At 34.8% G+C, this 57,671-nt stretch carries 50 protein-coding genes and 1 pseudogene (2 of these 51 running past the window's edge); 30 read left to right on the forward strand and 21 right to left on the reverse strand.

The features are described from left to right. The 8 genes from ASF10_RS13120 to ASF10_RS13155 form a co-directional block, all read left to right on the forward strand. Positions 1–226, forward strand: the 3' end of a protein-coding gene (locus ASF10_RS13120) for a hypothetical protein (protein WP_056249953.1). Its footprint begins 677 nt before the window's first position; 226 of the gene's 903 nt are visible here — the last part of the coding sequence; its start codon lies beyond the left edge, outside the window; it ends in the stop codon at positions 224–226. Between the two features lie 168 nt (positions 227–394). Beyond that, complete coding sequence (locus ASF10_RS13125) at positions 395–790, forward strand: OB-fold protein (RefSeq protein WP_056250389.1); 396 nt, start codon at positions 395–397, stop codon at positions 788–790. A gap of 20 nt (positions 791–810) precedes the next feature. Further along, positions 811–1,653, forward strand: a complete 843-nt coding sequence (locus ASF10_RS13130) for a DUF5777 family beta-barrel protein (protein ID WP_056249956.1) — start codon at positions 811–813, stop codon at positions 1,651–1,653. Between the two features lie 20 nt (positions 1,654–1,673). Further along, complete coding sequence (locus tag ASF10_RS13135) at positions 1,674–2,069, forward strand: c-type cytochrome (RefSeq protein ID WP_056249959.1); 396 nt, start codon at positions 1,674–1,676, stop codon at positions 2,067–2,069. Between the two features lie 5 nt (positions 2,070–2,074). Then, on the forward strand, positions 2,075–2,629 hold the full coding sequence (locus tag ASF10_RS13140) for a YceI family protein (protein ID WP_056249961.1): 555 nt from the start codon (positions 2,075–2,077) through the stop codon (positions 2,627–2,629). Between the two features lie 162 nt (positions 2,630–2,791). Then, positions 2,792–3,211 carry a hypothetical protein gene (locus ASF10_RS13145; RefSeq protein WP_056249964.1) on the forward strand — a complete coding sequence of 140 codons (420 nt, stop codon included), beginning with the start codon at positions 2,792–2,794 and terminating at the stop codon, positions 3,209–3,211. Between the two features lie 416 nt (positions 3,212–3,627). Next, complete coding sequence (locus ASF10_RS13150; RefSeq protein ID WP_056249967.1) at positions 3,628–4,059, forward strand: hypothetical protein; 432 nt, start codon at positions 3,628–3,630, stop codon at positions 4,057–4,059. A 434-nt stretch (positions 4,060–4,493) separates the two neighbouring features. Then, positions 4,494–5,333, forward strand: a complete 840-nt coding sequence (locus tag ASF10_RS13155; RefSeq protein ID WP_056249969.1) for an AraC family transcriptional regulator — start codon at positions 4,494–4,496, stop codon at positions 5,331–5,333. A gap of 49 nt (positions 5,334–5,382) precedes the next feature. Here the strand turns inward: ASF10_RS13155 and ASF10_RS13160 are convergent, their stop codons facing one another. Next, the gene (locus tag ASF10_RS13160) at positions 5,383–6,093 is read right to left on the reverse strand and encodes a DJ-1/PfpI family protein (RefSeq protein WP_056249971.1); all 711 of its coding nucleotides are present in this window, start codon (positions 6,091–6,093) and stop codon (positions 5,383–5,385) included. Positions 6,094–7,263: 1,170 nt separating this feature from the next. On the opposite strand from ASF10_RS13160, the gene ASF10_RS13165 reads away from it, so the two are divergent. From ASF10_RS13165 to ASF10_RS13235, 16 genes are all read left to right on the forward strand, one after another. After that, positions 7,264–8,091 carry a phosphatase PAP2 family protein gene (locus tag ASF10_RS13165; RefSeq protein WP_198529589.1) on the forward strand — a complete coding sequence of 276 codons (828 nt, stop codon included), beginning with the start codon at positions 7,264–7,266 and terminating at the stop codon, positions 8,089–8,091. Continuing rightward, entirely contained in the window at positions 8,078–9,598 is a 1,521-nt protein-coding gene (gene eptA / locus ASF10_RS13170; protein ID WP_056249977.1) for a phosphoethanolamine--lipid A transferase EptA, read from the forward strand. Before ASF10_RS13165 ends, eptA begins: the two co-directional genes overlap by 14 nt. A gap of 32 nt (positions 9,599–9,630) precedes the next feature. Beyond that, the gene (locus tag ASF10_RS13175) at positions 9,631–10,281 is read left to right on the forward strand and encodes a DUF1345 domain-containing protein (protein ID WP_056249979.1); all 651 of its coding nucleotides are present in this window, start codon (positions 9,631–9,633) and stop codon (positions 10,279–10,281) included. Positions 10,282–10,529: 248 nt separating this feature from the next. Continuing rightward, on the forward strand, positions 10,530–11,204 hold the full coding sequence (locus ASF10_RS13180; RefSeq protein ID WP_056249981.1) for a response regulator transcription factor: 675 nt from the start codon (positions 10,530–10,532) through the stop codon (positions 11,202–11,204). Next, a complete protein-coding gene (locus ASF10_RS13185; protein WP_230039709.1) occupies positions 11,201–12,466 on the forward strand; it encodes a sensor histidine kinase in 1,266 nt (421 codons plus the stop codon). The genes ASF10_RS13180 and ASF10_RS13185 overlap by 4 nt, the downstream gene beginning before the upstream one ends. Before the next feature lie 171 nt (positions 12,467–12,637). Continuing rightward, positions 12,638–14,596, forward strand: coding sequence for an LTA synthase family protein (locus ASF10_RS13190; protein WP_056249986.1), 1,959 nt, complete (start codon positions 12,638–12,640; stop codon positions 14,594–14,596). Between the two features lie 2 nt (positions 14,597–14,598). Next, the gene (locus ASF10_RS13195) at positions 14,599–15,477 is read left to right on the forward strand and encodes a diacylglycerol/lipid kinase family protein (RefSeq protein WP_056249988.1); all 879 of its coding nucleotides are present in this window, start codon (positions 14,599–14,601) and stop codon (positions 15,475–15,477) included. A gap of 1,172 nt (positions 15,478–16,649) precedes the next feature. Further along, positions 16,650–17,384 carry a ZIP family metal transporter gene (locus tag ASF10_RS13200; protein WP_198529590.1) on the forward strand — a complete coding sequence of 245 codons (735 nt, stop codon included), beginning with the start codon at positions 16,650–16,652 and terminating at the stop codon, positions 17,382–17,384. A 714-nt stretch (positions 17,385–18,098) separates the two neighbouring features. Beyond that, positions 18,099–18,854 (forward strand): methyltransferase family protein, encoded by a 756-nt coding sequence (locus ASF10_RS13205; protein ID WP_056249991.1) that lies wholly within the window; start codon positions 18,099–18,101, stop codon positions 18,852–18,854. Positions 18,855–19,344: 490 nt separating this feature from the next. Beyond that, on the forward strand, positions 19,345–19,752 hold the full coding sequence (locus ASF10_RS13210) for a hypothetical protein (protein WP_056249993.1): 408 nt from the start codon (positions 19,345–19,347) through the stop codon (positions 19,750–19,752). Between the two features lie 548 nt (positions 19,753–20,300). Next, a complete protein-coding gene (locus tag ASF10_RS23955) occupies positions 20,301–20,666 on the forward strand; it encodes a DUF6660 family protein (protein WP_317039046.1) in 366 nt (121 codons plus the stop codon). 385 nt (positions 20,667–21,051) lie between these two features. Then, positions 21,052–25,401 carry a CusA/CzcA family heavy metal efflux RND transporter gene (locus ASF10_RS13215; RefSeq protein WP_056249995.1) on the forward strand — a complete coding sequence of 1,450 codons (4,350 nt, stop codon included), beginning with the start codon at positions 21,052–21,054 and terminating at the stop codon, positions 25,399–25,401. Positions 25,402–25,412: 11 nt separating this feature from the next. Further along, positions 25,413–26,675, forward strand: a complete 1,263-nt coding sequence (locus tag ASF10_RS13220; RefSeq protein WP_056249997.1) for an efflux RND transporter periplasmic adaptor subunit — start codon at positions 25,413–25,415, stop codon at positions 26,673–26,675. 424 nt (positions 26,676–27,099) lie between these two features. Beyond that, the gene (locus ASF10_RS13225) at positions 27,100–27,564 is read left to right on the forward strand and encodes an MgtC/SapB family protein (RefSeq protein WP_056249999.1); all 465 of its coding nucleotides are present in this window, start codon (positions 27,100–27,102) and stop codon (positions 27,562–27,564) included. A 68-nt stretch (positions 27,565–27,632) separates the two neighbouring features. Continuing rightward, positions 27,633–28,514 carry a bestrophin family protein gene (locus tag ASF10_RS13230; protein WP_056250001.1) on the forward strand — a complete coding sequence of 294 codons (882 nt, stop codon included), beginning with the start codon at positions 27,633–27,635 and terminating at the stop codon, positions 28,512–28,514. 146 nt (positions 28,515–28,660) lie between these two features. After that, positions 28,661–30,565, forward strand: a complete 1,905-nt coding sequence (locus ASF10_RS13235; protein ID WP_230040942.1) for a heavy metal translocating P-type ATPase — start codon at positions 28,661–28,663, stop codon at positions 30,563–30,565. A gap of 245 nt (positions 30,566–30,810) precedes the next feature. Here the strand turns inward: ASF10_RS13235 and ASF10_RS13240 are convergent, their stop codons facing one another. The 9 genes and pseudogenes from ASF10_RS13240 to ASF10_RS13285 all read right to left on the reverse strand — a co-directional run bounded on the left by ASF10_RS13240 (position 30,811) and on the right by ASF10_RS13285 (position 40,288). Continuing rightward, positions 30,811–31,491 (reverse strand): DUF1345 domain-containing protein, encoded by a 681-nt coding sequence (locus ASF10_RS13240; RefSeq protein WP_082472444.1) that lies wholly within the window; start codon positions 31,489–31,491, stop codon positions 30,811–30,813. A gap of 603 nt (positions 31,492–32,094) precedes the next feature. Continuing rightward, a pseudogene (locus ASF10_RS13245) lies at positions 32,095–33,110 on the reverse strand (cytochrome-c peroxidase). A 65-nt stretch (positions 33,111–33,175) separates the two neighbouring features. After that, positions 33,176–34,042 (reverse strand): MbnP family protein, encoded by an 867-nt coding sequence (locus ASF10_RS13250; RefSeq protein ID WP_056250005.1) that lies wholly within the window; start codon positions 34,040–34,042, stop codon positions 33,176–33,178. A 58-nt stretch (positions 34,043–34,100) separates the two neighbouring features. Continuing rightward, complete coding sequence (locus tag ASF10_RS13255; protein WP_056250006.1) at positions 34,101–34,463, reverse strand: hypothetical protein; 363 nt, start codon at positions 34,461–34,463, stop codon at positions 34,101–34,103. A gap of 5 nt (positions 34,464–34,468) precedes the next feature. After that, positions 34,469–36,448 (reverse strand): TonB-dependent receptor plug domain-containing protein, encoded by a 1,980-nt coding sequence (locus ASF10_RS13260; protein WP_056250007.1) that lies wholly within the window; start codon positions 36,446–36,448, stop codon positions 34,469–34,471. 4 nt (positions 36,449–36,452) lie between these two features. After that, entirely contained in the window at positions 36,453–37,376 is a 924-nt protein-coding gene (locus tag ASF10_RS13265) for a hypothetical protein (RefSeq protein ID WP_056250008.1), read from the reverse strand. 313 nt (positions 37,377–37,689) lie between these two features. Then, entirely contained in the window at positions 37,690–38,067 is a 378-nt protein-coding gene (locus tag ASF10_RS13270) for a hypothetical protein (protein ID WP_230039713.1), read from the reverse strand. A 565-nt stretch (positions 38,068–38,632) separates the two neighbouring features. Next, positions 38,633–39,304, reverse strand: coding sequence for a response regulator transcription factor (locus tag ASF10_RS13275; protein ID WP_056250011.1), 672 nt, complete (start codon positions 39,302–39,304; stop codon positions 38,633–38,635). A gap of 798 nt (positions 39,305–40,102) precedes the next feature. Continuing rightward, positions 40,103–40,288, reverse strand: a complete 186-nt coding sequence (locus tag ASF10_RS13285; RefSeq protein ID WP_056250015.1) for a hypothetical protein — start codon at positions 40,286–40,288, stop codon at positions 40,103–40,105. Positions 40,289–40,617: 329 nt separating this feature from the next. Between ASF10_RS13285 and ASF10_RS13290 the strand changes: the two genes are divergently transcribed. Beyond that, positions 40,618–41,376: a phosphatase PAP2 family protein gene (locus ASF10_RS13290; protein WP_056250016.1), complete on the forward strand. Its 759-nt coding sequence runs from the start codon at positions 40,618–40,620 to the stop codon at positions 41,374–41,376. A 951-nt stretch (positions 41,377–42,327) separates the two neighbouring features. Here ASF10_RS13290 and ASF10_RS13300 read toward each other — a convergent pair. From ASF10_RS13300 to ASF10_RS13335, 8 genes are read right to left on the reverse strand one after another with little or no spacing between them, the layout of a single operon-like run. Then, positions 42,328–43,128: a PRTRC system ThiF family protein gene (locus ASF10_RS13300; protein WP_056250020.1), complete on the reverse strand. Its 801-nt coding sequence runs from the start codon at positions 43,126–43,128 to the stop codon at positions 42,328–42,330. Beyond that, positions 43,125–43,865 carry a prokaryotic E2 ligase family D protein gene (locus tag ASF10_RS13305; RefSeq protein ID WP_241774953.1) on the reverse strand — a complete coding sequence of 247 codons (741 nt, stop codon included), beginning with the start codon at positions 43,863–43,865 and terminating at the stop codon, positions 43,125–43,127. Before ASF10_RS13305 ends, ASF10_RS13300 begins: the two co-directional genes overlap by 4 nt. Continuing rightward, positions 43,838–44,929 carry a hypothetical protein gene (locus ASF10_RS13310; RefSeq protein WP_056250021.1) on the reverse strand — a complete coding sequence of 364 codons (1,092 nt, stop codon included), beginning with the start codon at positions 44,927–44,929 and terminating at the stop codon, positions 43,838–43,840. The genes ASF10_RS13305 and ASF10_RS13310 overlap by 28 nt, the downstream gene beginning before the upstream one ends. Positions 44,930–44,985: 56 nt before the next feature. Further along, complete coding sequence (locus ASF10_RS13315; RefSeq protein WP_056250023.1) at positions 44,986–45,204, reverse strand: PRTRC system protein C; 219 nt, start codon at positions 45,202–45,204, stop codon at positions 44,986–44,988. Next, a complete protein-coding gene (locus ASF10_RS13320; protein ID WP_056250026.1) occupies positions 45,198–45,737 on the reverse strand; it encodes a hypothetical protein in 540 nt (179 codons plus the stop codon). The genes ASF10_RS13315 and ASF10_RS13320 overlap by 7 nt, the downstream gene beginning before the upstream one ends. 16 nt (positions 45,738–45,753) lie before the next feature. Beyond that, positions 45,754–45,948 (reverse strand): hypothetical protein, encoded by a 195-nt coding sequence (locus ASF10_RS13325; RefSeq protein WP_056250393.1) that lies wholly within the window; start codon positions 45,946–45,948, stop codon positions 45,754–45,756. A gap of 48 nt (positions 45,949–45,996) precedes the next feature. Next, positions 45,997–47,058 (reverse strand): DUF932 domain-containing protein, encoded by a 1,062-nt coding sequence (locus ASF10_RS13330; protein ID WP_056250027.1) that lies wholly within the window; start codon positions 47,056–47,058, stop codon positions 45,997–45,999. A gap of 30 nt (positions 47,059–47,088) precedes the next feature. Further along, positions 47,089–47,475: a single-stranded DNA-binding protein gene (locus ASF10_RS13335; RefSeq protein WP_056250029.1), complete on the reverse strand. Its 387-nt coding sequence runs from the start codon at positions 47,473–47,475 to the stop codon at positions 47,089–47,091. A gap of 568 nt (positions 47,476–48,043) precedes the next feature. Between ASF10_RS13335 and ASF10_RS13340 the strand changes: the two genes are divergently transcribed. From ASF10_RS13340 to ASF10_RS13360, 5 genes are all read left to right on the forward strand, one after another. Next, positions 48,044–48,931, forward strand: coding sequence for a DUF4007 family protein (locus ASF10_RS13340; protein WP_056250030.1), 888 nt, complete (start codon positions 48,044–48,046; stop codon positions 48,929–48,931). Then, positions 48,921–52,151: a hypothetical protein gene (locus tag ASF10_RS13345; protein ID WP_056250032.1), complete on the forward strand. Its 3,231-nt coding sequence runs from the start codon at positions 48,921–48,923 to the stop codon at positions 52,149–52,151. Before ASF10_RS13340 ends, ASF10_RS13345 begins: the two co-directional genes overlap by 11 nt. Then, positions 52,148–53,275, forward strand: coding sequence for a phosphoadenosine phosphosulfate reductase family protein (locus ASF10_RS13350; RefSeq protein ID WP_056250033.1), 1,128 nt, complete (start codon positions 52,148–52,150; stop codon positions 53,273–53,275). The genes ASF10_RS13345 and ASF10_RS13350 overlap by 4 nt, the downstream gene beginning before the upstream one ends. Positions 53,276–53,416: 141 nt before the next feature. Further along, on the forward strand, positions 53,417–55,165 hold the full coding sequence (locus ASF10_RS13355; protein WP_056250035.1) for an ATP-binding protein: 1,749 nt from the start codon (positions 53,417–53,419) through the stop codon (positions 55,163–55,165). Continuing rightward, positions 55,158–55,601, forward strand: coding sequence for a GIY-YIG nuclease family protein (locus ASF10_RS13360; protein ID WP_056250037.1), 444 nt, complete (start codon positions 55,158–55,160; stop codon positions 55,599–55,601). The genes ASF10_RS13355 and ASF10_RS13360 overlap by 8 nt, the downstream gene beginning before the upstream one ends. A 285-nt stretch (positions 55,602–55,886) precedes the next feature. Here the strand turns inward: ASF10_RS13360 and ASF10_RS13365 are convergent, their stop codons facing one another. The 3 genes in view from ASF10_RS13365 to ASF10_RS13375 are tightly spaced (at most 15 nt apart) and all read right to left on the reverse strand, a layout consistent with a single transcriptional unit that may run on beyond the window. Beyond that, positions 55,887–56,282 carry a hypothetical protein gene (locus tag ASF10_RS13365; RefSeq protein ID WP_056250039.1) on the reverse strand — a complete coding sequence of 132 codons (396 nt, stop codon included), beginning with the start codon at positions 56,280–56,282 and terminating at the stop codon, positions 55,887–55,889. 15 nt (positions 56,283–56,297) lie between these two features. Beyond that, entirely contained in the window at positions 56,298–56,756 is a 459-nt protein-coding gene (locus ASF10_RS13370; RefSeq protein WP_056250040.1) for a hypothetical protein, read from the reverse strand. Continuing rightward, positions 56,756–57,671: the 3' portion of a hypothetical protein gene (locus ASF10_RS13375; RefSeq protein ID WP_056250041.1), read on the reverse strand. Its footprint extends 1,211 nt past the window's final position; 916 of the gene's 2,127 nt are visible here — the last part of the coding sequence; its start codon lies off the right edge, out of view; its stop codon occupies positions 56,756–56,758. Before ASF10_RS13375 ends, ASF10_RS13370 begins: the two co-directional genes overlap by 1 nt.

A 57,671-nucleotide genomic window follows, 5' to 3' on the forward strand; every position in this document is an offset into this window, starting at 1 on the left:
GGTTTGGCCAATTTATGAAACAGACAAAATTGTGGTTCCTTCTGTTCTTGATAAATCTAAGTTTTCTGTAATTACAGTATTTGGCAAATCTCAACTGGTTTACAACGGTTGGCCTTTATATTATTTTGGACAAGACGCTTCTGTAAGAGGGGCAAATAAAGGAATTAGTTTTCCTGCTCCGGCTGTTTGGCCTGTACCTGTAAAAGATTCGCCGCTTGCAATCTAAAAAGTCTACTATTCAATTTGATTGATGTCTATCGATAATATGCTCTTTTTCAAATTAGTCCAATAAGGTGTTGGACTAATTTGAATTTTTTTTAGAAAATAACATTTTTTTGGTAGGGTAATTTTCATCGAAGCTGTTTTACTATTAAATCTTACCAAAACAATGCATATGAAAAGAAAAAAAACAGCAATTATAATTGCAGCTCTGTTAATAGTGGCTTCGGCCGGTATTTATTTTTATTACGGTTTTCTCTTTAAAGAAGCACGTAATATAGAATCAGAAGTACCTGATTTCAATATACCCGCAACAAAATTACTTGACGATTATAATGCTGATCCAAAAAAAGCAGATCTGTTATACCTCAATAAAACTATTGAAATAACAGGTACCGTTACAAAACAAACTGATTCAGTAGTAATACTTGAAAACACCGTCTTTTGTCTGTTTACTCAAAAAGTTAAAGACAAAATTACAAGTAATAAAGTAACCGTTAAAGGTAAATGCATTGGTTACGACGAACTGTTTCAGGAGGTTAAAATAGACCAATGCACCATTAATAAATAAACAAACCAATTAATCCATTTATGAAAAAAATTTTAGTTTCAATATGCCTTTTTTTAGCTACTATGGCATATTCGCAAGATGATTTGTTAAAAAGCCTTGATTCAACTCAGGTTGAAGACAGCTATTCTACAGCAACTTTTAAAGCTTTACAGCTGGTAACTTTGCAGACCACAAAAATGCCTGCAAAAAAAGAGTTCTATTTTGTGGTTTCACATCGTTTTGGTACTGTTAAAGATGGCTTCGATAGTTTTTTTGGTCTTGATAATGCTACCACAAAATTGGGCGGTATTTACGGAGTTACAGATTGGTTGTCTGTTAGCCTTTCCAGACACACACTAAACAAAATGTATGAAACGGGAGTAAAATACCGAATGGCGAGACAAAACGATAATTTTCCGCTGGACATTGTTGGGTATAGTGTTGCCGACATTAATACATTTTTAGAAAAAGAGCAATATCCCGGATTAGAATTTAAGCATCGCATGACTTATGTGCAGCAATTATTGATCTCCAGAAAAATTGGCGAAAAACTATCACTGGAATTAGTGCCGTCATTTATACATAAAAATCTTTACAATCCTGATTTAGAAAGAGATGATCAGTTTTCTTTTGGAGGAGGCGGACGTTATAAAATCACCAAAAGATTGTCTGTTAATTTAGAATACATGCACAATTTTAATAAACCTGACTTTTATAATAATCCCCTTTCTGTTGGTCTTGATGTCGAAACCGGCGGACACGTATTTCAACTAATATTTACCAACTCACAATCTATGAGCGAGAGCGGATACCTGACCAATGCGTCCGGAGATTGGGGTAAAGGAGATTTCTTTTTTGGATTTAACCTATACAGAGTATTTTAATAACTACAAATAATCAAATTATGAAAAAAGCAATAGCATTTACAATTTTACTGGCAGTACTAACAAGCTGTAGTGACTCTGACACTTATCAGGATATCGAAACACCAAAAGACCCAGTTGTAACTCCAGGTCCTGGAACTACACCTGACCCGGTGGCGGCAACTACTTACACTAAAAATGCAAAATCAATTATTGATGCCAATTGTATAGGATGTCACCAAAGCGGAAGATCTGCAGGCTTTAGACCTTTGACTACTTATGCAGAGGTAAAAGCAGCAGTTGAAAGTGCAGGCTTATTAAACCGAATTCAGTTGCAAAGCGGACAGCAGGGTATTATGCCGCAAGCTGGAAGAATGTCACAGGCAAATATTGATGTAATTGTAAAATGGAATACTGACGGACTAAAAGAAAATTAATTATTATGAAAAAAACAGTTCTCAATTTCTTTGTTTTAGCATTGGTCCTTATCGCAAATACAAGTGGATTTGCACAAAAGTTGATCACAAAAACAGGGAATATAAAATTTCAGGCTTCAATGCCATCTTATGAAGAAGTAGCTGCCGAAAACAAAAGTGTATCTGCAGTCTTAGAACAATCAACCGGAGATTTTGCTGCATTGGTTCTTATAAAAGGTTTTAGGTTTAAGGTTGCTTTAATGGAGGAACATTTCAACGAGAATTATATGGAATCTGAAAAGTTCTCAAAAGCAACTTTAAAAGGCAAAATAGAAGATTTTGATATTTCTAAAATTACTAATACGCCTAAAAATTTCACTTTAAAAGGAGATCTTACTATTCACGGAAAAACAAAACCTGTTACCGTAATCGTAAAAATTTCAAAAGCTGCAAACGGAGTAAATGCTGTTGGTTCATTTGAAGCAAAGCCGGAAGATTTTGATATCGAAATCCCAAGTCTGGTCAGAAAAAAAATTGCTGATAAGATAAAAATTAATTACAATTTTTTATTGACTAAATGATCTTTTGGAAAAGATCAAATATTGAGATATTGTTGTATACCCACCAATAAGTATCTGAATAAAAATCTTTTTGATTTGGAAGATCATTAAACATGAATAATGTTATGAGGTCAGTTTGATACTTAGCTGACCTCTTTTTTTATTAATCTAAACTACATTTAAATGGTCTGCAAAAATTATGTTGTTTCCGGAGAAGATGTAAATGATGGCATGGTCATGGAGGATAATGCATACATTTCTTATACACTTCGAATTTTATATCATTTTCTATTTCATAACGGTTTCTCAAGAGAGAAACTTAATGCGCTGCATGTGGGATTACAAGAAAAAAATCACATATTGGTTTGTCACAAAAATCTAATGTTTACAGAGCATTTTTTTGTAGAGATGAAACATTGCTATATAGATGATAAAATTAATATAAAAAGCTGCTTTTACAATTCAAAAAATGAATGCTGCGCAGAAGTTACCAAAGAAATAGAATGGTTTGACTCTATTTGTAAAGAAATCATCCCAGCGCCAAAACAAATTCTAAAGCATTTTGATACTAATACCAGAGAGAATGTTTTAAGTTTCCTGTAACTTTCAACCCACTAAAACAAAAAAAACTAAGAATCAATTAATTAAAAATAAAAACGCGTTTAATATTAAAAAAAATACACTTTTGAGGTAACAAATAATAGAGTAACGCATCAAAAGGTAAACTTTAAAAAAATTAAACATCATAAATATCTGAGCTACGTTACAAAGCAAACTTATAGAAAACAAAAAAGCCACTCAAATGAGTGGCTTTTCGTGACCTTAGAAGGAGCGAATACGAACCTTTTAATTGAAGATCTAAAACTTTTAGCCGACTCTTTTGATTGAGTTTTGTGATGCAAAGATAAATAAAAAAGGGTGTAATCAAAATTGATTATACCTGATAGTTAAAGTTTCAATATTAAAAATTCACCGTATTGAAACTACAATATTCAAATAATAAACTAAAATTTAAAATTATGAAACATTTGCCTGATTTAAATGACTTCGCTAAAATTCTTATAGCCAAAGGCTTTGATGGTTCTTTTCAAACACAAGTAGCCTATCCTGGAAAGTTGAAAGAAAGCATTACCGAATATATGGAAGCCTGTAACAATGGTAAAGAAAGATCTACTAGAGACGGAAACTTTTTACTAACGACTTATCTACAATGGTCTGGAGATGATAATCCCCGTATTGTATGCGATTTTTGGGTAAGAAAAGAAAACGACGGTTTTGATATACAAAAAATGGAAATCACAAATAAAGACAGATATGGACAACTTTTGAAAAAATCGGAACTAAAAAACCTTTCAATAAATTCAATTCCGACATTAAAGGAAGCCATTGCTCAGGTTTCAGTATTTCCTCAACAAAAGCTTTCTTCTCACAAAAGAGGATTTAGAATGTGACAACTACAAAGTAATTAAACAGATGAAAAAATAGAGCACGAACTAGCTTTTCTCCAGAACAATGATAAAAGTAGACAAATAAAAACCAAATTTCTCTGAAGCTTTTGTCTTAGTAGCAGCAAGCATTCAAATATCTGCCACCAATGACTAAGTTTCATTGAGTTTGAAAAACCAACAATGAAAAACCTATTAAAAGAAAGCTTAGATAGCTTTTTTCTACAGTTGTGTGTTTATCGTAAAAAGATTTTTTAAAAATCAGGATAGCTAAGTGTAAATCTTATTTGAAATATGTGGCCTGAAGGATTATGGATTTTGGACAACAATCGATTTTACTAACCAGAAATACATAGAGGAAACACTATAATGTTATTGTAAAATTGGCAAAGAAGCATTAAATTTGAACATCTTACCAGAAGAATTGATAATTTAAAAGAATGAATACTATCTTGCCTCGATATAAAATAGATCTCAAAAATGATTTTGTATTCCTAAAAGAAGATGATCTGGAAAAATTCATGTTTTCGGATCTAAATGCACATAGCCATAATTATTACATACTGAGTTTTTTGTATGAGGGATCTGTTGCTCATCTTTCTGATTTCGAACATGAATTAGTTTCATCTCCCGCAGTTTTAATGCTGGACATTGACCACGTTCACACGCACCCTGATATAAGTGATTGTAAAATAGTTTCGATAGCATTCTCAACAAATTTCATTTCGGATCAACAGCAGACCTTTTTACAAAAAGTGAGTCAAGTATTTTCCAGACCATTCATCAATATTTCTTCAGAGGAACTTAATCAGCTGGATGAAATTATCAAAATTATTGCAAGGGAAAGTCTAAATGATAAAAAGGACTATGAATTACTCAAAGCATTGCTAAACGTTTTAATAGTAAAGTGCTTGAGACTTTCAGAGACATATCCTATTACGGATCAAAATAAAAATGGAATCTATAGTAATTTTAAAACGCTTTTAAAGGCAAATTTTCAAAAGCAACATCAAGTAAAATTTTATGCAGACAGGCTCAATGTTAGCACACGAATATTAACTCAATATATTAGAAGTTCCACTTTTAAAACTCCAAAACAGTTAATAGACGAACATTTGTTATTAGAAGCCAAAAGACTGCTGTATTGGTCGAATGCTTCAAGCAAGGAGATCGCCTGGCAGCTGGGATTTGAAACTGATAGCTATTTCAACAGATTCTTCAAGAAACATATCGGTAAAACCCCTAAGGAATTTCACAGAAAACATTATGAAGGAAAATAGAATAACTACTGATAAAATGAATCCATCAGTAGTTATTGATTTAGTGTTTTTATTTTTTTGTTAATAAAAACTCCATGTCATTGTAACGATCGTAAACCATACCTTGAGCAATTTCATCTGCAAAATCTTTGCCTTGTATAATTTCTACAGCCTCAAGCGCTGTATCTATTCCAGAAGTAATTCCGGCACCCGTCAAAAACTTGCCATCAGCTACAAATCGTGCCTCTTGCTTCACTTTTATTTTTTTATGTAATCGCATCTCGTCCAAAGACCAATGGTGTGTAGTTGCAGAATGCCCGTCAAGAAGCCCAGTATTTGCCAGTATAAGACCTCCAGTACAAACTGACATTGTAATTTGGGTCTTTTCATTTTGTTTTACAATCCAATCCATCATATTTTTGTCTTTTGAGATAGTTCTAACGATCTCCGGAGAGGTTCCTGGAATTATCAGGATATCAGATTGAGGTGCATCGTAAATGGTATACTGCGACACCAAATTTACCGTCCCTCCATCCATAATTATCTGCTTTTTATTAGTAGCTGATACTGTGTAAATTTTGTATTTGCCTGTCATATTATTGGCCTTAACAAAAACATCAATCGGACCACCTGTGTCCACTATCTCTACTCCATCATACACTAATACTCCAATATTGATCTTGCGATCTTTTGGAATATTGAATTGGCTATTTTGTGCATTAACATCTAATGAGCAAAAGAAAAACGAAAGAATTACCAAGGTAATTTGTATTATTTTCATGAGAAATTTTAATTTAAATAATAATTTGAATCGCTATATCTTATGCCGGCTAAGCTATTTTTGCGACGTGACAAAAGTAGCTTAGTGTCAATCTATAAAAATTACACTTTTGGTATCTTTAATTGTACTTTGATGTTTTGTTGTGATACATAAAAACTAAAAACATAGAAATAAAAATTCAGGATAACTACAAAATTGAGTTGTATATTCAACGTTTGATTAAACAAGCTTTTAATAAGTAGACATAAAATGGAAGATTATGTTTATGGACACCCGCCATTTAATTAGTTGCATGGCGGGTTTTTTCCTTTTTGTTATGAGGCAGCCCAAATATGTTTAGAAGAATCCTGCAGCTACCAAGAACGGCACTTTTGGTTATATCAGCTCAGCATTTTTAAATTCGTTATTTCTTTACAAAATTACAGGCATTAATAATCTTGATTTAATTCCTCGTCAGGGAAAGATCCTATAAAAATAATTACCAATTAGAATGGCAAGGTTCTGACAAAACAGCCTCCAGAGTCAGATGACTTTGGAGGCTTTAGTTTTTTGCGCTATATGACAGTAATTGTTTATGAATTCAAGCTCGCAATGCATTTGGAATTTGCTAAAAACCTTCAGCGGCAATCACAACAACTCCTGTAGATCTTCCCTAATATCCTTTACAGGTCTTAAGGTGAATGCTGCGCCTACGAACATAATTCACACTACTCAGTGGTAAACCTCAATGACTACAAGGATGTGTAAAAAAATGATCTAGAAAAAATTATTTCACTTAAGGATCAATTCGGCAATTAAAGTTTCTAATCTAAATTTTTTAAACGTACTACATTGCTTCCTAATCGTAAATATTATCACAGATGTGCTGCTTCAAAAGTTAAATTTCTGTTTTAAAAAAAAAACAAAAACTAAAACAAAGCATTGATTTTCAACTACATAATACCAAAAATAATAGATATAAAAAAACGTAGAGATAAAAATTCAGGATAACTACAAAATTGAATTATAATCTTTCACAATAAAATATTTCTAATATTTTATCAAGGTTAAGCCAGTGTAAAGTTATGATAAACAAAGATTTATAAAATGTATCAATTATTCCTTGAACATACGATTATTAAAATAAAGAAGATCCGTTACGTGCAATTAAATCCTCCGATAAAATACGTAATGAACTCAATTGTAATTGACAATTTTTCCAAGCTGAAATTATCTCTTTTTTATTTACCAGCTTTTCTTATTTCTGCCATTTTAAGTTTACTGTATATAGAGGATTCACTTCGTGCTGAGTCATACATAAAAATTCAGCAGGATTACTTTTTTCTACTAAATTCAATTCTTTCGAGATATCCCAGTATACAATACAATCTTACTGAAACTGGCAATGCATTAGTCGTGTTTTCGTTTTTAAGCATTTTTATTTTATACGCACCAAAACTATGGGAGTCTTTAGCCTCCGCACTTCTTATATCCTGTATGTTTTCAAGTTTTCTGAAAAAAATCTTCGCAGTGCCAAGGCCCGCTGCTGTATTTAACAATGATAGTTTTATAATCATCGGTAAAACCTTGTCGGGCAATAACAGCGTGCCTTCGGGTCATTCAATAACAGTTTTTACAGCACTCACTCTCTTATTATTTGCATTTATGCCCCGCAAGCTTAAACTTAAAATAATATGGAGCTCTTTTATTGTAATTACAGGCCTGATCCTTGTTTTTACAAGAGTTGGCGTTGGAGCTCATTACCCTATAGATGTCATCATAGGCAGTATTATCGGATATGTTTCGGCATTGCTTGGTATATTTATAAGCAAAAAATACAATCTCTGGAAATGGATAAATGAAAAAAAATATTATCCTTTTTTCATAACAGCCTCTCTAGTCTGTTCTTTAGTATTGATAAATAAAATTATTAATGAAAATTTTATCATATATTATTTATCTTTACTAACCTTGACATTCTCTCTAATTAAAATTGTTGCCGTATATGCTAAAAAGTAATTTATCAACCGCGCAATTTGCCTTTATAATGAGCTTTGTAAATTTTTTAATCTTTCACTATCCTTTCTTCAGCTTTGTATTGAATAATCTTGATTATGCGAGTTTTAACGGCATCATAATAATTCTCAGCTTAGTACTATTAATGCTGGTTTTAAATTTTTTAGTTTTTTATTTCCTGCTTTTTCTCTCCCGCTATACAGGTAAACTGCTGCTTTTACTATTTTTTATAATCAATGCCGCTGCTGTTTATTTTATTAATACATACAGTATAATTATAGATGAAAGCATGGTTGGCAACATAACGAACACTAATCCTGTAGAATCAAGCAGTTTCTTTTCAATAAAATTAGTTTTATACATAATTGTAATGGGCATTATTCCGGGCATATTGATTTTTAAAATAAAAATCATAAATGAACCATTTAAAAAATTTATAACGCTATGCACTTCTGCCCTTATCCTGGTTTTGATACTGGTTTTTGTTAATTCCGGTAACTGGTTGTGGATTGACAAAAATTCAAAAAAACTGGGAGGATTGGCAATGCCATGGTCTTATAGTGTCAACACATCGCTTTTTTACATTCACCAGTACAAGAAAAATCAGAAAGAAATATTATTACCAGATGCTGTTATTAAGGACAACAAAAAATCCATTGTGGTTTTAGTAATAGGTGAATCTGCAAGAAGTGAGAACTTTTCTTTATACGGCTATAAGAAAAAAACCAATCCGCTGCTTTCGAAAACAGAGAATTTATACCACTTTAAGGCTGTTTCTTCTGCAACTTACACCACCGCAGGCGTAAAAGCAATTCTTGACTATAAAAAGACTGATGAACTTTATGAAATATTACCTAACTACTTATTTAGAAATAATATAGAAGTTATCTGGAGAACAACAAACTGGGGAGAGCCTCCTCTCCATATAAAAAATTATCAGAACAGGGAATTTTTAAGTCGGTCATGTGAAGGAGCAGACTGCAGTTACGACGGGATTCTCCTTACTCGCTTTAAAGATCAGGTACTTGCCAGTAAAAAGGATAAAATTCTCTTTGTATTGCATACCAGTACCAGCCACGGACCTACCTACAGCAAGAAATATCCTGCGCAATTTCAAAATTTCAGCCCAGTGTGCAGCAGCGTTGAATTGGGAAACTGCTCTAAGACTGAATTACTAAACGCCTATGATAACACCATAGTTTATACTGATTACATCCTCAAGACTGTTATTGATAATTTAAAAGAATTAAAAGACTATAACAGTACAATGATTTTTGTTTCAGATCACGGTGAATCACTGGGAGAAAAAAATCTTTATATGCACGGTCTTCCAATAAGTATTGCACCAAAAGAGCAGTATGAAATCCCGTTTATTGTATGGGTATCAGAAAATTCAAAAAAGATTAAGCCAAATAAAACACTTTCACAAAATCATGTTTTTCACAGTGTTTTAAATTTTCTAAATATTGAAAGTCCTATTTATAATGAAAAATTGAACATTTTTGAATAGCAGTTTTTAATAAATAAATTATGTAATTAATTATGAATGCAACAGCTTTTATTAACCGGCTCAGCAACAGGTCGAGACTTATTATTTCTTCAGCTGCAGGAGGAATTACTGCTATTATTATCGGAAGTGGTACAAACAAAGCTTCTGTACATCTAATGGCAGTCTGGCTGGCATTTTCCTTGACCCATTTATTTTTTGCGTGGTTCACCATCCTGACCTGCAGGGTGGATGAACTCAGAATAAGCGCTAAAAAACAGGATTCGGGACGCACGGTATTATCGGTATTTATGCTTTTAACAACATCCGTAAGTCTTATGGGAATCTTGCTGCTCTATCTATCTGCCGGGCAAAAAACTGGAACGGAATTAATTACGCATACTGTCATGACTTTATCCTCGGTGGGCACTGCCTGGTCGGTAGTACATACAACGTTTGCATTCAAATATGCTAACCTTCATTATTCATACGATGGTCTTGATTTTCCCGGAGAAAAAGAACCGGACTATTTAGATTTTGTTTACTTTTCTTTTGTAATCGGCACAACATTTCAGGTTTCTGATGTTTCAATTCTTAATCGAAAGATTAGACGAACTGCCTTATTACACGGGGTTTTGTCATTTCTGTTTAATACAACCATACTCGCATTAGGAATAAACATTATTTCCAGCATGGCACAAAAATAATGTGCTGCACTTCTAAAATTTAGTAATCACAATTATTTTCAGTAAAAATAATCTCATTTATTAGTTAAAAAAAAAAGAAACTGCTAAAATTCAGATTTAATTCAAAATTGGAATGTAAACTTACATGTTTTTCAAAAAACATATTACAAGAGTTTAGATAAAATGAAAGCAAAAAGAGCTTTAGTTTATGTCCTTATATCTTAAATTTATATTAGTAAAAATCTGTTATCAATTCGTAATTAATTTTAATGAAAATTCTAATAATAGAGGATGAGCAGGAAATAGCTCAAAGCATATCGAGTTATTTTAAAGACAACGGTGTCACATGTGAGACCGTGTACAATTACGCTCAAGCGGTACAGAAAATTGACAACTATGATTATGACTGTATACTTTTAGACCTAACCCTTCCTGATGGGAATGGATTTGATATATTAAAAGAACTTAGAAATAAAGATAAAACAGACGGTGTGATCATAATTTCGGCTAAAGAAACACTTGAAACAAGGATTGAAGGATTCAGCCTTGGGGCTGATGATTATCTTACTAAACCGTTTCATCTTTCAGAACTGCTGGTAAGAATGCAGGCTCTTGTAAGACGCAGAAACTTTAAGGGAAGCAACAGTATTGTTTTTAAAGAAATCCGAATTGAAATTTTCACAAAAACTGTAATGGTTAATGAACTGAGAGTAGATTTGACACGAAAAGAACTCAACCTTCTTTTGTTTCTGATAGGAAACAACAACAAGGTGCTTTCAAAAGCCGCAATTGCAGAGCACCTCTCAGGAGATATGGCCGATATGCTTGACAGCCATGATTTTATATATGCACATATTAAAAACCTCAAAAAAAAACTGGCCAAGGCTGGTTCTGGCGACTACATTAGAACAGTTTACGGCGAAGGATATAAATGGGAAAAATGAATAAAAAAAAACTGCTTCATAAAACTACACGTGATTTTCTTGCCCTGGCTGTAGTCATTCTGATCATCTGTGCTCCAATATTCTACTTTGTAAGTCAATGGCTATATGTTTACGAAACAGAAGAAGTGCTGGTGCAGCATAAAAATGCTTTTGTAAAGCAAAGCACCAAGAATTTCACGGCAGAGGATATAAAGACATGGAACAGATTCAATCTGCATTTTACCATACTTCCGGATATGGGAGTTACAAAGGACTCGATCGTCGGTACTATGCAGGAAGATTCAGCAGTTGATGAAAAAGAACCTTTTCGCATTATTTATGCACCTGTCGAAATTGCAGGTAAAAGATACACCTACACCGAAAAAATACATCTTTTGGAAATGGAACGTATGGTTTACAGCATAGCAGCCATGTTTACTTTTATAATTATAATACTCTTTATTGGAATTGTCTGGCTTTCAAAAAAAACGGCTTCTAAACGCTGGAAACCCTTCTACAATACTTTGGATCAGATTCATGAATTTGAAATAGATAAAAATAAACCGCCACATTTTGTAGAGACAGACATTGATGAATTTGACCGTCTAAATAAAAGCCTTGAAACTCTAATTGAGAAAAACACGGCTATTTATAAGGGCCAGCGAGAATTTGTTGAAAATGCGGCACATGAACTTCAGACCCCTCTGGCGCTATTCCAAAATAAAATTGACACACTTTTCCAGATGCAACTCAATAAAGAACAGACTCATGTGCTGGGGGCTTTGAGCAGAGATGTTGCTAAACTAAACAGACTCAATAAAAACCTATTGCTGTTGTCTAAAATTGAACATGAAATCTACTTGGAGAAAAACACCATTTTAATTAATGAACACATTGACAAACATTTGGATTTTTTCAATGAACAGGCAGAATTGAAAGAAATTTTAATAAATGTGCAGATTTCTGAACAATTGAAAATCATCGGAAATCCCGTTCTGACAGAAATATTAATTAATAACCTTGTTCTTAATGCTGTGCGTCATAATCATGATGGCGGTAGTATTATTATCCGAACAATGAGTAGCGAACTGCTTATTTTAAATACAGGGGTAAATATCCCTCTTCCTATTGAAAAATTATTTAACCGCTTTGTTAAAAGCGGAGCATCATCAAATGGTAATGGCCTAGGACTGGCAATAATAAAAAAAATCACGGAATTAAATGGCTGGAAAATCTCTTACTCTTACAATAATAATATTCATTGTTTCAGTGTTCGTTTCTGAGAGTTCTGCATTAACCCATTTTTTACATATTTTCATATGAATTATTGATAAATACGTCATAAAAAAAACCTGAAGAATAATTCTTCAATAATAATAATTCTTAACAAAAACCAAAAATTCAGATTTAATACAATATTGAGATGTAAACTTTGCTCTGTAATTATTGAGTTTATGAGTAAGTTATCGTTAAAAACTGGCAGATATGCATTGCCGGTTCATTTTATAATCTGGTTTTTAATTCTTTCACAGGTTCTTAGAATTATATTTTTTATCTGGCAGTATGATGAAGTTTCATGGAATATTATTGATATTTTAAGAACCCTACTCACAGGTCTGTTTTTTGATGCCGGCACAATAGTTTTTATATCCCTTCCCGGACTTATTTATTATACTCTGATACCTGAAAAATGGGTAGGTTCAATTCTGGATAAGATAATAGTTATCTTTTTTACCTCTTTAAATATTTTTATTCTTGTATTCACATTTTTCGCAGAGCTCACATTCTGGGACGAATTTAAAACCCGTTTCAATTTTATAGCTGTCGACTATCTTATTTATACACACGAAGTCGTAGCTAATATACAGCAGTCATATCCATTGCCAATCTTAATATCTGGAGTTTTAATTATTTCTTTATTTTTCCTGTTTATTTTTCACAAAAGAGATGCTTTTAGTCAAACATTTAATAGTCCTGCTGATTTAAGGATAAAGTTTGCTGTACTTGGAATATGCGTATCCTTAGCACTATTCTTTGGATCTTTTATATTCAATTATCAGGCTGAATGGTCTTCCAACAGATATAACTCTGAAATATCAAAATCGGGTATTTATTCATTTTTTGCTGCTTTTCGTAACAATCAGATGAAATACCCAGACTTTTATACAAGTATTGACAACGATACAGCATTTCGAATTGTCAAAAACAAACTAAAGGATCCTTCAACCACTTTTACCACAACAGGCTATTCCATTCATAGAAGCATTAAGGACAGCCAGTCTGCGCTGGATCGCAAAAATGTTGTATTTATACTTATTGAGAGCTTCAGCGGAAGCTTTTTAAAAGAGTTTGGCAATAAGGAAAATATCACACCTTTTATGGATAGTCTGGCGCAGAAAAGTATATTTTTCAATGATATGTACGCTACAGGCACAAGAACCGTCAGAGGTATGGAGGCCGTAACACTCTGCATTCCTCCTACTCCGGGACAGTCAATCGTTAAACGGCCAGAGAATCAAAACCTCTACACTGTCAGCAACGTATTTAAATCAAAAGCATATGACTCTAATTTTTTCTATGGGGGTGACGGTTATTTTGACAATATGAATTCCTACTTCGGAGGAAATGGTTTTACAATTTATGACCGAGGCAGGGGAAGTGTCCTGAGCGACAAGATTAAGACAGTCCGCCATAACATTACGGATAAAGAGGTTACATTTGAAAATGCATGGGGAATCTGTGATGAGGATATTTTCAATAAAATGCTAACTGTTGCCGATAAGCAGTTTAAAGAAGGAAAGCCTTTCTTTAACTTCGTTATGACTACATCTAATCACAGGCCTTTTACTTATCCGTCAGGAAAAATAGATATCCCCTCGGGTACAAGTCGTGAGGGAGCTGTTAAGTATACTGATTATGCACTTAAGCAGTTATTCACAAAAGCGCGCACAAAACCATGGTTTAAAAATACAGTTTTTGTAGTTATTGCAGACCATTGTGCCAGCAGTGCCGGAAAAGATGAAATTGATGTTGCAAACTATCATATTCCAGCCTTTATAGTTAATATGCCTTCACAGTACAATCAAAAAATTACAAAACAATGTTCACAGATTGACCTCTGGCCTACATTATTTTCTCTTTTTCAATGGCATTATGAATCAGGATTTTTTGGAAAGGACGTTCTTGATGCTGAATTTGAACAGCGTGCCTTCCTTGGAACATACAGAAAGCTTGTCTTAATGAAAAAGGAGAAAGTAATGATCCTTTCCGACCAGAAAAAACAAGCATTCTATAATTGGAACAAAGCAGATAACAGTCTTACTCCTGTGCCAATGGATAAATCCTTTCTAGAGGAAACAATTGCCTGGTATCAGACTGCTGATTATCTATTTACCCACAAACTTTTAAAATAATAATGACATATATACATTTCATCATCAACCCTGTTTCAGGCGGAGGCAGGCATAATTTATCAGCTTTTTTTATAGAACAATTTTTTCCTCCTGAAAAATATAAAATCAAAATTGATTACACTTTAAACAAAAAGCATGCTATAGCACTTACCCAAAAAGCAGCAGAAAAAAAACCGGATATTATCGTGGCATGCGGTGGTGACGGTACCATTAATGAGGTAGCGTCCTGCCTTCTTGGAACTAATATTAAACTGGGGATCATTCCTGTAGGCTCTGGAAACGGACTGGCTTCACATTTGAACATACCCAGGGATTTTAATAAGTCTATCGAGATTATAAAAAACGGAAAAACGTTATTGATAGACTCCGGAAAAATTAACCAGCACTACTTTTTCAGCAATACCGGGATTGGAATTGATGCAATGATAATTAAGAAATATCAACATTCTGCAGGCAGAAAATTGTACTCCTACATAAAAGCAGCAATCACTTCAAGTTTCCATTACAAAGTTCAGCCAACCGTAATTTCTTTTGATGATAAAATAATAAATGTCAGACCATTTATGGTCTTTATTTCCAATTCAAATCAAATGGGCTATAACATGAGCCTGACACCAAGTGCATTATTAACTGACGGCTATCTCGATTTGATTATAATTCCCGAACTATCCTTTACAGATAAAATAAGGCTTGGTATTCATGTCTTGGAAGGTTCAACTGAAAAGTTTAAAAAAGCGGAGCATTATAAGGTTCAGAAGCTGCGCATTGAAATGCCCATGAAAATCTTTACCGATGCTCAGATTGATGGGGAACACTATAATTTAAAAACCAATAACTGCATAATATCAATAGTACCGGGAGCAATAAAAGTCCTGGTATAAAACCTAGTTTCGCATTATCAGATTTTCCTTAAAGGAATGTTATTTATAAAAAGCTTTTCTATTATAAAACTGCCAAAAAAGTCAAATTTAGCTTGAAGACCGTATCATTCAATAACTGGACTTTGTACAGTTCAAGCAATATGGCCAAGACAGAAAAAATGGCTGTATATATAATCATGTCCAGATAAAACAGGAATCCGATTTTTTTCCTCGTTTCTGTTGATTCCATAAAATTAATTGCATACTTTTATAAGGTGAAATATCTGAACTACATACTAATAATCTATCTGTTAGGCCTGCAGTGTTTTACCTGTGACGATCGGCAGCCGCAAGTTGAATCTTCGTCTTGCCTTGGAATTACACAACAGTTCAATTTTAGCAAGAATGTTACTGTACACAATGGGAAAAATGATTTGTGCTTAGCCCTTTGCTGCTCCTGTTGCGGTATGCATGCTGTTGCTAAGTTCGATACCAAGACTTTTGAATTCCTTATTTACTTTCATGAAATTTTACCTCAGGCTTCTCATTACCAATCACTCTTAACGTCAAGCTTCTTTGAAAGCATTTGGCAGCCTCCTCAAATCAATTCGTAATGTTACTTATTTTGGCAACTCTACTATTGGTGGAATATATCCTTAGATAGTACATACTATTAATTTTGCCCAAACAAAGTGACAAAAAAGGTTGTAAACCGAAAAATATACCGTATCGTATAAACTTACTGCATCTAAAAAAGCACACTGACCCTTATTTATTATTTAAAATTATTTTATCACTGCTATTTATAATATCTTTTTTGTAGCAAGCATAGCAATACAGGATTTCTAATGATACAATAGTATTTGTAAGGATATAATTATTCATACACTATTATTTTATCAAACTGGTTAAGCAATGAAAAAATCTTTTGACTTACTAAAACAAAGGTATCGTAATTTGCCGTACTGGCAGCACATCCAAAAGCATAGCTTAATTGCAGCTTGACACCTGACTATGACACAAAGACTTTTAAGGGATTTGGCGTGAATAAAAACCTGCTTTACTTTGTTTGTTCAGTACCACATTGCCAAGATTTGACTACGGCTAAATTGATAAAAAAAAGAGCCATAAAGTCTAGAGAACTACTATGTCAAAAATGGAAAATTTAAAAACATTAATAAAAATATAACAAATTGGAACTACTTTCACAAGTTTTAGGATATGCTTTTTTACCTGTTATCACTATAATGGCTGGTGGCGCTATAGGTCTTTATAAAAATCCGGGAAGTGCATTTCGCAGCTCTATACTGCATTTTGCTGCCGGTGTTGTTTTCTCGGTGGTTTCCGTAGAACTTTTACCTGATATCATCAAGAACCACCTGCCTATTGAGGTTGGCCTTGGTTTTAGCATGGGTATAATTTTAATGCTTTTTGTAAAATATTTTACTGAAAGAAGCCCAAAAAATGAAAATGCAGAAAATGACAATAGTTTTGGTGTACCCTATGGTTTGATAAGTGCTTTAATTATTGATTTGATTATTGACGGTCTTCTTATTGGTATTGGATTTTCTGCCGGCAAGAAAGAAGGAATACTGCTTTCCATAGCACTGGGATTGGAAACCTTTTCTTTAGGGCTGGCAGTTGTGATAGCATGCCGAAAAAGCAAAATGTCAAAGTCAGAAAACTTTTTGATATTGGCAGGACTTGGGCTGACCTTTTTTATTGGGGCGCTCTTAGGCATCTCATTACTTTCTCATTTGTCTCAGGAGATATTGGAATTATTGCTTTCATTCGGCTTGGCAGCGTTATTATTTCTTGTAACGGAAGAACTTTTAACCGAGGCGCATGAAGAAAAGGAATCACCTATTCAGACTGCCTGTTTTTTTGTTGGCTTTTTACTGTTTTTAATATTGGGAATGATTACTTAGGCGAACAAGAGAAATCTGTGGGTTGCTGGCCTTAGCAACATCTATTAGCTAAAATTAACCTTCGTTAACTTGACTCTTTGGCAATTGCAAAATCTATATAAAGGAAAAAGCTTCCAAACAGCGCCCGTTTAACGAATCAGCTTGAGTTTGCTACAAAAAGAGTTATTACCATTTTACTGTTCGAACTTTATGATTTACCAGAAACCATTTCATGCTGCCGGACAGCAGGTTATTTTTCACCAATAGATTATTGATAAGCATTATGGTACATGAATTATTTACACAAGAAACAGTATGTTAAAGAGACCTTCAGGAAAGCTCAGTGCAGTCATTAATAAAGATTTCACAAAAAACGAACACGGGCACCAAGAAGAATTTGAAATCTATATTGATAGCCATCCCTAATGCCCTGATATTTAATAATTAAAAACTATACAGATGAAAAAAGGAAAAAAACCGGTTTATAAAAGCCATTCTCGCTACAGCAGGAAAAAACCCTCTAAGTCAATAAAAACATTGCGGGATCTATTGATCTTTTTAGCTGTCCTCACAATTATTGCGGCAATTGTGATATCGCTTATGTATTTATATCATTACTATCTTAAGAATTAGCCATAAAAATGATACGTTACAGTACACTTAATTTTCCCGATGCAAATTAGTATATCATCACTTGCTTACATTCCAATCTTAATGCTCTTAACATTTATAATTATGGCACTTCAGGAAGAATTCGAAAAACAAAGTTTATGGCTGCTTAAGTACGGGAAAGCATTTCCTTACATTATGCTGATGGTAGGCTATCTGCTGCTTATTAAGTCCGAAAAATACCCTTCGGGTTTAATTTTGAGGCAATCTCCTTATGAAAAGTTATATGAAGCGTTGTGCCTAGGATTGAGTCTTTCAGGCTGTTTACTTCGAATAATCACCATGGGTTATACACCAAAAGCATCAGTACCGGATCAAAAAGGTGTCTTTACGCCCCATCATTACACCTTTGGAGCTTACTCCATTGTACGTCATCCTTTGTATTTAGGCAATTTTATAATATGGCTGGGGATGATCATTATAACCGGAAACTTTTGGTTCATTATTTCCTTTGCACTCCTATACTTTATCTACCTTGAAAGAATTATGATGGCAAAGGAAAAGCAGCTGAAGCTAAAATTTGGTTTTAAATATTCCCGATGGGCTGATAATGTACCGGCAATCCTGCCCAATGTCTGGCTATATAAAAAACCACACTCAGCTTTTAACTGGAAAAAAGTAAGCCAGCGGGAAACCGGCCGTCTTTGCATTACTTTTTTTATATTTTTCGTTTTTGAAATTTCATGTCAGGTAATTGAACGAAAAAACAATTACAACTTTATACTACTACTGATCAGTGCAGTTTTAGGAATTATTTATACAGTGACGAATTTCAGTTTCATCACTTCCTTTATCAGAAGATTGATTGTTAAAATGAGATAGTGACACTATAAATAATAATCAATATAAAGTGCTTCAAGACTCTCATAGATTTTATGCTCTTAAAGTTCAATCCATGGCATGATCAGCTGAAAAACCAATTTTTAGGGATGAAGTCTGTAAGTCAGTTAGAATACCCAATAAGATTGCTGGACAGAGTAAAAACAGGGATCAACTTATTGCAAGCAATAATTCTTATCCCTGTTTTATTTCTATAAATACGTTGAATTCCAAGTATTATACTCACAGTTTATTTCCGGATCAGGCCAGCTATAATTTAATTACTGGAGCCAAAATAATTGTATTTTAAAAAAGAAAGTAAACGGTGCAAATTGAGAAAAACAAGTTTTGACAGCGTGATTAATATCCAGTTCTGAGAGATAATTACCAAGCATTAAAATTTTTGCACTTTTTTTTAACCTTCTAATCTAGTCCAGGCATTTATTTCTTCATAATTTTTTATGTTGATGTCCCGAAACTTATTCTCAACAATTTGGAGACAAACAAAGAGGCTGTTTTTAGATATTGTACAGCCCATCTTGACAAAAACAATCCTGGATGGAAAAAAGAAAGTATAAATCTTGCCTGCAGATTTGAATACGTGGATTGGAACGTGGGAAAATTTAAAGAAACAGGAGGCAATATTGGTGAAGATGTATGGAGTGTAATACCTGCCACTAGTTTTAGACCAACCTCTCAAACCGTCATTCGCCTAAACTATCGCTATTTAAAACAAAGAGACATTTTTTCAAATCCACCATCAATACATGATGTTTTAATTTGGGAATTTCAACATACTTCTAATAATAAAATCCTATTCTCTATTCTCTCAATTAAGGTTTGCGAAAGTCATTTTCATCGTGGCACAAAAATTGCAATAATCTCCTATAATAAACATTAAAATATCTATATTATGAATAATAGGCTAAACTGTTGGAAATGTGTGTTGGTACTTACTGGCGTTATGGGCTTTGTTTCATTTTTTTCGCAGTATTAAAAATTACAGCATTTATTAAAATTTCAAGAAAATTAATATAACCTGAACTTAAAGCCATTTCATCCGAAATGGCTTTTTATTTTATATTGCCTATCCATATTCTCGCTTTCTGTATTCTCTAATTAACTTTGCAGCCTATATCATCTGCTGCAATGTTTAATCCTTCATCTTCTGTTCAATTGTGTCCGCTATTATCAAGCGCTGAGTCCTGATGTTTTCGAACAAAAAGTGCTCGTCCTCAATTAATAAAAATTTTATATTCAGAAAAAAAACAATACCATAAATCTGGTAGGTAGCAGCCATAAAAAAGTGGTGCAGAAGGTATTTTAACCCATCAGACTAAACATACCCGAACACAGTAAGATTCAAAAAAAACAATATTTCGGCGTTTTGAATATCGCACTGTAATATATTTAAAACAATGAATATAAATTTTCCTTAATTTTATTGGAATGGTAAAAATAATTATTTACTTTTATGCCGTGAAAATAATAAGCTTTATACTAACTATCTATATGCTAAGCCTCTCGGGTATTACCTGCGCTGATACTTATATGTATAATTCTGTTTCAAAATCTGCCCATATATCACAATCCAATCATAATGACAGTAATTCACACAAAGGAGAAAAAGACTTATGTTCTCCTTTTTGCAGCTGTGCCTGCTGTGGAATTCAGGTGGTTAGTAACCTGAATGCTGCTTCATTTGATTTCCCTCTAAATATTGAAGAAATTTCTCCTAAGGTATCACAATACCAATCTATCTTAATTTCAAGCTTCACTGGAAGCATTTGGCAGCCCCCTCAGATTAATTCATAATATTATTGCTACCAAGGCAATTTCACATTTGTGATGTATTGTCGTATCATAATAGTATCAATTAATTATGCCAAAATGATAAAATCAAAAAAGAAGGCTGTACAGCCTAAAAAACCCTATGCGGTTTTGCGAACAATTATCACTGTTCTGATTTGTCTTTTACTGCTTTTGGGAGTCGGTGCAAGAATTTACCACTTCTTCACTGTACACCGTCCTTAAAAGAACAGGCAAATTCATCAGTATACTGCACTTAGATCGCAGTGCTCACCCAATTTCCATTTTTTTTTAGCAATGCCCATCTCATATGGCATGCCATTAATAATGCAGATAAAACAGGGAGAGATCATCAAAAACCGCTTTTATACATTTAATTTACAACAAGATAATGTTAGATAAAATAATTCATTTTAGTATCAATAATAAGTTTATTATTGGACTATTCACTCTGGTACTTATAGCTGTAGGGAGCTATTCGCTTTACACGCTCCCGATCGACGCATTACCGGATATTACCAACAATCAGGTACAGATTATCACCAGCTCCCCTACACTTGCCACTCAGGAGGTGGAACAATTCATCACTTATCCAATTGAGCAGTCTGTAAAATCAATTCCCAGAATGGTTGAACTTCGTTCAATCAGTCGCTTCGGACTGAGTGTCGTGACAGTGGTATTTGAGGAAAACGTTGATATCTACTGGGCACGCGCCCAAATTGCCGAAAGAATAAAAGAAGCAGAAAACACAATACCAAAAGGTGTAGGAGTTCCCGAAATGGCTCCCCTTAGTACTGGATTGGGAGAAATTTACCAATACGTGGTATTCCCTAAAAAAGGGTATGAAAACAAATTCAATGCTACTGAATTAAAGACAATTCAGGATTGGATTATCAAGCCCCAGCTTATCGGAACAAAAGGAGTTGCCGAAGTCAACACGCTGGGAGGCGTGCTTAAACAATACGAGATTGCTGTTCAGCCTGACAAGCTCAAAAGCATGAATACCACGATAACGGAAATTTTCGATGCGCTGGAAAACAACAATGAAAATACCGGAGGTGCATATATCGATAAAAAGCCTTATGCCTACTTTATCAGAGGTATCGGTATGGTTAATAATATCGATGACATTAATAAGATCGTAGTGAAAAACCAAAATGGAATTCCTATCCTTATTCGTGATGTCGCCAAGGTTCAGATTGGCGCGGGAATCCGTTATGGAGCTGTTACCAAAGATGGTAAGGGCGAAGAGGTTTCAGGGATGGTAATGATGCTGAAAGGTGAAAACAGCGGTGAGATTGTAAAGATCGTTAAAGAAAGAATGGAGCAGATCAAAAAATCACTCCCTGAAGGCGTAGAAATTGAACCTTTCATGGACAGGACTGTACTGGTAAATAAAGCCATTTCAACTGTCGAAAAAAATCTAATAGAAGGTGCCCTTATTGTAATATTCATCCTGGTACTCCTGCTGGGTAACTGGAGGGCCGGACTTGTCGTAGCTTCTGTTATTCCCCTGGCATTGTTGTTTGCAATCACGATGATGAAACTATTTGGTGTCAGCGGTAATCTGATGAGCCTTGGAGCTATAGATTTTGGTCTTATTGTAGATGGTGCCGTTATCATCGTTGAAGCTATTATTCATCGACTCCAGGTTAGCAATAAAGGCAAGCTGAATACAGCAGAAATGAACGAAGAAGTATATCAGGCCTCTTCTAAAATCAGAAGCAGCGCCGCCTTTGGGGAAATCATCATTCTTATAGTTTATCTGCCGATTCTTGCCCTTGTCGGCATTGAAGGAAAAATGTTTGGACCTATGGCACAAACGGTTTCTTTTGCGATTCTGGGTGCTTTCATACTCTCACTGACCTATGTTCCAATGATGTCTGCACTGGCTCTTAAAAAAGAGACCGGGCATAAGAAAAACATAAGTGACAAAATAATCGATTCCATTTATCGCTTCTACAGTCCTTTATTGGAAAAAGCGCTAAAAGTAAGGGCCGCCGTAATAGGCGTAGCGCTGGCTCTGTTTGTCGTTGCCCTGCTTGTTTTTAATTCACTGGGAGGTGAATTTATTCCACAGCTTGATGAGGGAGATATTGCTACACACCTTATTATCGCATCAGGAAGTTCGCTTACACAGGAAATAGAAGCCACCACAAAGGCAGAAAAAATACTGAGAGCTAAATTTCCTGAAATCAAAATGATCGTTACCAAGATTGGTAGTGCTGAGATACCGACAGATCCGATGCCGATTGAAGCGGGTGATATGATCATTACACTAAAAGATAAAAGTGAATGGACTTCAGCTGAAACCAAAGAGGAATTGATGGAAAAAATGGAAGAGGCCCTTGAGGAGATTCCGGGAGCTTCAACTGAATTTTCACAGCCAATCCAAATGCGATTCAATGAGCTTATGACCGGAGTACGAAGCGATGTTGCTATTAAAATATTTGGCGAAGATATCGACATGCTGGTTAGCAAAGGTGAAGAAGTTGTACAGCTTATAAAAGGCGTGAAAGGCGTTGCAGATGCAAAAGCAGAACGCGTTGCGGGTCTTCCGCAAATTACAATCCGCTACAATAAAGATAAATTAGCCCTTTATGGCCTAAAAATTGGCGACTTGAATAAAGTAGTTCGTATGGGATTTGCCGGTGAAGCCGCAGGCGTTGTATATGAAGGCGAAAAGCGTTTTGACATGGTCGTGAGACTGGACAACGAAAGCCGAAAGGATATTGAAAACTTACGAACACTTTTCATCACACTCCCATCAGGAAGCCAGATTCCCCTTGAGCAGATCGCAGATGTAAATTATGAAGATGGTCCTATGCAGATCTCACGTGAGAACGGAAAGAGAAGAATTGTTGTCGGTTTTAATGTCCGCGGAGGCGATGTGGAAAGTATTGTAAAGGAAATTCAGGCTAAACTTGATGCTAAATTAAAATTGCCGGACGGCTATTATACCACCTACGGAGGGTCTTTTGAGAACCTTATCGATGCCAGCAAGCGTCTTTCTATAGCAGTTCCTATTGCTCTTGGACTAATTTTGATTTTACTTTATTTTACTTTCAATTCTATCAAGCAGTCATTACTGATCTTTACAGCCATACCATTATCGGCAATTGGCGGAATTTTTGCCCTCTGGATTCGTGATATGCCCTTTAGTATATCTGCCGGAGTTGGATTTATAGCGTTATTCGGTGTAGCAGTACTTAATGGTATTGTGCTTATCGGATATTTTAACCAATTAAAAGCGGAGGGCATGCAGGATGTATATGACCGAATTAGAGAAGGAACCAAAGTCAGACTGCGTCCTGTGATCATGACAGCTGCAGTAGCATCACTGGGATTTCTTCCAATGGCCATCAGCACCAATGCTGGTGCAGAAGTGCAAAAACCGCTTGCAACTGTTGTTATTGGAGGACTTATTACTGCAACATTGCTGACACTGATAGTACTTCCCATCCTTTATCTGTATTTTGAAAAAGGTATTGGCAAGATCAAAAATCCTGGAAAAGCGGCTCTTACTGTTTTGGTTTTGGCTCTGTGTTCTATGACAGCAAGTGCCCAGGCACCTGTGCAGTCCATGAATTTGGGAACAGCCCTTGACCTTGGTTTGAAAAATAATAAAAGGATACAGGCATCCCAGCTCGATACACAGGCACAATCGCAATTGCTGCGCTCGGCGTGGGATCTTCCAAAAACCGAATTCCTTGGAACTTTCGGGAAAATCAACTCGCAGGCCAATGACAAAAACATTAGTGTAACACAGGGAATCAGCCCATTTCAGATCGGTGCTCGCAAAAAACTGCTGACAGAATACAGCAACGCAAGCCAGACAAGATTAGGTATTACTAAACAGGAAATAAAATACAGTATTCGCCAATCCTGGAACACAATGCTGTATTTTCAAAAACAAAATCGCATTCTTGAAAAACAGAATGTGATTCTGCAGAAGTTTGTAAAGTCAGCAGCTCTTAAATTCCAGACAGGGGAAACCAACTCTCTGGAAAAATCTATTGCCCTTGCCAAACAGCAGGAACTGGAACAGCGTATTAAGGAAAACAGCACACAGCTCCAGGTTGAAATCTCCAACCTGAAAACCCTTATGGATCTTGACAGCGATTTTATGGCTTCCGATACCACTTTTGTGCAAATACCGTTTGCTGTTGTCGCTGACACTGCCCTTGTGAAACAAAATCCAGGTCTTCAGCTTTCTGAGAATCAGGTAAAAATTGCCCAGGCCAATTATAAAGTTCAAAAGTCTGTGCTACTTCCTGATTTTTCAGCAGGATACTTTATACAATCCATCAGCGGAAGCCAGGATCCTTACAGCACTGCCATAGCAGATAAATCGCTGCAGTTCCAAGGCTTCTCAGTGGGAGTTTCCCTTCCTGTGTTTGCCGGAAGCGGTACCGCCAGATCAAAGGCAGCCAAAACTACCATAGAGGTCGAAAAAAAGAATTCCGAATATCTCTATGCTCAGGTAAAAACTCAATTTGAACAATTGACCAAACAGCTCCAGACCTATCAGTCATTGATTGACTTTTACCAGAACACTGCAATTGCGAATGCTAATTCAATAATCCGAAACGCAACAAAGGGATATCAAAACGGCGATATTTCGTATGTTGAATATGTTCAAAGTATAGAAACAGCTTCCACGATACAATTAAACTATAATGATGCTATCAGCAAATACAATCAGACAGTAATTGCAATTCAGTATTTAATAAATCAATAATTTAAGTTATAATGAAAAAATCAAATATAATATATGCAATAGGCGCTGCTTTAGTAATTGCAATAATCCTTTATTTTACACTTCGCAAAACAGATGCTGAGGTTCCAAAAGAAGAAGCGAAAACCGAAGAAAAGCAGGGTGCGGGAATCAAAGAAGTAGAACTAAATGAAGCTCAGTTTACAGGATCAAAAATAGAGCTTGGAGGCTTTTCCCAGAAAAATCTAAGTGATGTTATCAATGCTAACGGTTATACAAAACTGCCTCCGCAGAATCAGGCAGATGTATCTGTCTTTACAACCGGAATCGTTAAAAGTATATCTGTCATAGAAGGCCAGCACGTGAATAAAGGACAAGTTATTGCCACTATTGAAAGTCCTGAATTCTCCAAAATGCAGGAGGCCTACCTTACTTCTAAAAGCAATTTAGAGTATCTTAAACTGGAATTTGAAAGACAAAAAATCCTGAGCGCTGAGGAAGTTAACTCTAAGAAAGTATTCCAGCAGACCAAATCCAATTATGAAATTGAAAAGGCTAGATTCAGTTCTCTTCAAAGACAGTTATCAACGTTAAACATTAACCCAAATGGACCTGCAACCTCAACTGTGGCTGTAAAAGCGCCCATTTCAGGATTTATAACTGAAATTAATATCAAATTGGGAAGTAATGTTGAAGCGGGAAAACCACTTCTTGGCATTGTAGATAATTCAAAACTGCACGTTGATCTGCTGGTTTACGAAAAAGACCTCCGTAAGGTAAAACCGGGACAGGACGTAAGATTTATACTGACCAATCAGGACAATACTGAAATTAAAGGAAAAATTTTCAGTGTCGGCAAATCTTTTGAAAATGAAACTAAATCTGTTGCAGTTCACGCGGATATCATCAATGAAAAACAGCAGTTAATTCCTGGAATGTATATAAATGCTCTTATTGATATCGGGATAAAGTCCGTGAGTGCACTTCCTTTGGAAGCTATAGTTAAAGCTGACGGGCGTGAATTTATATTTGTTCTTGAAGAGGGACATAAGGAAGAAGACGCCCACGATGACAAGCAGGGGCATGCTCATGATGATGGCGACAAACACGAAGAAAGTGAAGGCAAAACCTACCACTTTCAGCGTATAGAAGTAAAAACAGGAACTTCACAACTGGGATTCATACAAGTAACGCTGCTTCAGAAAATCGATGAAGGTTCTAAAATTGTGACCAAAGGGGCCTATTATATTCAAAGCCATTTATTGAAAAGTGAAGGCGGCGGAGGTCATGACCACTAAATGATAATATTAAAACCTGAGACATTAAAGGAAATCCTGTATTGATTGGTTTGATATTCAGTATATGTACAATTTTATCATACAGGACCACGACCAAAAACCCTCTGCCCATGACGAACAAAAAAATGAGAATGAGACATACACACATTAGCTTATGGATGCCCAATGAATTGTGAAAAGGGAAATATGCAGTCTGCCAGATGAACTCATCAAAGTTAACTAGGAAAACAATGAGGGATATTAACATTAAACATGACCCAAAAAATCACCAGGGGCATAAACATTCGGTTGCTTTGTAACTTGAATTAAATGAACCACTGGCGAAAATCAATCTAAGATACCAGGTACAGCATATAATGTACCTGGTTTTTAAAGGATTGTAAAAATTTTCATAGTTGGGAATAAATTCTTAATTTAGATAGATATGGATATTAACACAGAGCTCGTTATACTTCTTAAACTCTTGGTTTCCTTAGTTTTAGGATTCTTCATAGGCTTGGACAGGGAAAGGCACGGCCATGATGCCGGAGTAAGGACCTACGCAGCGGTATCAATTGGTGCAACGCTGTTTACTTCCATTACAGTACATCTCGCATCTGACCCAGCTGCAGCATCAAGGGTGATTGCCAATATTATAACAGGGGTGGGTTTTCTCGGCGCGGGAATTATCTACCGGAACAACCACGGGGGATCTTCACATGGCCTTACAACGGCCGCTACGGTCTGGTGTACATCGGCAGTCGGAGTCGCAGTGGGGCTCAACATGTATATAATTGCCGTGGCAAGTTCTGGCGCCTTGTATTTTTTACTGTCGCTTCATCACCAGAAATGGTATATCAGGTGGAAAAAAAAGATAAAATATGACCATACAGGTCATAAGGATTTATAAATCATTTGAGATCATTGGTCCGGCCTGCGTGATAACCAATTTAACTCAAAACCTAAAAATCTGATAATATGCTAGTTAAAAACAACAAAAATTCCATACTGTTTTTTATTAAATCGATCTGGCTTGATATCGCCGCTGTCATGGCTTATGCTTTGGTAATAGGTACACTAGATCATAATACCATACTGCGGGAAATTGCAATACCTCTTCCCATAACCAGTATTATGGGTACTATTGTGGGATTACTTCTGGCTTTTCGTACCGCACAGTCATATGACCGCTGGTGGGAAGCAAGAAAAGTATGGGGAGAAATTGTCAATGATTCCCGGACACTCATTAGACAGGTCAAGCAATTTATGCCTGAATCTGAAAATGACTTAAAAGAATTTGCCCAAAGACAGGTTATCTGGTGTTTTGCCTTATCGGAAAGCCTGAGAAAAATTCCATTCTCCCAGCGTGTTGTGTCTTATCTTGAGCAGCACAATATAATGGCAAATAATGTTCCTGCCGAACTTTTGAACAGGCACGCCGACCAGCTGGCAATGATATCAAAAAATTTCAGCATAAATGACAATAAGCAGGTGCAGATCGATACTACCATTGCGCGCCTGAATGATGCTATGGGAAAATGCGAAAGGATTAAAAACACAGTGTTTCCAAAATCCTACAGCCTGCTGATTCACTTTCTGATTTACCTTCTCACCTCTATTCTTCCCTTTGGACTTGAAGACAGTTTTCCCGCACTTGAAATTGTCCTTACTCTTGTGATATCCTCAATGCTCATAGCTGTGGAAAAAACAGCCATAATTATGCAGGACCCATTTGAGAACAGTCCTACGGACATACCTATGACAGCACTCTGCGCGGTTATAGAAAACAATATAAAGGAAATCTGCAGCGATACAGCCGTACCGCCAGTTCAAATAAACTCCTACTACTACATTAACTAGTTATATGATAACCGCGCGGTATTTTGTAATACTGCAATAAAAACTATATTATGATTGAAAAGAAACAAAATACAGATACTCCAAATGGAACTCCTGCCGGAGATCCAAAAGAAAACGAAAAAGTAACGGCTGTCCAGCAGGAAGAAATGCACTCGGATGATGACGGTCACAACCACGGAGCAGAAGATACTGATTCAGGATGGAAAAGCCACTGGCAGCTTCTGCTTGCCATAGTTATACTTGTGGTAATGCTAGTACTTGAATTCGGGTTTGAGTTGGTCCCGGCCTTTCCGGCTGACCTTATAATATTTACCGCAGCATATCTCCTTGCAGGTTACAACGTTTTATATATGGCTTACAGAAAGGCCAAAAGATTCGACTTTTTTAATGAATTTTTCTTAATGAGCGTTGCCACTATCGGTGCTTTTGCCATTGGATCCTATAGCGAGGGTGTTGCAGTGATGGCATTTTATTCCATAGGGGAATGGTTTCAGGACGCAGCGGTCAACCGCGCGAAAAGAAGCATTAAGGCGCTTTTGGACATCAGGCCCGATCAAGTTGCCGTGCAGCGGGACGGCAACTTTGTGGTTGTCGATCCAAAAGAAGTAAAACCTGGTGAAATCATTCAGATAAAACCCGGTGAGAAAGTAGCCCTGGACGGCGAATTGATTTCCGAAAAGGCTTCCTTTAATACAGCAGCCCTGACTGGGGAAAGCAAGCCTGATACAAAAAATAAAGGAGAGCAGATTTACGCCGGAATGATTAATCTAAATACGGTTGCCGAAGTAAAGGTGACTTCGCTTTTTCAGGACAGCAAGCTTAGCAAAATCCTTGAAATGGTTCAGGATGCCACCTCTCGTAAATCACAGACACAGCTCTTTATAAGCAGATTTGCAAAAGTATACACACCTATTGTTTTTGTCCTTGCTGTCGCAGTCTGTTTTGCTCCTTACCTCTTTGTAGACCCTTACGAGTTTAATGTCTGGTTCTACAGGGCTTTGGTATTTCTTGTGATCAGCTGCCCTTGTGCCCTTGTGGTTTCAATACCTTTGGGTTATTTTGGCGGAATAGGACTTGCCTCCCGAAATGGTATTTTATTTAAAGGTTCAAACTTCCTTGACGTGATGACTGAAATCAATGTAGTGGTCATGGATAAAACCGGAACGCTCACCGAAGGTATCTTTAAAGTACAGGAAATCAATACAAAAGAGATAGAAAAAGATGAACTCCTTAAATATGCGGCTGCTATCGAAAGCCAGTCCACCCATCCTATCGGGCTTGCAGTTGTAGAACATGCTGGCAAAGACACTATTAAAGGCGTAAAGATTTCCAATGTAGAGGAAATTTCCGGTCATGGTCTTAAAGGGACTATTGATGGAAAAGAAGTACTTGCCGGAAATACCAAGCTGATGAAAAAATTTAACATCGAATATCCGTCTGAGGTCGATGCTATTGTCTATACTATTGTAGTGCTTGCCATTGACCAACAGTACAAGGGGCACATTACAATTGCAGATAAAATAAAGGAAGATGCCCCAAAAGCGATCAAAGATCTTCATGATTTAAAAATACAAACCGTAATGCTTTCCGGAGACAAACAGACCGTTGTGGATGAAGTTTCCAAAAATCTTGGAATAGACAATGCTTATGGGGATTTACTCCCGGAAGGAAAAGTGGAGAAAGTAACGGCACTGAAAAATGAAGGGAAGAAAATTGCCTTTGTCGGTGATGGTGTAAATGATGCTCCCGTTGTGGCTCTGGCAGATGCAGGCATAGCTATGGGAGGACTTGGTAGTGATGCCACAATTGAAACAGCAGATATCGTGATACAAAACGACCAGCCCTCTAAAATTGTTACTGCCATTAAAATTGGAAAACTAACTAAGAAAATTGTGTGGCAGAATATAATCCTTGCAATGGTGGTTAAAGTAATAGTTCTGGCATTAGGTGCCGGAGGTGTGGCTACGCTTTGGGAAGCGGTAATCGCTGATGTCGGGGTATCTCTTATAGCTATCTTAAACGCTGTCAGGATACAGCGGTTAAAAATGTAATAACAATAACCGGCGGAACATTACTGGTATTTACAAAATTAAAGCAGCTGGAAAATCATTATTATTTACGCAAAAAGATAGTATTTACATTTTATAAACAGGGAGCAGACATCATCGAATAAAGATGGCTGCTCCCTGTTTACTTTACAGTTTCTTGAGACAGCAGATTAGAAATTCCCGCTGAAATTGACTAAGATTATTAGTTTTCTTATGTTCTATCGCTCCACTTTTAATCTAACCAAAGGTTATTTTTGAATCAGCCCGGCAATTATATTGATGCTGAGAGCTAAAATGATGGTATTAAAAAAGAAGGAGAGCAATCCATGCAGCAGTGCAATCCTTCGTATATGGCGGGCTGTAATATTTACGTCTGACACCTGAAAGGTAGTTCCAAGCACAAATGAAAAATAACAAAAATCCAGATAGTCAGGAGTACTTTCATCAGGAAAATCAAGACCCCCGAATACCTGCCTGCCTTCTTTTTCCTCCCCTACTGCATAATAAAGGTGCGCATATTTAAAAGTAAAAGTGGTGTGTACTAGCCACCATGCAAATATGGCTGAGAAGATCGTCAATAAAATATGGATCGTCAGTTCGGCGCCTTTCATCTCTGCTGAAGTTTTATAAAATAAAATTATGGCAATCATGCTGACCAGTGAGGCCAGTAAAATTAAAATCATAATTAGAGATCGGCCCGAATCCTGCTTTTCAGCTATTTTGTGAAGTTCTTTAGGATGACATTTAAAAATGGTCATCCAGGATAAAAACAGAAACATACCTGAGAACGCCAGCCAGGAAGCCATCCAGTGTATAGACGCTTTTTGAAGATCTCCCAGAATAAAAAAAACGCCAATTCCTGTGCCTATTGAAATATACAGCCGTATATGGCTGTCAACTTTCGAAATCCAGTTCTTTCTTACTTTCAAAACATATTTTTTTATGATATCTAAGGTACGTGAAAATAAATAATCAAATTGATCTTTTTTTGAATCGCCAAAATAATAGGTAATAATCACTTTAACTATTGCATTTCTAATTTAATAATTTTTGTCTGCTGTATATTACAGAAAAATAGTATAGCATAAAAAAAACACTGCACGTCCGTAAATTATATAACAGACTAACCCGGTAATGCCCTAATTTTGCCCTTTACAATACGGAGTACAAAACAGCCTAAAACAATAACAGCACAGCAACAACTGAGCCTGTTATGAAGATTTTCAAAAATGAAGAAATTCGAAATTAAAAACACCGGACCCGGCCAATGGCTGGCGAACCCATAACGAGGCGCCAAAACTCACCTGCGTCTTTGAGGATAAAAAGTTTTATTTCCAAAGGACCATCACGGGGCTTTCTAATCCGGAAGGCGACCCTAAAGAAGTGCAGCTCTTAAAGCGAATGAAAAAATGGCTAAAGCAGTACCATAAGCAAAAAATAAACGGATAACCCCGGCGCATTAAAATTTTCCTAATTGAATCTGACCCCATGTTCATTAACATTTTAATATGTTGTAATCCATAATTTCAGAACTAATTTTCTAAGAACTCACTGTCACTTAAAGTTTTCATAAACGCAATAAGATTATTTTTTTCCTCTTCGGTGAGCGGAATTCGTTTACCATTATTTTTAAAAATCGGATCCAGGTTCCCAGCATCCAAAACCCCATTGTCAAAATAGTTTATAACCGATTCTAAATCAGCAAACTGTCCAAAACTTCCATAAGGAGCCGTGTATTCAATGTTTCTTAAAGTAGGAATACGAAAACTCATAAAATCAGAAGGAATGCCTGTTACCCTGCCACGCCCAGCTTCATTGGTATCCTTATTTATTGGAAATCCAATATTTCTAAAGCTCTGATCGGTAAACAATTCTCCTGCATGACAGCTGGCGCATTTTTGCTGAAAGGTTTGATAACCCTGCAGTTCGCTTGCTGTAAAAGAGACTTCATTTCGTTTTACTTTATCATATTTGCTATTGGCAGAAATTAAAGTATACTCAAACTGCGCAATACTTTTAAAGATTCTGTCTGGCGTAATGTTCTCATCTCCAAATGCTTTTTTGAACAAATCTTTGTAAACCGCATCATCTTTAATTTTACCAATAACTTCCAAAATAGACGAATCCATTTCTTCATGGGTTATAATAGGAACCAGCGGCTGATTTTCTAATTGGAGCTTACTTCCATCCCAATTGTAAAACTTCATAAAAGCTAAATTTTGAATGGATGGCGTATTACGAAGTCCGATTCTGCCTTGAATTCCGATGGCTTGTGCATGCCCGTCTGCAAAAGCATTTTCCTGAATATGACAGGTGGAGCAGGAAATGGTATTATCTGCACTAAACCTTTTTCAGAAAAAAGTTTCTTGCCTAATTCCACACCATATTTAGTAGGCTTATTTTGACTCACAAAAGTATTCAGCTCTGGAAACCCCGATGGAATATTTAGTGAGATTTCTGGATTATCAATAGAAATCATATCAGAGTCATCATTGCTGCAAGATGCTGCCAATAATGAAAGCAATAGGATACCGATTATTTTTTTCATTATAAATGAGTTTAAAAACAGAACCGTCTAACTTGTAAAAATTCAGACGGTTTTGAAATGTAATTTTAGTTTTCTACGCTTGTAACAGAAAACATTCCCGAGATATCACTTGATCCGTTTCCTCCCAAATTATCAACAAACTTTACCATTTGTGCGGCAGTGTGAATATTTGGCGTTGCATTGTCATCCATCCCTGTTCCTGTAGACAATGTAATTGTATTTGTTTTTCCGCTTAACAATTTATCAAAATCTGCCTTAATTTTGATTTTTGGCGCCTGGCTTCCAACAACTGCATTAGCAGTAAGATTTAAGGTAATATCCCTGTAAGCATTTACGCCCTGGGTATAGTTTGGAGCAGTTCCTGCAACTGTGCTTCCGGTATGAATTGACATTGTTTTATTATCAGTATCATAAAAGCCTTCTACTTTTGTAAAACGGTAGCCGCTTCCCCATTCCCACATCATTTCTGTGTCGTTAGCTCCCGCCGCCGCATAGAAATTAGGAAATCTAACCTGATCTAAAGCATTTTGCTCTGGTTTAATCCCTAAACCAAATTTAATCTGCTTGTAAGTCCCAGAAGGTATATTACTTAAAACATAACTTAATGAAGCCGTTTTGGCCTGATCGATTACGGTCGCTCCTTTATCCAGATCATTTACGTTGTATGGAACTTCGTCTCCATTGTCTTTTACAAGACGAATGTTGCTGATTACATATTTAAGCTCCGAGAAATGATGTACTTGTCCTGTCGCAGAAGTATTTGCCGATGCTGATGTTGAAGCTGCATTACCCAGCACAATAGTGGTATTTTTGAAAGTATTATTGAATTCCAGTGTTACATTATTTGCCACAGGATTGTCATCATCACTTGAACACGATACGAATGCCAAAGAGACTATTGATAATAAAAGGTATTTTTTTAAATTTTGCATTTCTTTTGATTTAATTTTTGTAATTCTACTTACTTAATTTATGCGGGATAACCAATAATTAAATAGGCGGGGGTACAAAAATCTCAAGGTATGGCTCTAGCAGTTCCAGTTCCTTATAAATTAATACTTTATTAGAATTCATAACCTTTACAACACGAATTGTAAAATCAAAATTTGAAAGCAATGCGATGTCAATCTTTTTGCCAATACTGGTAAGCTCCAAATCGACAGGATCTGATTTTTCTAATTCTTTCTTTAGATGACATTTACCATGACACTGCATTTCTGGCTTTGCCTTGTTTACACAAAATTCCTGTTCAATATTTTTCTGATTGAGTTTAAAGTGCACAATAATCAATCCCTGCTGAAAAGAAACCAGCAGAAACAACATTGTCATTGTGAAACTAAAAACTTTTTTCATTTTTATTAGAAGTTGAATTTTAAAGACGTGAAAATATTACGTCCCATTCTGGGAATATTTCCCCAGTCGGCATAAGTGCTGTAATATTCGTTTAATAAATTCTCTGCCCCGACTTGCACAACAGTTTTTATTTTATTGATTTTGAAACTATAATTTGCAGAAATATTCCAGATTGTATAGGCTGAAGTTAAATCTTCTCCATATTCCGGGCTGTAATTAATCTGTTCAAAATCACCATTTACAGAAGTCTGTATTCCGAAATTTTTATGCATAAAATGAAGCGAAGTCTGATAACTAAGTGGACGAATAAAAGGCAGATTCCCTCCTTTATCATCCATGCCGCGTGCGTATGTAAGTGTTCCTTTCCAATGTAAATGCGGCAAAATATCATAACTTGCATTCATCGACATATTTAAAAGTGTGGCATAATCTAGTGAAGTATACCCTTTTACACCAACAGATTGATAGTTCATCGGACTTCCCATACTTAAAACTCTTCCAATGATATAATTCTCAATGTAGAAGTAATTAATTTTTCCCTGAATACTTAATCTCTCGTTTTTAAAACCTGCGCTTGCATTTCCTTCATACGAAATTTCATTTTTCAAATTCGGATTTCCGATATAATCGTAACGATCAAAACTATTGTAGATATAATATCCGTAACCTTCAGAAACCGAAGGTGCTCTGTGTCCGTAACCCGTTCCAATAGAGAAATTAAAATGATCAATATCCAGATTATAACCTGCGTGAAGACTCGGTAAAAATCTTGTTTGTTCCTGCGGTGCGCCGGGATGAAAAATCCAATTGAATTCTACGTATTTCGAGTAATTGTAATTTACCCCCAAAGAACCTCCTAAATTCACCTGACTTTTATCTGAAAGATCCCAGGAATTATTCATAGATAATCCTGCATAACGAGTCGTAACCCACGGCCAGCTGTAAGCAAACATGGTTCTATTGCTTCGATCCTGGGGATACATTCTCATTTCTGCAATCGACAAATTATCGTAAGCATTCAACTGTATTTCAGACGAATAATTATTTCTTTTTGCATTTGCTTTAGAAACCAATCCGTAAGTTGTACTCCAGCCCGGCATATCCATATGAACTAGGTTTTCAGGACGGGTCGTATCATCCATATAATGCTCAATTGCATTAAAATATATTTTTGTATCGACAACTTTTATTAATCCTTCTTCAAATAATTGTTTATAAGAAGCCGATGTAATCAGCGCGCGTGAAAGCGATAGATCCATTGGTAATGCAGGATAGCCGACATCTTTTGCCATATCAAAAATAGCATCGAGTCTTACCGCCGATAAATCACTTGTTTTATAAGCGAAACCTAATGAAGTGTTGAACTTTTTATATTGTGAATGTCTTACTAGGTCATTATTTCCATCATAATAATCGTCTGCTTTTCGATAGGAAATACTTCCATCGGCTACAAATTTTTCGCCCGAATAAGAGACATTTCCAAGATTAAAAAACTGTTTATTATTAAATTCAAATCCAGTTTGGTAGGCACCGTTCCATTTTTTAGCGAGACCAAACGGCGTGCTTTTTCTTTTTAAATCGATACTTCCCGCGACAGTTGCACCGTGAAGACTTCCTTCCTGCCCCGACTTTATATCAATTGTCGAAAGATTATTGCTTTCTACATAAGACGTTATCGGATCCATTTTATCGGTACAGGCACCAAAAACGTGCATTCCGTCAATGGTAACCGTAGAGCGTTCGCTGCTCATATTATTTAGCAGTGGTTCCCAAGCATAAGCGCCACGTTTTATGAAACTGATATTATCTGATGATGACAAAAATTCATCAACTGAAACAGCCATTTTCATTTCGGTTTCTATTTTCTTTTTGGCTGCGCTCTTTACTTGTACTTCTTCTAAATTTTTAATGCTGTCTTGATGTGCATGTGTGTTTTGAGCTGTTACTGACAATCCCAAAAAAAGTAACATTATTATATATTTCATGTTTTTAGAATAATGTATCAATATAAAGTTCACTTTTTACACCTTCAACTCCCGGCGTAAAATCTGTTGGAACTACAGTTCCTTTGATAATCAGTCCATTTTGATTCATCATAATTAAATTCAATGTCCAGTTTCCTGTCATGGTATAATTGACAACTCCGTGGTACAAACCATCATTTTGCTGCGTCAGATCCTGATTGTTTGGCGAAGAGTGATTTCCCATTGATGGTTCAGGCATTCTTGGATCTAATTTTAAAGTGTAACCGCTTACTTCTGAATAAGAAAATTGAGAAGCATCCGGAAAAGTTCCCGCTGCATTGGCTGGTTTATTATATTTATAAATACCTGCAGTTAATTTATTTTCTGAAACGGTTGGTTTTTGGGGGGCAACTAACGCAATACTATATTGTTGGTTATCTTTTCCTGTAAAAGTTGTCATGTTGAGATTTTTGTTGCTCTGTTTAGCCACAGACACATCTTTATTAATCTCATATTTCTGATTATCAGCGGTAAAACTTACATATAATTTCCAGCTGTCTGGTGTAACACTCTCACTAGTAAATACGGAATATCCAGCGAAATATTTATTGACCGCATCGTATTGAAGATTATACTGGTGCGGACAGGAAGTTTTGCTTCCATCAGCGGCAGTCATAATGGGTAAAAAAGTTACTTCCGATGTACTTATGTTCTGACTGGTCTGTGTATTAGTAATTTTTAAATGAAGCTCATTATAACCTTTATAAAAAGTACCGTTTAAAGCTTCAATACTGATTTTATAGTTACCGCTTGTAAAGGAAACGGTTTCTCTAAACTCATAATATTCAGAAACTTCAGAGCCTATTTCGGCTTCGTAATCTGTTTTATCAATTGTGCAGGAGGTAATCACACTAAATAATGCAATGACTAGAAATTTAAAAGATTTCATTGGTAATGAATGTTAGAAAACTGTTTAAAATACAGCGCAAAACGACTAGATTTAGAAAATAAAAACAAGCCAAAGTGCTGCGAAATTTGAGTATGTTTAATTGAAAATACAGTTAAAGTATATTTTCAAAACAGTAATTCGATCAACAGTTTCTGTAGTAAAAAAGATAGTATGAATAAAAACAGCTTTTTTCTATAAGCTCAATTCTTGTAATAAATTCATATATAGTAATATGAAAATACGTGACACTCTTTTGAATTATTGGATACTTACAATGAAATCAACTTTTTAAAATTGAAACTGAAATATTGATCTATACCAACCAGAGCGGAGGGTGAAAAGTAAGATTAGAAGCCTTTATAGGTTTCTTTTCAAATAAAATAAAAGTATTTTCTTTTGAATCAATAAAAGGAACAATATCAAAGTTTACTTCAGAAGCACTTTGAACATAAACAAGCTCTAATTTATCTTTTAGGCTGTCCTGCATTTTTCTTTCGTTATCAGAATATTTTTTGATACTTTTTTGCAGTTCACAACGACCATTACAGCTGTTGAATGCTAATTTACGCTGTACACAAATAGTTTTGGCTATCTCTTTCTGATTGAGTTTGAATGAAGCATATACAAACAGGCTCCCAAATGATGGGGATAAAATTAAAATAGAAAGTACTATGATGATTAATCTTTTCAACTGCTTGTTATGTATTTAAGCAATATAAAAAACTTATTTTTTTTTTCACTCAGATCAAATTATCTAAAGATTTGATTAAATGGATGAACCTAACATAGTTTAGACTGTATTAATAAATATAAGAAGATCAATACAAGGTATCTGATTATTTGATTTGTATAGCCTCTTACTTTGTAAAAAAAACTAAAAATTTACTAAAGACTCTCTCTCTCTCTCTCTCTCTCTCTCTCTCTCTCTCTCTCTCTCTCTCTCTTTCTTCCTTTTTTGAGTATTATTGTGAAATTTATGTTTGATAAAGAGCCAAGTGCAAATGGAAAATATTTTTTAGAAAATTAAGGGTCAGTCTTATGGCACAACTATTGCACTATTAAGTTAAACATAAAATATGATAAAGATGCACAATAGACTTAATTGCTGGAAATGTGTTGTAATGCTTACTGGATTAATGGGCTTTGTTACTGTTTTTTCACTATAAATTTTTAACACAGGAATAGAGTTGCAAATCCGTAGTTTGCAACTCTTATTTGTGAATGGTAAATTATTAATTTCACTTTTTAAGTTTTATTTAGATTTCCTCGGCCATAAAACCAATGCCCCTGACGGTTCTCAGCCTTTTATCATCTGCAGTAACACGAAGCTTTTTTCTAATGCTACTCATAAAAACATCAATAATACTTGTGTCGTATTCATAATCTATACCCCATACTTCCCGTATAATGTCGACTCGGGAACATACTTCCCCTTTATTCCGCACAAGATAAGCCAGCAGCAGAAATTCTTTACGTGTCAGCAGTACCTCCCTGTTGGCTTTTAACACTTTACAGCTGCTCATTTTTATAGTGATATCAGAGAGTGAATATTCCCGCTCTGATTTTTTTTGCCCTTTTTTTTCATAGACCATAATCCTTGATAGCAGTTCGCCGCGGGTAAACGGCTTTTTTATATAATCATTGGCACCGCACTCCAGACCTATAATGGTATCTTCAAGGTAGTCCTTTGCTGTGAGAAAAATTATAGGTGTATGGATATCAGATACTCGTATTGCCTGGCACACTTCCATGCCTGAAGCTGATGGCAGTATCCAGCTTAGCAGTATAACGTCATAGTTTCTTGTTGTTGCCCGAAGAACTCCTTCCTGACCGTCTTCGGCAGTATGGACAAAATGTCCTTCGTCCTCAAGCCCAAGACGCAGAAAATTTACATTTTTTGGCTGGTTATCAATTATGAGAATATTCATTATCAAGTAGTTAATTACTGGTTAGGGATTTGATGAGAATCCTATATAATAAGGTTAATTTTGAAAGTCAGATTAACTGGAAATGCAATTAATCTGCTTATATAAAAATCTAAGCGCAGCCTTTTAATTTGAATTCATTTTAATTACTACTATAATAAAATTGTACAGGCGGAAAACAGAAAACAAAATGTCCCTGCCGTACGTCAATAGAAAATTGCAGCATTAATATCATACTGTAACTTTGATCAATGCCTTGTGGGGCACCGAGAAAAAAAATGGAAAGTTTTTTTGGCTATGCTTCAGCGCTGCCTATCTGCGGGGGCTGCCATATGCAGCTAAGGTAATAAGATGAAAAGGATTCATATGAGTTTGAAGTACCTCCCTTAAATTGAAAAGTAAAATAAAAAAAAAGTTCATTTATCTCTGTAAGAGCAACAGCTCCTTTGCAGCTTGCACACTGGCAAAACGAACAGCAAACAGCTTTGTGGTTATGATCGCTGCTTTTTTGATGAGAAACCATGTCCTGCTGAACATGAACGGGACGATCAATGTCTCCACATGAAATCAACAGTAATGTCAGTAGACGTACTGCCAGTAAAATTACAAAAATAGATCTTTGATAGCTCATCATTGTAAATCTACAAAAAAACTGGATACATTAAAAGTAAATATTATTTAAAACAAAATCTTCAAGAAAGCCCAGTGGTTTGAAAAAGTATATCTGTTCATAATAATGCCACTGCAAAAAAAACGCCCCCTGCCATCAATAGACAAGGGACGTTATAAACATCTTGGGGATTATTTGTTTTTTTTGTGGTGCTCACCTTCTTGATGGTGCTCTTTCTCCTTGTGGTGCTCATCCTCGTCATGATGCTCAGGATGATTTTTTCCTGCTTCCCCTTCGTGGTGCTCAGGATGCGTGTGATGCTCCTTATGTTTGTCATGTTCCGGGTGGTCGTGTCCTTCTTTTTCCTTCGTGCTCATAATAAATAATTTTTAATTAATAATATCAATACCGTGTTTTGACCAATATTATTAGGGCTCAACGATATTCTTTACACTAAATTACCTCAATAAAATAAGTGATTACTTAGGATTACCTTAAGATTAAATGAATAACAAAATATTAAGATTTTACAGCTAAGCAATTTTCAATCTTTGGGTATTGTAAATGATTTTAAATTTCAGAAGGAACGCTCGCTGGAAAATAATTAATACCTTTAATTAAAAGTAAGAAATAAAGTTTTTGCATATTTCTACGAAATCATTGTAAAGCAATGATCGAAACGTAACGTAATTTCAATAATTTTTATATGAGAAAAACTAGTATTGTACTTCTTTTGCTGATAAATTTCACAGCCTTTTCACAAGGGTTCAAAGAAAGAGACAGCACTTTTACGGATACGGTCAAAAATATACGATTCAATTATAAACAGCTTATTATTCCAGGTGTACTAATAGGATATGGATTTTGGGGAATTGAAAGCGGACAAATAAAAAGTTTTAATTTCCAGATTCGTGATGAAATTACAGAAAACATAGACACAAAAATAACCGTTGACGATTTTTCAAGATATGTTCCCGCTGTTTCCGTTTATGCCCTTAATGCATTTGGTTTGAAAGGAAAAAATAATATCAGAGACCGCTCGGTAATTTTAGCCACTTCCACAATTTTCACCTTAGGAAGCGTTATGGCATTAAAATCCATAACCAATATTGAGCGTCCTGACGGAACAACTAATAATTCTTTCCCCTCAGGTCACGCTGCTATAGCTTTTGCGGGAGCTGAGTTTCTCTATCAGGAATATAAAGATCAATCTATATGGTATGGTGTAGCTGGCTATGCGATTGCTACCGGAACAGGATTATTTAGAATGTACAACAACAGGCATTGGCTTACCGATGTAGCAGCTGGAGCAGGAATAGGGATCTTAAGTACCAAAGCAGCATATTGGCTAAATCCATATCTGACCAGAAAAATATTTGGCAAAAAAGAACGCAATTCCACCTCCTTTCTGGCGCCTTCATACGATGGAAGGCAATTTAGAATCACATTTGTAAAATTATTTTAAAATAAGTAAAGAAAAAGTTCATCACATGAACTTAAATATTCTATTATTTGATCCTTATATGTAGGATACCAAACATTTGGTCTTCTTTTTATTATTTAAAGTTGGTTATTCTGAGTCAGAAAACAGAATTGGGGGAAGGTTGATGTGTAATGATGTCGCATTGAAAAATGTTGACGTTATAAACTTAAATTCGGAACAGGTTTTAGTTACTAATGAATTTGGAAGGTTTTCTATCGAAGCACAGATTGGAAATAAGCTCATGTTATTTCCAATAACTATGAGTATAAAACAATCATTTTAACCCAGGGGATATAAAGAACAAGAATCTCACAATTGAGCTTATTAAGAAACCTGAAGAATTAGATGAAGTTATAATTTCAAAAAATATTAAAGCACCTGTTATTTATGACAGCAGGTTTTGACGATCAGAACCTAAAGTAAATATTATAAATTTATTGCGTGTCAATCGTAATTAAACTCCCAGTCATCACCAAATGTGTCCTATCACATTGCTCTTCTTTGCCTTTACTGAATTTTGTACTGCTTTTTTAAAGGGACAAAGCATATTTACCATTATTAGGGTTTAGTTGACTAGACCTTTTATCTAGTGCATTTTGCTCAGCGCGATTCGTTCTTTTTACCCCTACAGCCATTTGATTTTTGTTATACATTTTTCTGCTCTTTATAAGTTAGTATGCCAAAAGTAAAACAATGAAAAAACAGCGATCCAAATTATGCACGATAAGAAATTATATGAGCTTTTGGTAAACCTTAAAAGAATTAAACCTTCCTGAAAAATCAGCGTACCAGAATCAATTTTAAGGCAGAACCAAAAACAACACGTGCCTGCCGCTTTTGGTCATATCCACCAAAAGAGCAGGCACACCGCTTAGAGCGCCCCGCAATTGACCGACCGGAGGAAGGAAACTCGATTGCGGGGCGGCGGGGCTATCACCCCACCACTATGGGCACAGCGTGTAAGCTTGCCAGATTCAGGAACAATCCTCTTTGGGCGGTCATTCCTTCACGGAACAACTTCCAAAGGATCGATGCGCCCATACTGGCAAGTGTGCTGTTGATAAACAAGTCCTGTTTTTCAAGCGCTTCAGCGAGGGAACAGCTCGGCTCATTGTTATCATGCTGCATTTGAAGTAATTCCTTAAATTCATCGGTTACCATTGGAAGACTGGGCACAGTCCTATGAATTTTGGAATCAGGCTGTTTGATTTCGCTGATTGTCGAGAGTATCGCCTGTCCTGTATTTTGGGAGTTTCCGATGTCAAGCCAGTATAGGGATTTAGTACGCTCAAAATCGCTGTTTTCACTGCTCATCAGAAAATCTGCAATATCAAAACGTGCCCTTGCGGTATCGACACAGCTTATGTACAGGTTCGCCCTGCCACGATTGGGCAGGGATTTCCTGTTAGCGGTTGAGAACTGCTCTGTTACGGCTTTCCAAGAAGTCCCGAAAAAGCGGTTGGTGCGGTTGATGAGTGCCACGGCTTTAGGAAGACCTACCTCAGCATCTGCAAAAAGCTGTCTGCCCTGATTGGCTTTGGTCACCACATCATCATCAAATAAACTGACCTTTAGTCCTGGGTGACCCAAGGCGATAAGGCTGTGGCTTATTCTTGCGAGTTCTGTAAGCATCCTGCTTCCCGTCCCTCCTGCCCCAATGAGATTAACCGTTATGGGATTGGCAGGGTTGATCAGGTAATTGTGGGTGTAATGCATGGCGGTTTGCGTTTTCATGACAGTATGTTTTTAATTGTTAAACTATTTTTGATTAGGGATTTTATGGGAAAGGGTTTTGTGGTATTTACAAGTTTCTGCCAGAACTGTATGATGTTTCCTTTTACAGGACTTGTATTTCCAATGAGATGACTGAAATAGCTGTTAAAAAAATACTGCTCCCACCATTGCATGAAATCTTCCAAATGACAATCTGTCTTTATATCCACTTTTACAGTACCCATACAGACCCTGCCATCATTATATAAATTAAAAAAGGGTGCATGATAAAGCACGGTTTGTTCGTTTATTTTCTTGTCGGTGTCCATTGCATAAATGTACAGCGTGTTTTTAGTGGCTTTCCATAACAAGGGCGGTACAAATGCTTCTCCGCTTGTAATTCCTAAACTCTCCACAAAAAACAAACTGACCTTTTGGGCAGGCGTGTACCAAATGGCAGCACCATCATGCCCGGGATTCAAATGCAGTACCTTTTTAGGAAGCAGTCCTGATGGTTTGAGAAATTTACGCGTGATTTCATCTGAGGTGTCCAAAGCACTTGCAAGCTGTGCAGTTTCCCTTCGGCTTAATGGATGTGCATTTATGGGACAGCCGTTTTTATCCATGTCGTAGCCTTCCACATAAATGGATTTGTCAGTGGTATCTTTCTTGAACACTACAAAGGCTTTTACAGGATGGTATAATGTTCCAAATCTTTGGGTTAAATCTTTCATGGCATATTGTTTAAAAGGGTGCATAAATCATTTAGGAGCGGAAATAATCTGTACTCAAAATCAAGTGCCGTATTGGACAGCTCGTTTTGGGCATCATAGATTTGCAGGACTGTGGGCTCTTCAATTTCGGAGCATTCATTAAATTCATCATTGATTACCCGTGCTATATTCTCATAGAGTATTCCATCGGTGTCTGCTATAAAAGAAATGTACTGCTCCGCCCTTATAATCCCTTCTTCACTTTCAAACACCTGATTGGAAGTATTTCTAAAAATAGTATCGCTCGGATATTTCTGTAGTAATCCCAATGCTTTTTTTGCAACGCTCAGGCAGTCATTTTCGAAAGAAGTATTTACTTTATAATTATTTACACGTTTCTCGAATACGTTCAAATGATAGGGATTGTATATTTTACGGTGCATAACATCCCCATAGTAAGAAGCCTTATTCAATTCTGAAATCATGCTATTGCCCGATTGGGAATCTTCATCCTGTAAATCCTCTAAAAGCCATTCTTCCATACACTCGTAGTTATAAAAAAGATAGCTGTTGTTTTCCCTGTAATACGGAATCCCTGCAATATGGTAGAGATAGGCAAAAACAGACAGCAGTAATTCTGCAGTTTGTTTCTGTTTCCTGTTTTGCAATAACCGGTACAAGGGCAGTACAGGGATATAGTACAGTGTATTGCAGGTGTTATAGCAATGCTGGGTTGCCAGTTTTACCGTACCATCATCATCCTGTATTATTTTGAGTTCAATATCCTGTGCCGATTGACTAAGCTGTTTCTGAATGTCTGCGTATATCAAGAGGATATTATACGGATAGGATTTGTTTGCCACATTCCTAATTTCAAAACCATACAGTCCTTTCAGGATAGCAAGAGAATTGAAAAAATCATTTTCCACCTCAAATTGGTCGGGTAATTTTTCGCCTTTTTCGAATAAGGGCAGAAAGGAATGTCTTAAAAAACCATCGGCAGGAGTTCTAGCGGAGCAGAACTGTTCGGGTTCTTTTTTACTTCCTGCGCATCGGGCAGTCTGTCTGTGTTTTCTGCGAACTCCCCTAGCTGTCTGTATAGTCTGCATAACTTTTTGTTTTTAGGCATTTTGATACTGCCTGTTATGGTTTGTGTTTTCATGGTTTATCCTTTTGTTCCGATTTGTGATACAAATTTGTACTGCACCGCATCGTCATTTATAACAGGTCCCTCTATGGATGCTGTGGTTAAAATCGGATAGGTCTGGGCATAAAAATTGAGTACCGCTTCGGGACTGAATGACGGCGATGGGTCAGCGAGTTTAATCTCCTGCTCTTTATCCCTGAAGATAAAGATGCGCTCTAAGGTGGTTGCTGTTAACATGGCTCGTCGGTTTTAGGGTCATTGAAAAGGTCAACAGGAAACTTGTCGGAAAGTTCCGCTTTTCGGGCATGAATAACATCCTTATATTCGGGGTACAGGTCAGAGGGTGGCACTTTCATCCATGCCTCTTTAAATTTTCCTGCCGTTTCTAGTTCGTCTGCTTTTTTCATGGCTGATTGGTACTGTGTCTGCAATTCTGATTTTTCCTTATCCCTTTTCAGAACGTTGTCTTTTTCCATCTGCGAACTCACTTTTGCCTGTTCTTTTTCTTTGAGGAACTGCTCCATATTGGCAAAAAGCTGTGCGGTATCTTTGACAGGCTCTGCAACCGCCTGAAAAAATCCGTTGTCGAGTTCCTCTGCCGTACCCTTTAGTAATATGGGCGGTACTTTTTTTCGGGCATCATCCCCTATTGTATCATTGAAGAACAATACAGATACAATGAGTTTGTCCGCATCTTCCTTGGCTATGCTTATTTTCCAGTTCCCTGCTACCTGCAGGGAAAGGATTGATTTAAAAAAATTGGTTTCCATTGCTCTACTGTTTAGTTTATTTTACCTCTAAATCACTAATTGCTACTAATTTTTCGTACAGGTCTTGCCAATAGGCTTGCCGTTTTTTATCAAACTTTTCAAAGAGTTTCTCGGTATGGGAAAAATTCCTGAAATAGTCCGCCTGTTTTATTGCTTCTGCTAAATTTAGCACCTCAACAATTTCTCCGTTTTTATCTTCTATTTGTATCATGCTCTCAGGATTTAAAAGGACAGGCATAGACTGCCTGTCCCCTATTGATTAATTCAAAATCAAGGCATCCGAGCCTTTACTGGCAAAATCCACGCAAAGGTTAAAAGCGGACTGCGTGCGTATCTGCCCTGTACCCCCCATTAAGAGGGAAGTTAATTTGGCTTCATCGTTCTTGTAATTTCTCACATTCTGAAAATAGCCAGTCAAAGAATTGTACGCCCCAAAGACAGTCCCTTTGGTGGTTTCCATAAGCTGTGTGGGATTGCTCATGGCATATTCAAATGCACTATCCACCATATTGGTAAAGCAAGTGGAGAGTTCATCCTCCTTACCCTCTTGTATGGTTTTGAGCACTTCCTTATTGGGAACAAGGGCAGACTGTATCAGTTTTTTCACTTCATTGTCCGTGATTCGGATTTTTGTCCAATGGTTAAAAATGGATTCCATCTGAGAAGACAGCATATCGGATATCCCCATTACTTTGTGTGCCTGTTCCAATCGCTGTCTGGCATTGGAGGTATGGCGAATACGAACGGTATTGGTCTTGTTGTTCATAGCGGCATTCAGGGTATTATTGCATACAATGCGTATAGGCGTGAATGCTGCGGTTATGCTTCCGCTTCCGTCATGTGAGGTGGTCAGGAAAATATATTTCTCAATCAAATCATCGTTACCCACCCTTATATAATCGGGCAGTTTAGCTGTTATAAAAATGCGTTCCCCTTTTCCGAGCGCCCCTGCGGTTTCGTATAGGATACCGTCACCGCCAACGATGCTGTCAAAAAAAGAAAAGGCATCCCTGTTTTGTACGATTTGGTAGTCTTTGCCCACTACACCGATTACGGCATCATTATCGGTGCGCACCGTACTGTAGTAATTTGGTACTTCTATATTATTATGAACGATTTTATTATCCAAAATAATTTCGGCAGAACCGTCTGTAAACAGTTTACGTTTTTCTACCTCATAATCCAAACCTGCGTGCTGAATTGCCTCGGCGCTTGTGGGGTAATCGGTAATAATCTGCCCCAAATTGTGCCATGCTTTTTGCTTAGTGCTGAAAAAACTGTGTTTTCCTGTGTGCTCGTTGTAATTTATATTGTGTGCCATGATATTATATTTTAAGTGATTGTGATAGAATTAAAAAGGAACGTCCTGTGCTTTTTTTGATTTCTTTTCCTTTACTGCTGAATTGGTCTGGGCGGTATCTTCTTTTTTGGGAAAAACCAAAATTTTAATATTATTGGTATGAAAAGTCAGCGTGCCTACTGCCACGCCTTCGCTGTTATTGTATACATTGATGCCAATTCGCCCAAAGAGCTGTACAAGGGTTCCTTTTTTAAGCCACTGTGCTGTTTTAGCATTCAGCCAATAGGAGCAATTGATATAGGTTACTACTTCCTTTACTTCGGTACTTCCTTTTGGCTTGTAATTGTCATTGATGGCAATACTGAAATTGACCACTTGTTTGTCGCTGTTTACTTCCTGAACTGATGCATCTGCTGTTAATCGTCCTGTGATTTCCATAATTTTAATTTTTAAGGATTACTATTATTTACTTTCTCTCTAGTCCTGCCCTAACAAAAATTGTTTTCAAAACGAAAAAACGGGAAAAAAGAAAGCAAGATGCCAGTGGTTTAAGGATGCACAGGTGCTATAAGTCCCGAAGGGTGGCAAGGGAGCGCCGCCATTATGCGCACGGGGCATGCTTAAGCCACTATCTTAGCTGCCCTTTTAGTCCGTTTCGAGTGAAAGCTTTAAGTAAAAATTTCTTTACGGAACTTAGATTGGAATAAAAGATGACTAGAGTGTAAAAAAAATCAACAAGAATGAGGTAAAGCAAATAAATTCATTGACTTTTCATTTTAATGTCTAATTTTTAATTTAAAAATTAATGACGAATAGTAAAGATGATTATTAATCATATAAAATATGATCAATTTCAGAAAGAAATCACATTAAAAACATGTAAAATTCTCTATATCAGAGTTTTGACTCCTTTAAGTTAACTAATTTCTTTTTGTTGATAATATTTTCCTCTATGGGAGGATTCATCCATAGAGAAATTATTAACTTGCAGCATTAAATTTTTTATATGAATGATTTTAAATTTTCAGGTCATGACACCTTTCATTGTAGGCAACAATGGTTATCAAAAGGAGTCAAAATAGTTGATAGTCAAGGATATGCTGTTTTTAATAAGCCTGAAATTGCAATTTCAAAATTAGGTGTTGGTAAGAATATGGTACAGTCAATACAGCACTGGCTGAAAGCATTTGGATTGATTAATGACAAACATGAGGTTTTAGAAATATCAAAAAAAATATTTTTAGATGATTTTAAATTTGACCCCTATTTGGAAGATGAAGGAACGTTGTGGCTACTACAATATAAAATTTGCCAAACGAATTATGCTAGTATTTTTAATTTAATATTCACCGAATATTTTAATGATAAAGTTAGCTTAGAATTTTCCGAAAGTCAAATTATTCAGTTTATTGAAAAAAAACTTCGTGATAATAACGAAAGAGAAGTAAGTGTAAATACACTAATATCAGACTATAAGGTGTTTACAAAATCGTACGCAACTCCCACTAAATCATTAAAAACTATTGAAGATGATTTTAATTCACCTCTATTAGAATTAGGCTTAATATCCCAATTAAACACTAAAAATAACAACGGTGAAACTGTTTTCAGAATAAATAAAGAAGTTAGAAATTCTATTCCAATTCCGATATTAGCTTACTGCATTTTAGATTATTTAACTAGCAGAAATGAAATTAGTTACGATGAAATTAGAAAAACGATCGGCTCTTACTTCTGTCTTTCAAATGATGGGTTAGATAATTTAGTTGAAGAATTATGTATTGAATTTCCAGCATTTATATATAAAGATGATGCTGGAATTAGACAAATTCAAGTAAAAGGAATTCCAGAAGATTTTCAAAATCAATTATTAGAATCGTACTATGGAGTATAATAATATATCAACAAACATCTTAAGAGACGAGTCAAAAGACTTGAATTATGTTGTTACACCAAATGCTATTCAGATATATGAACGCATTGTTAATAGCGCCACAAAGAGTAATAAATCATTTACATTAATAGGTAATTACGGTACTGGAAAATCAACTTTTTTATGGGCTTTAGAAAAAAATCTACTCAAAGAAAAAATTTATTTTAGCAATACATTAGATGCAAAAAATGGTTCGTTTGATTTCATAAAATTAGTTGGAGACAATACCCCTTTGAGTGATACTTTATTGAGAACATTAAAGTTAAAAGAAGGCTCTTCAACAGAAATAATTGAAGAACTAGAAAAAAGAAGAATTGCATCTTCTAAAAAAAATAAAGGTTTAGTTTTAATCATTGATGAATTTGGTAAATTTTTAGAATATATAGGGAAAAATAAGCAAAGTAATGACTTGTACTTATTGCAATTAATTTCAGAATGGGCAAATGATGATTCTAAAAATGTGTTTTTTATTATTTCCTTACATCAGAGTTTTATTTCTTATTCTACTTCTTTAGATGTCTCTGAAAAATTAGAATGGGAAAAAATTAAAGGACGTTTTATAGAATTACTTTTTAACGAACCCGTTGAACAATTGTTGTTTTTTGCTTCAAAAAAACTTGAACATTTTGAATTACCAAAAAAACTTGAAGATAGTTTCCATCTACTTAACAAAGCTATTAAGAACAGTAATCTTATTAATTTTAATGAATTAAACACTCCTGATTTAGCTAAATCTTTATATCCACTCGATTGGTTATCTGCTAATATTTTAGTCAATTCATTACAACGTTATGGGCAAAATGAACGATCCTTATTTACCTTTCTTAACGATAATTCAAAATATTCAATTAATCAATTTGATGGTAAATTTTATTCCGCACCTAACATTTTCGATTACTTAGTAAATACTCTTGGTAGTGAAATATATAGTTTCAACAATCCTCATAGAGCTCAATGGCAAACCTGTTTTAGAGCATTAGAACGTTCTGAATTAATAGAAGAAATTGACTATGAATTAGTAGCAGAAATAATCAAAACCATTTGTTTAGTCACTGTTTTCACAAAAGCTGGAGGTTTATTTGATAAAAAATTTATCTCGAAATATATTCGTCATACAAGTGACCATAAAGATGATTCTGTTGATAAAACAATTGAAAAACTAGATAAATCTGGAATAATTAGATTTTACAAGCATAGTAATAAAATTAATTTTTTAGAAGGAACAGACCTTGATATTGAGCAAGAATTAGCAGATGTTTCAAAAGAAATAAACCCTGATTTTTCTGTTACTGATGCTATATCAGATTTAGTAGATTTCCCCGTTATTTTAGTTAAAAAAAATTCATTTGAAAAAGGTACACCCCGTTTTTTTGAATTTAAAATTTTAACTGACTTAAATAACATAAATAATGCTGAAGGAGCATTAGATGGTTATATTAATTTAATCTTTGATACTACTATTAAAGAAAAAGATGTCAAAAAATATTCTCAAAATACTGGTAGTAATCTTTTTGTTATCTACAAAAATTCAAAGGATATTCATAATGAAATTTTCACCATTAACAAACTTCAATTTTTAATTAGAAAGCATCAAGAAGACAAAAATGCAATCGTACTTTTAAAAAAGGAAGAAGAATTTCATAAACAACAATTAGAGAAATTTGTATTAGACAATTTATTTATTTCTAATGATCAAAACATCTGGTTTTATAATGGTAGAGAAGAAAATATCAAGTCTAAAAAAGCATTGAATGAAACATTATCAAAAATATGTGATATTGAATTCCGAAATGCTCCACACTTTAAAAATGAATTGGTTAATAAAGAATTTTTAAGTCCTCAAATAAGTACTGCCCGAAAATCTTTCTTACGCTGTTTATTGAATAATGAAAGTATTGAAAATTTAGGATTTCCAAATGATAAATACCCCCCAGAAAAGTCAATTTACATTACTTTGGCAAAAGATACAGGTATACACACTCAAAATAATATATTAAAACATTTTTCGTTTTCTGCTCCAGCTGATGAAACTTTTAAACCTCTTTGGAATGAATGTGATGCGTTTATAAAATCTGCAAACTCATCCAAAAGAAATTTGGCTGAGTTATACGAAATCTTAAGTATATCCCCTTTTAAATTAAAAAAAGGGTTTGTAGAATTCTGGGTTCCAATGTTTTTAATAATCAATAAAGAAGATTTTGCATTATTCCATGATACTAATGGATTCATTCCCTACTTAACTGAAGATGTATTAGATTTAATACATAAATCTCCCGCAAACTATTCTATTAAGAGTTATGATGTTTCTGGATTAAAAATTAATCTTTTAGAGAGTTATAAAGAGTTAGTTCAAGTTGGGGATTATGAGTTAGGTACAAAGAGTACTTTTTTATCCATTTTTGGAAATTTCTTGCGTTTTATTAGGGCTTTAAATGAATACACAGTAAATACAAAAAGACTTTCTCCTAAAGCTATTAGCTTGCGAGAAGCGATAAAAAACGCAAGAGACCCTGAAGACGCTTTGTTTAATCAGTTTCCTAACGCTTTAGGATTTCATTCTATTTCTATAAATGATGATGAAGAAATATTAAAATCTTATACATATCATATTCAAGAATCTATAAGAGAAATCCGTTCTGCTTTTGATGCTTTACTTGACCGAATCGAAGACAAAATAATTCATTCCTTCTATTGTGAAAGCAATGATTTTGAAGATTACAAAAGTGAAATTCAAAGCAGATTGAAAAGTGTTAACCTAAGTTTATTAGGAGCTGAACAGTCGATTTTTTACAAAAGATTAGTTTCTCCATTGGATGATCGAGCTTCTTGGCTAAAATCAGTTGCTGATGCAGCTTTAGGAAAATCAATAGACAAAATGATTGACGAGGAGGAAGTCTTGTTGGTCACGAATCTTGAGAGTTATCTATTGGGACTAATAAAAGCCTCTGAACTCCATGAGTTTAAATCTAGTGAAAACAGAAGAATGATTTCAATACAATTATCAGGAACTAAAGGAACAATGATAAATGATAAAATTATAATTTCAGATGAGAACAACATAGAATTTGAAAGTATAAGAATGCAATTAAGAGAAAAATTAGTTACTTTGGATGTACATAGGCGCAAACAGTTACTTATGGAATTATTATCTAAAGAACTGAATGAAGATTTAGTATTATGAGTGAAATAAAACATGTTTTAGGAATTTCCGGAGGAAAGGACAGTGCTGCTTTGGCTATTTATATGAGTCGAAAACATCCAGATGTGAATGTCGAATATTACACTTGTGATACTGGAAAGGAATTGACTGAAACCTACGACTTAATTAACAAATTGAATTCTGTTTTAGGAAAAAATATTCGTCTTTATAAATCTATAGATGAATTAAACTCTCCAGAAAAAAATCCATTTGATCACTTTTTGGCGATGTACGGTGGTTATTTACCCTCAGCAACAGCACGTTGGTGTACTGGAAAAATGAAGTTAGAGCCTTTTGAAAATGAGATTGGAACAACACCAACTATATCCTATGTAGGCATTCGTGGTGATGAAAATAGAGAAGGTTACATTTCTAAAAAAGAAAACATCCAATCTATTTTTCCTTTTAGAAAAAATATTTGGAGTGAGGATGTAATTAAAAAATTCTTAGCTAATTCTAATATTGATTTTGTAAAACAGCACTATGAATTAATTGCTCCTCAAGGTCAATTAGAAATGATTTTGCAATATGTAGAACAACCTATTTCTTTACGTTTTACACAAAAACAAAAGGTAAATGCTTTATTAGATACTGATGTAAAACTATTTAACAAAGTAGTCTTTGAATTTTTAAAAACAACCGATTACCCTGCTGGGAAATTAGAAAGTTTCTCCTTAATAGATAACGATGAAGTATTAGGAATAGACGATATTTTTAAAATATTAGATGATTCTGGAGTTGGAATACCAGCTTATTATTTACCAATTGAATACGAAGTTGAAATAAATGGAGAACTTAAAAAAGGAACTTATTCTAGAAGCCGTTCTGGTTGTTTTTTCTGCTTTTACCAGCAAAAAATAGAATGGGTTTGGCTCTTAGAACAGCACCCTAATTTATATGAGAAAGCGATAGAATACGAGAAAGAAGGTTATACCTGGACTATTGAACCATTACAAGATCTTAAGAAACCCGAACGTGTACTATCTATTAAAAAAGAACACTATTTACGAATGCAAAAAAATAAGACTAATGCAAAAACAACTATAAGCTGGCAAGATGAAATCTTAGAAGCTGAAGGAGAAGGTTGTGCTAGTTGTTTTATTTAAAAAAATAAGATTATACACAATTATTAAAATTCACAATAGTTCTGTATAATAAAGTTTGTTAAGACAACAACTATTTTTCACAGGTAAAAATAATACTAATTAAAAAGAAACCCCTGTAGGACTGCATAATATAATTAAACTATGGAAGAATTAAAAATTAACCCTGGACGATTAATATTTGGGTTGAGTAGAATTGGCTATACAACATCAAGCGCACTGTGCGATATTATTGATAATTCTGTTAGAGCGTCTGCAAATAAAATTCATTTAATTGTCAAAAAAGAGAGAGAGGATTTTTCTGATCAAAGAAAAAACAATATTTCTCAATACGTAATAATAGACAATGGATTGGGAATGGATGATCAAGGAATCAGAAATGCACTAATTCTTGGATCATCTGATGCTGATTATGAAGATAGTTCTTTGTCTAAATTCGGTTTAGGAATGAAATCTGCTGCATTTTCGCAGGGTGATATTTTAGAAATTATTTCTTCCAAAGGTGGTAATGAATTTAATAAATTCACTTTATCCCTAACTGAGATAATAAGCAAGGATACTTATTTTGCAACAAAATCTGATTTGAATGATGAGGATAATAAATTAATTGCTGAATTCTTACTAGAAGGTAAAGGAACCATCATAAGAATAAAAGGTATTCGAAAAAACAATCACCCGAGTGTAAGAAATACAATAACTGAGCTAAAAACAAAAATTGGCGCAATATATTATTATTTTATTGAAAATAACGGTTTAGAAATCTCAATTAATCAGGATATAAAAATTGAAGCTTTCGACCCTCTTTTTACTATGGAGGCTGATATTAATGGAAATCTTGATGAAAATAATTGGGATGGCGAAGAAGTTAAGTGGATAGAAAAGCAACAAGAATTAACTCTTGATGATGAATTAGGAATTAAAATTAAAATTGAGATAACGCAACTTCCTTACCCACCAATATTCAAATTCAAAGAAAAAGGTGGTGATAAAAGAATAAGAGAAAAATATAATATTGGGTCTGGTAATTATGGATTTTATGTTTACCGGAATAACCGTTTGATTTCTTGGGCTTCTCAACTTGATGGAATAATGCCATTAGATCAAGATTTTTATTCTTTTAGAGCACGTTTGATTATTGGTGATGAAGCAGATGATTTTTTTAATATTGATGTAAAGAAATCTCATATTACTTTGTCAGAAGAAGCCCTGCAGGTAATTAATGATTTTGTTTGGGATGCTAAGGCAAAAAGTAAATTGGCATGGCAATCTGCAAATATTTATCGAAAAAGTATTTTAAATAGAGAGCCTAATGAATTAGCAAATATTATCATTAATGATTTTAATCAAACTGAACTTTTGCCAGGTGATGAATTGATATCTGAAGAAGATGCTTTAGAAAGAATGAGTTTAATTAAATCCGATATGATAGCAAATTTGAGTGACTTTGCTAAAATGGCATTTGAAGATAAAGGAGAGGTAATTGACGAAAATAATTTGACTCCTGAACAAAAAGAATATGCTATAACTGGTGATATTAAAAACCCAAATTTAAAAAAAATATTCCGTGTAACATCTGTATTAGACAACCATTTATGGGAACCTTATTATGATACTGATTTGGGAACTTGTGTCAGAATTAATAAATATCACATCTTTGCAAGATTAATTTATGAAAAAAATTCAGAGAATATAGGCTTACAAATTATTTTTGATCTTATGCTTTTGCAGTTTGCTGAAGCTGAGGTTTATGCGTATAAAAATATTGGAAAATATAAGTATGAAGAATTAATGACAATCCTAAAAGAATTTAGAAGAATTTGTTCTGATTTTCTTGCTAATATGTGTAGAAAATTAGAGAATGATTTGCCACCAAATTTTAAGGAAAATGATTAAAACATCTATAGGAAATTGTTTTGATGGCCACAATCAATCATTTATTTATATATGGTTATCCAAAAAAGAACAGATAGTATATGTTGGTATGACAAATTCATTTAATGGAACAATTGGAAGAGCTGGGAGTCACTTTTCAAAAAAAGGATCATTAAGGCAGAGGTTTATTGAAAGTAAAGGCTATTATATTAATGTTACTGATGACTTATTAATGTATAGTTTCCCTTTGCCTCAAAAGAAAATATACACAAGTGACGAAAAATCATATAGAGAGGCGGTTGAATACATTGTTCAGAAAAAATTAATTATTAGTAGAGCAACGGTTACACCAAGTTTTGATGTTATATCTTGGGTGAGATCAAGTCCAAGAACATCTAATTTAGAAGTTATTAAAATTTCTAATAAAATTGTATCGGATTTTCTGAATCAGTATTGATTTATTTTACCAATATTAAAATCCATGTTTAATAATAGTAGGCAGAAAGGTATATAATTAAAGTAGATGAAATTATTTCTTTATTCAAACATATTGAAAAAACTCTTGTTATGAATCATTAATATTATTTCTATAAATGATTTAAAATATTATAAAAAAAAGCCTGTCCAACTTTTTTAAATTCTATTTTCCCTTCTAAACTTAAGTGCATTAATTTACAATCACTTATTTTTAGAAGGGATTTTGTTTCTTTAGAGGTGAACCATTTTTCATTCGGTTCCACAATTACTTTATTATTCTAGTTATCAAATACTTTTTAATATCTGAATCTTGAAATAATTGTGCTGTTGCTTTATACATTTTTATACTTTTTACTTTTGTCTCTAGTTCTAAATTATTTCTAAAATCATTTATGACATCAGTAGTAATTAATTGTAAGTATTCACGGTTTACAAAAGCCTTTAATGGTAACCCAATTTTATTGTTTTTTGAAATAAATAAGTTTTTATGTTCTTTCCAAACTTTTTGAAATTCACTATTTAAAGTATTGATATCTGTTGAATCACTTTTAGAAATAGAATAAATATTAGATAAAGCTATCAATAAAATTATTTGATGTGGAGCAAGATTTCCTCTTGCTTTATCTCTCTTTAAGTTATTTACAAACTCTTCAGTATTCATAGCTAAAAATTTAAATTATCTTTTTACAACTTCTAATAAAAAATCATCAGGACTATCAAATTTACGTTCGTAACCTGGTGTTTGTCTAATTTCAAGTATGTGCTTTGCTCCACCTTCAGCATATTCGCTTATAATCGTTAATAATTTACGTGAATTTAAAAAATCATCTGCTTTAGACGTCTCCACTTTGCCAATTGCCATCAATAACAAAGCATGTGCGATTGATTCTGAACCATTACTAATCATTTGGTACTGAAAAGATGACTTATTTGGTAAATCAGCTCCAAATTCTCTTTTATCATTAATAAAGCCAATTATAGCAGTCCAAGCATAAACTTGCCAGTATTTAGAAAAGAATTTATCATCTTTTTTACTTAATGACTCTTGTTTACGAGCGAACATATCCCTAATTTGCTCAACGTGATTTCCATAATGTACGTCTCTTTTATTAATTTCTATAAATAGCTTTTCCATTATTTAATTGTATTAATATATGTTTTTTTATTACTACGAGAGTCAGCCCCATCTTTATCAATGAGTTCATTTTTTAATTCATAGTATTTACTGATTTTAGCTTTATCAATAAAACTAGCTCTTTCATCCCCTTTGATTTTATTATAATCTTTTGACATTATTATAATTTGATCAAAAGATTCTGATAAGTTTTGAGTCAAAAACAATGTATTTTCATCATCAAACTGGGAAGTTGGTGCATCCGCTAATAAGGGAAATGAACGATTCATTTTTTTTTCGCTCAAAGATAAAAAAGCATTGGCAACAGCTAATTTTTGTGCGGTTAACTCAGCAGTATTTAAGTTTGATAAAGTTTTTTTAGTTTGTTTATCAATAATTCTTACTCCTTTATCAATTTCAATTTCACCTTGGGTATTACCTCCTAAATATTTAGAATATAAAACATTGCTCTCGTGATTAATCTCTTCAATTAAATGATTTAAAGCTGTTTTCTTTAAATTAATCAATGCAGAATTAATTACATCAATATATTTTTTTGCAGTTATTTCAGTTATTTCAACAGCATCATCAAATTGAATAATTTTAGCTTTACGGTCTAATAATTCCTGTAATCTTCTGTCTTCAGAACTTTTATCACTTGTATAACTTAATATTCTTCTATCAGTATTCGTTTTGCTTGCATTTAAACTTCTAATCTTGTTCAATATCTGCTCATAAGTAGTTGAACCAATTGATATTTCTGTAGCATTTTCAATTCCAGAACCTGAAAATAAATTATCTCTTTGTGTCAATAATTTTTTTCTTTGTGCAATTAATTTTTCAATATCAGAATCATTTTTTACAACCTCATCTGAAATACCTGGCAATTCACTCAATAAATTTCTTCTAAAGCGGTTAAGCTCCGTAAAGTTATCT

Origin of the sequence: Flavobacterium sp. Leaf82, assembly GCF_001422725.1 — a bacterium.
In the GTDB taxonomy this organism is placed as follows: domain Bacteria; phylum Bacteroidota; class Bacteroidia; order Flavobacteriales; family Flavobacteriaceae; genus Flavobacterium.

Bases quoted from the DNA above. Each gene is read 5' to 3' on its own strand.
- ASF10_RS13335 (WP_056250029.1), bottom strand. From the start codon at position 47,475: ATGGAAATCACAGGACGATTAACAGCAGATGCATCAGTTCAGGAAGTA.
- ASF10_RS13255 (WP_056250006.1), bottom strand. From the start codon at position 34,463: ATGAAAAAAGTTTTTAGTTTCACAATGACAATGTTGTTTCTGCTGGTT.
- ASF10_RS13310 (WP_056250021.1), bottom strand. From the start codon at position 44,929: ATGCAGACTATACAGACAGCTAGGGGAGTTCGCAGAAAACACAGACAG.
- ASF10_RS13315 (WP_056250023.1), bottom strand. From the start codon at position 45,204: ATGTTAACAGCAACCACCTTAGAGCGCATCTTTATCTTCAGGGATAAA.
- ASF10_RS13370 (WP_056250040.1), bottom strand. From the start codon at position 56,756: ATGGAAAAGCTATTTATAGAAATTAATAAAAGAGACGTACATTATGGA.
- ASF10_RS13180 (WP_056249981.1), top strand. From the start codon at position 10,530: ATGAAAATTCTAATAATAGAGGATGAGCAGGAAATAGCTCAAAGCATA.
- ASF10_RS13260 (WP_056250007.1), bottom strand. From the start codon at position 36,448: ATGAAATATATAATAATGTTACTTTTTTTGGGATTGTCAGTAACAGCT.
- ASF10_RS23955 (WP_317039046.1), top strand. From the start codon at position 20,301: ATGGTAAAAATAATTATTTACTTTTATGCCGTGAAAATAATAAGCTTT.
- ASF10_RS13275 (WP_056250011.1), bottom strand. From the start codon at position 39,304: ATGAATATTCTCATAATTGATAACCAGCCAAAAAATGTAAATTTTCTG.
- ASF10_RS13205 (WP_056249991.1), top strand. From the start codon at position 18,099: ATGGCACTTCAGGAAGAATTCGAAAAACAAAGTTTATGGCTGCTTAAG.
- ASF10_RS13340 (WP_056250030.1), top strand. From the start codon at position 48,044: ATGAATGATTTTAAATTTTCAGGTCATGACACCTTTCATTGTAGGCAA.
- ASF10_RS13305 (WP_241774953.1), bottom strand. From the start codon at position 43,865: ATGCACCCTTTTAAACAATATGCCATGAAAGATTTAACCCAAAGATTT.
- ASF10_RS13155 (WP_056249969.1), top strand. From the start codon at position 4,494: ATGAATACTATCTTGCCTCGATATAAAATAGATCTCAAAAATGATTTT.
- ASF10_RS13145 (WP_056249964.1), top strand. From the start codon at position 2,792: ATGGTCTGCAAAAATTATGTTGTTTCCGGAGAAGATGTAAATGATGGC.
- ASF10_RS13325 (WP_056250393.1), bottom strand. From the start codon at position 45,948: ATGATACAAATAGAAGATAAAAACGGAGAAATTGTTGAGGTGCTAAAT.
- ASF10_RS13250 (WP_056250005.1), bottom strand. From the start codon at position 34,042: ATGCAAAATTTAAAAAAATACCTTTTATTATCAATAGTCTCTTTGGCA.
- ASF10_RS13265 (WP_056250008.1), bottom strand. From the start codon at position 37,376: ATGAAATCTTTTAAATTTCTAGTCATTGCATTATTTAGTGTGATTACC.
- ASF10_RS13215 (WP_056249995.1), top strand. From the start codon at position 21,052: ATGTTAGATAAAATAATTCATTTTAGTATCAATAATAAGTTTATTATT.
- ASF10_RS13365 (WP_056250039.1), bottom strand. From the start codon at position 56,282: ATGAATACTGAAGAGTTTGTAAATAACTTAAAGAGAGATAAAGCAAGA.
- ASF10_RS13360 (WP_056250037.1), top strand. From the start codon at position 55,158: ATGATTAAAACATCTATAGGAAATTGTTTTGATGGCCACAATCAATCA.
- ASF10_RS13185 (WP_230039709.1), top strand. From the start codon at position 11,201: ATGAATAAAAAAAAACTGCTTCATAAAACTACACGTGATTTTCTTGCC.
- ASF10_RS13125 (WP_056250389.1), top strand. From the start codon at position 395: ATGAAAAGAAAAAAAACAGCAATTATAATTGCAGCTCTGTTAATAGTG.
- ASF10_RS13300 (WP_056250020.1), bottom strand. From the start codon at position 43,128: ATGAAAACGCAAACCGCCATGCATTACACCCACAATTACCTGATCAAC.
- ASF10_RS13345 (WP_056250032.1), top strand. From the start codon at position 48,921: ATGGAGTATAATAATATATCAACAAACATCTTAAGAGACGAGTCAAAA.
- ASF10_RS13220 (WP_056249997.1), top strand. From the start codon at position 25,413: ATGAAAAAATCAAATATAATATATGCAATAGGCGCTGCTTTAGTAATT.
- ASF10_RS13135 (WP_056249959.1), top strand. From the start codon at position 1,674: ATGAAAAAAGCAATAGCATTTACAATTTTACTGGCAGTACTAACAAGC.
- ASF10_RS13165 (WP_198529589.1), top strand. From the start codon at position 7,264: ATGAACTCAATTGTAATTGACAATTTTTCCAAGCTGAAATTATCTCTT.
- ASF10_RS13150 (WP_056249967.1), top strand. From the start codon at position 3,628: ATGAAACATTTGCCTGATTTAAATGACTTCGCTAAAATTCTTATAGCC.
- eptA (WP_056249977.1), top strand. From the start codon at position 8,078: ATGCTAAAAAGTAATTTATCAACCGCGCAATTTGCCTTTATAATGAGC.
- ASF10_RS13175 (WP_056249979.1), top strand. From the start codon at position 9,631: ATGAATGCAACAGCTTTTATTAACCGGCTCAGCAACAGGTCGAGACTT.
- ASF10_RS13285 (WP_056250015.1), bottom strand. From the start codon at position 40,288: ATGAGCACGAAGGAAAAAGAAGGACACGACCACCCGGAACATGACAAA.
- ASF10_RS13230 (WP_056250001.1), top strand. From the start codon at position 27,633: ATGCTAGTTAAAAACAACAAAAATTCCATACTGTTTTTTATTAAATCG.
- ASF10_RS13355 (WP_056250035.1), top strand. From the start codon at position 53,417: ATGGAAGAATTAAAAATTAACCCTGGACGATTAATATTTGGGTTGAGT.
- ASF10_RS13320 (WP_056250026.1), bottom strand. From the start codon at position 45,737: ATGGAAACCAATTTTTTTAAATCAATCCTTTCCCTGCAGGTAGCAGGG.
- ASF10_RS13140 (WP_056249961.1), top strand. From the start codon at position 2,075: ATGAAAAAAACAGTTCTCAATTTCTTTGTTTTAGCATTGGTCCTTATC.
- ASF10_RS13350 (WP_056250033.1), top strand. From the start codon at position 52,148: ATGAGTGAAATAAAACATGTTTTAGGAATTTCCGGAGGAAAGGACAGT.
- ASF10_RS13190 (WP_056249986.1), top strand. From the start codon at position 12,638: ATGAGTAAGTTATCGTTAAAAACTGGCAGATATGCATTGCCGGTTCAT.
- ASF10_RS13235 (WP_230040942.1), top strand. From the start codon at position 28,661: ATGCACTCGGATGATGACGGTCACAACCACGGAGCAGAAGATACTGAT.
- ASF10_RS13160 (WP_056249971.1), bottom strand. From the start codon at position 6,093: ATGAAAATAATACAAATTACCTTGGTAATTCTTTCGTTTTTCTTTTGC.
- ASF10_RS13290 (WP_056250016.1), top strand. From the start codon at position 40,618: ATGAGAAAAACTAGTATTGTACTTCTTTTGCTGATAAATTTCACAGCC.
- ASF10_RS13225 (WP_056249999.1), top strand. From the start codon at position 27,100: ATGGATATTAACACAGAGCTCGTTATACTTCTTAAACTCTTGGTTTCC.
- ASF10_RS13195 (WP_056249988.1), top strand. From the start codon at position 14,599: ATGACATATATACATTTCATCATCAACCCTGTTTCAGGCGGAGGCAGG.
- ASF10_RS13330 (WP_056250027.1), bottom strand. From the start codon at position 47,058: ATGGCACACAATATAAATTACAACGAGCACACAGGAAAACACAGTTTT.
- ASF10_RS13130 (WP_056249956.1), top strand. From the start codon at position 811: ATGAAAAAAATTTTAGTTTCAATATGCCTTTTTTTAGCTACTATGGCA.